The 56,782-nt window shown below is 71.8% G+C and carries 53 protein-coding genes and 3 pseudogenes (2 of these 56 only partly in view); 29 read left to right on the top strand and 27 right to left on the bottom strand.

All coding sequences use genetic code 11. The annotated features are described in order from the left end of the window. Both OHA65_RS25195 and OHA65_RS25200 read left to right on the top strand, forming a co-directional pair. A protein-coding gene (locus tag OHA65_RS25195; RefSeq protein WP_405762465.1) for a hypothetical protein crosses the window boundary here: on the top strand, positions 1–22 show its end. It extends 1,253 nt beyond the left edge of the window; the window shows 22 of its 1,275 coding nt (coding positions 1,254–1,275); the start codon falls outside the window, past its left edge; the stop codon is at positions 20–22. A gap of 12 nt (positions 23–34) precedes the next feature. Continuing rightward, positions 35–289, top strand: a pseudogene (locus OHA65_RS25200) (serine/threonine protein kinase); the annotation flags it as partial. Positions 290–309: 20 nt separating this feature from the next. Here the strand turns inward: OHA65_RS25200 and OHA65_RS25205 are convergent. Next, complete coding sequence (locus OHA65_RS25205; protein ID WP_327285389.1) at positions 310–846, bottom strand: N-acetyltransferase; 537 nt, start codon at positions 844–846, stop codon at positions 310–312. A 73-nt stretch (positions 847–919) separates the two neighbouring features. Here OHA65_RS25205 and OHA65_RS25210 point away from each other — a divergent pair, with 73 nt between their 5' ends. From OHA65_RS25210 to OHA65_RS25235, 6 genes and pseudogenes are all read left to right on the top strand, one after another. After that, positions 920–1,354: a MarR family transcriptional regulator gene (locus OHA65_RS25210; protein WP_327285390.1), complete on the top strand. Its 435-nt coding sequence runs from the start codon at positions 920–922 to the stop codon at positions 1,352–1,354. Continuing rightward, a complete protein-coding gene (locus OHA65_RS25215) occupies positions 1,351–1,764 on the top strand; it encodes a hypothetical protein (RefSeq protein ID WP_327285391.1) in 414 nt (137 codons plus the stop codon). The genes OHA65_RS25210 and OHA65_RS25215 overlap by 4 nt, the downstream gene beginning before the upstream one ends. A gap of 250 nt (positions 1,765–2,014) precedes the next feature. Then, positions 2,015–2,860: pseudogene (locus OHA65_RS25220) on the top strand (sulfurtransferase); the annotation flags it as partial. Next, positions 2,843–3,397 (top strand): DinB family protein, encoded by a 555-nt coding sequence (locus OHA65_RS25225; RefSeq protein ID WP_371646929.1) that lies wholly within the window; start codon positions 2,843–2,845, stop codon positions 3,395–3,397. The pseudogene OHA65_RS25220 and the gene OHA65_RS25225, both read left to right, overlap by 18 nt. 361 nt (positions 3,398–3,758) lie before the next feature. Beyond that, a complete protein-coding gene (gene lon, locus OHA65_RS25230) occupies positions 3,759–6,155 on the top strand; it encodes an endopeptidase La (RefSeq protein ID WP_327285392.1) in 2,397 nt (798 codons plus the stop codon). A gap of 142 nt (positions 6,156–6,297) precedes the next feature. Continuing rightward, positions 6,298–6,750, top strand: a complete 453-nt coding sequence (locus tag OHA65_RS25235; protein ID WP_054225493.1) for a MarR family winged helix-turn-helix transcriptional regulator — start codon at positions 6,298–6,300, stop codon at positions 6,748–6,750. A gap of 171 nt (positions 6,751–6,921) precedes the next feature. Here the strand turns inward: OHA65_RS25235 and OHA65_RS25240 are convergent, their stop codons facing one another. Then, positions 6,922–7,695, bottom strand: coding sequence for a hypothetical protein (locus OHA65_RS25240; protein ID WP_327285393.1), 774 nt, complete (start codon positions 7,693–7,695; stop codon positions 6,922–6,924). A 400-nt stretch (positions 7,696–8,095) separates the two neighbouring features. Here OHA65_RS25240 and OHA65_RS25245 point away from each other — a divergent pair, with 400 nt between their 5' ends. From OHA65_RS25245 to OHA65_RS25265, 5 genes are all read left to right on the top strand, one after another. Beyond that, positions 8,096–11,368 (top strand): nitrate- and nitrite sensing domain-containing protein, encoded by a 3,273-nt coding sequence (locus OHA65_RS25245; protein ID WP_405756681.1) that lies wholly within the window; start codon positions 8,096–8,098, stop codon positions 11,366–11,368. Beyond that, the gene (locus tag OHA65_RS25250; protein WP_327285395.1) at positions 11,365–11,844 is read left to right on the top strand and encodes a roadblock/LC7 domain-containing protein; all 480 of its coding nucleotides are present in this window, start codon (positions 11,365–11,367) and stop codon (positions 11,842–11,844) included. The genes OHA65_RS25245 and OHA65_RS25250 overlap by 4 nt, the downstream gene beginning before the upstream one ends. Then, positions 11,841–12,248 carry a DUF742 domain-containing protein gene (locus OHA65_RS25255; RefSeq protein ID WP_327285396.1) on the top strand — a complete coding sequence of 136 codons (408 nt, stop codon included), beginning with the start codon at positions 11,841–11,843 and terminating at the stop codon, positions 12,246–12,248. The genes OHA65_RS25250 and OHA65_RS25255 overlap by 4 nt, the downstream gene beginning before the upstream one ends. Further along, positions 12,229–12,861: an ATP/GTP-binding protein gene (locus OHA65_RS25260; protein ID WP_327285397.1), complete on the top strand. Its 633-nt coding sequence runs from the start codon at positions 12,229–12,231 to the stop codon at positions 12,859–12,861. The genes OHA65_RS25255 and OHA65_RS25260 overlap by 20 nt, the downstream gene beginning before the upstream one ends. Positions 12,862–12,946: 85 nt before the next feature. Next, on the top strand, positions 12,947–14,218 hold the full coding sequence (locus tag OHA65_RS25265) for a styrene monooxygenase/indole monooxygenase family protein (RefSeq protein WP_327285398.1): 1,272 nt from the start codon (positions 12,947–12,949) through the stop codon (positions 14,216–14,218). Here OHA65_RS25265 and OHA65_RS25270 read toward each other — a convergent pair. From OHA65_RS25270 to OHA65_RS25280, 3 genes are all read right to left on the bottom strand, one after another. Beyond that, a complete protein-coding gene (locus tag OHA65_RS25270) occupies positions 14,158–15,645 on the bottom strand; it encodes an NlpC/P60 family protein (RefSeq protein WP_371644780.1) in 1,488 nt (495 codons plus the stop codon). The two genes, OHA65_RS25265 and OHA65_RS25270, sit on opposite strands and share 61 nt — an antisense overlap. A gap of 229 nt (positions 15,646–15,874) precedes the next feature. After that, positions 15,875–16,246 (bottom strand): hypothetical protein, encoded by a 372-nt coding sequence (locus OHA65_RS25275; RefSeq protein WP_405762468.1) that lies wholly within the window; start codon positions 16,244–16,246, stop codon positions 15,875–15,877. After that, positions 16,246–16,635 (bottom strand): DUF6325 family protein, encoded by a 390-nt coding sequence (locus OHA65_RS25280; RefSeq protein WP_327285401.1) that lies wholly within the window; start codon positions 16,633–16,635, stop codon positions 16,246–16,248. Before OHA65_RS25280 ends, OHA65_RS25275 begins: the two co-directional genes overlap by 1 nt. Positions 16,636–16,730: 95 nt before the next feature. On the opposite strand from OHA65_RS25280, the gene OHA65_RS25285 reads away from it, so the two are divergent. Next, positions 16,731–18,104, top strand: coding sequence for an FtsW/RodA/SpoVE family cell cycle protein (locus OHA65_RS25285; protein WP_328763669.1), 1,374 nt, complete (start codon positions 16,731–16,733; stop codon positions 18,102–18,104). Further along, complete coding sequence (locus tag OHA65_RS25290) at positions 18,101–19,579, top strand: penicillin-binding transpeptidase domain-containing protein (RefSeq protein ID WP_371644784.1); 1,479 nt, start codon at positions 18,101–18,103, stop codon at positions 19,577–19,579. Before OHA65_RS25285 ends, OHA65_RS25290 begins: the two co-directional genes overlap by 4 nt. A gap of 39 nt (positions 19,580–19,618) precedes the next feature. Here the strand turns inward: OHA65_RS25290 and OHA65_RS25295 are convergent, their stop codons facing one another. Next, a complete protein-coding gene (locus OHA65_RS25295; protein ID WP_328763671.1) occupies positions 19,619–20,806 on the bottom strand; it encodes a ferritin-like domain-containing protein in 1,188 nt (395 codons plus the stop codon). Between the two features lie 169 nt (positions 20,807–20,975). Between OHA65_RS25295 and OHA65_RS25300 the strand changes: the two genes are divergently transcribed. Genes OHA65_RS25300 through OHA65_RS25310 form a run of 3 tightly spaced genes read left to right on the top strand, consistent with a single transcriptional unit; the run spans position 20,976 to position 22,937 of the window. Then, positions 20,976–21,905: a diiron oxygenase gene (locus tag OHA65_RS25300; RefSeq protein WP_327285405.1), complete on the top strand. Its 930-nt coding sequence runs from the start codon at positions 20,976–20,978 to the stop codon at positions 21,903–21,905. Positions 21,906–21,934: 29 nt separating this feature from the next. Further along, positions 21,935–22,651, top strand: a complete 717-nt coding sequence (locus tag OHA65_RS25305; protein ID WP_405756693.1) for a TetR/AcrR family transcriptional regulator — start codon at positions 21,935–21,937, stop codon at positions 22,649–22,651. Positions 22,652–22,661: 10 nt separating this feature from the next. Then, the gene (locus OHA65_RS25310) at positions 22,662–22,937 is read left to right on the top strand and encodes a hypothetical protein (RefSeq protein WP_327285407.1); all 276 of its coding nucleotides are present in this window, start codon (positions 22,662–22,664) and stop codon (positions 22,935–22,937) included. A 47-nt stretch (positions 22,938–22,984) separates the two neighbouring features. Here OHA65_RS25310 and OHA65_RS25315 read toward each other — a convergent pair whose 3' ends face one another. From OHA65_RS25315 to OHA65_RS25325, 3 genes are all read right to left on the bottom strand, one after another. Next, positions 22,985–24,241 carry a HAMP domain-containing sensor histidine kinase gene (locus OHA65_RS25315; RefSeq protein ID WP_327285779.1) on the bottom strand — a complete coding sequence of 419 codons (1,257 nt, stop codon included), beginning with the start codon at positions 24,239–24,241 and terminating at the stop codon, positions 22,985–22,987. A gap of 5 nt (positions 24,242–24,246) precedes the next feature. Continuing rightward, entirely contained in the window at positions 24,247–25,065 is an 819-nt protein-coding gene (locus tag OHA65_RS25320; RefSeq protein ID WP_328763674.1) for a hypothetical protein, read from the bottom strand. Between the two features lie 112 nt (positions 25,066–25,177). After that, the gene (locus OHA65_RS25325; protein ID WP_327285409.1) at positions 25,178–25,780 is read right to left on the bottom strand and encodes a hypothetical protein; all 603 of its coding nucleotides are present in this window, start codon (positions 25,778–25,780) and stop codon (positions 25,178–25,180) included. Positions 25,781–25,950: 170 nt separating this feature from the next. Here OHA65_RS25325 and OHA65_RS25330 point away from each other — a divergent pair, with 170 nt between their 5' ends. Further along, complete coding sequence (locus tag OHA65_RS25330) at positions 25,951–26,808, top strand: nuclease-related domain-containing protein (RefSeq protein WP_327285410.1); 858 nt, start codon at positions 25,951–25,953, stop codon at positions 26,806–26,808. A 70-nt stretch (positions 26,809–26,878) separates the two neighbouring features. Here the strand turns inward: OHA65_RS25330 and OHA65_RS25335 are convergent, their stop codons facing one another. Further along, entirely contained in the window at positions 26,879–28,000 is a 1,122-nt protein-coding gene (locus OHA65_RS25335; protein ID WP_328763677.1) for a Ku protein, read from the bottom strand. A 31-nt stretch (positions 28,001–28,031) separates the two neighbouring features. On the opposite strand from OHA65_RS25335, the gene ligD reads away from it, so the two are divergent. The 6 genes from ligD to OHA65_RS25365 all read left to right on the top strand — a co-directional run bounded on the left by ligD (position 28,032) and on the right by OHA65_RS25365 (position 35,974). Continuing rightward, positions 28,032–28,937: a non-homologous end-joining DNA ligase gene (gene ligD, locus OHA65_RS25340; RefSeq protein ID WP_327285412.1), complete on the top strand. Its 906-nt coding sequence runs from the start codon at positions 28,032–28,034 to the stop codon at positions 28,935–28,937. Between the two features lie 206 nt (positions 28,938–29,143). Then, the gene (locus OHA65_RS25345; protein WP_327285413.1) at positions 29,144–30,604 is read left to right on the top strand and encodes a site-specific integrase; all 1,461 of its coding nucleotides are present in this window, start codon (positions 29,144–29,146) and stop codon (positions 30,602–30,604) included. Positions 30,605–31,008: 404 nt separating this feature from the next. Beyond that, the gene (locus OHA65_RS25350) at positions 31,009–32,487 is read left to right on the top strand and encodes a hypothetical protein (protein ID WP_328763680.1); all 1,479 of its coding nucleotides are present in this window, start codon (positions 31,009–31,011) and stop codon (positions 32,485–32,487) included. Then, positions 32,484–34,565, top strand: coding sequence for a hypothetical protein (locus OHA65_RS25355; protein ID WP_328763681.1), 2,082 nt, complete (start codon positions 32,484–32,486; stop codon positions 34,563–34,565). The genes OHA65_RS25350 and OHA65_RS25355 overlap by 4 nt, the downstream gene beginning before the upstream one ends. Then, positions 34,562–34,972: a hypothetical protein gene (locus OHA65_RS25360; protein WP_328763682.1), complete on the top strand. Its 411-nt coding sequence runs from the start codon at positions 34,562–34,564 to the stop codon at positions 34,970–34,972. Before OHA65_RS25355 ends, OHA65_RS25360 begins: the two co-directional genes overlap by 4 nt. Before the next feature lie 99 nt (positions 34,973–35,071). Then, positions 35,072–35,974 (top strand): DNA ligase, encoded by a 903-nt coding sequence (locus OHA65_RS25365; RefSeq protein ID WP_327285417.1) that lies wholly within the window; start codon positions 35,072–35,074, stop codon positions 35,972–35,974. A gap of 399 nt (positions 35,975–36,373) precedes the next feature. Here the strand turns inward: OHA65_RS25365 and OHA65_RS25370 are convergent, their stop codons facing one another. The 3 genes from OHA65_RS25370 to OHA65_RS25380 all read right to left on the bottom strand — a co-directional run bounded on the left by OHA65_RS25370 (position 36,374) and on the right by OHA65_RS25380 (position 40,043). After that, on the bottom strand, positions 36,374–37,339 hold the full coding sequence (locus OHA65_RS25370; protein WP_327285418.1) for a hypothetical protein: 966 nt from the start codon (positions 37,337–37,339) through the stop codon (positions 36,374–36,376). 30 nt (positions 37,340–37,369) lie between these two features. Further along, positions 37,370–38,581: a DUF6571 family protein gene (locus OHA65_RS25375; RefSeq protein WP_328763684.1), complete on the bottom strand. Its 1,212-nt coding sequence runs from the start codon at positions 38,579–38,581 to the stop codon at positions 37,370–37,372. A gap of 1,087 nt (positions 38,582–39,668) precedes the next feature. Continuing rightward, positions 39,669–40,043 carry a hypothetical protein gene (locus OHA65_RS25380; RefSeq protein WP_327285420.1) on the bottom strand — a complete coding sequence of 125 codons (375 nt, stop codon included), beginning with the start codon at positions 40,041–40,043 and terminating at the stop codon, positions 39,669–39,671. Between the two features lie 282 nt (positions 40,044–40,325). On the opposite strand from OHA65_RS25380, the gene OHA65_RS25385 reads away from it, so the two are divergent. Continuing rightward, positions 40,326–41,207 carry an ATP-dependent DNA ligase gene (locus OHA65_RS25385; protein ID WP_328763687.1) on the top strand — a complete coding sequence of 294 codons (882 nt, stop codon included), beginning with the start codon at positions 40,326–40,328 and terminating at the stop codon, positions 41,205–41,207. 62 nt (positions 41,208–41,269) lie between these two features. Here OHA65_RS25385 and OHA65_RS25390 read toward each other — a convergent pair whose 3' ends face one another. Next, positions 41,270–41,665 (bottom strand): DUF6479 family protein, encoded by a 396-nt coding sequence (locus tag OHA65_RS25390; protein WP_327285422.1) that lies wholly within the window; start codon positions 41,663–41,665, stop codon positions 41,270–41,272. 214 nt (positions 41,666–41,879) lie between these two features. Between OHA65_RS25390 and OHA65_RS25395 the strand changes: the two are divergent. After that, positions 41,880–42,026: pseudogene (locus OHA65_RS25395) on the top strand (plasmid stabilization protein); the annotation flags it as partial. Here OHA65_RS25395 and OHA65_RS25400 read toward each other — a convergent pair. Then, positions 42,027–43,007: an XdhC family protein gene (locus OHA65_RS25400; protein WP_328763689.1), complete on the bottom strand. Its 981-nt coding sequence runs from the start codon at positions 43,005–43,007 to the stop codon at positions 42,027–42,029. A 223-nt stretch (positions 43,008–43,230) separates the two neighbouring features. Here OHA65_RS25400 and OHA65_RS25405 point away from each other — a divergent pair, with 223 nt between their 5' ends. Both OHA65_RS25405 and OHA65_RS25410 read left to right on the top strand, forming a co-directional pair. Beyond that, positions 43,231–44,511, top strand: coding sequence for a phosphoribosyltransferase (locus OHA65_RS25405; protein ID WP_328763690.1), 1,281 nt, complete (start codon positions 43,231–43,233; stop codon positions 44,509–44,511). A 160-nt stretch (positions 44,512–44,671) separates the two neighbouring features. Continuing rightward, entirely contained in the window at positions 44,672–45,181 is a 510-nt protein-coding gene (locus OHA65_RS25410; RefSeq protein ID WP_328763692.1) for a hypothetical protein, read from the top strand. A gap of 70 nt (positions 45,182–45,251) precedes the next feature. Here the strand turns inward: OHA65_RS25410 and OHA65_RS25415 are convergent, their stop codons facing one another. From OHA65_RS25415 to OHA65_RS25470, 12 genes are all read right to left on the bottom strand, one after another. Further along, positions 45,252–46,526 carry a glycosyltransferase gene (locus OHA65_RS25415; protein ID WP_327285427.1) on the bottom strand — a complete coding sequence of 425 codons (1,275 nt, stop codon included), beginning with the start codon at positions 46,524–46,526 and terminating at the stop codon, positions 45,252–45,254. A gap of 105 nt (positions 46,527–46,631) precedes the next feature. Then, entirely contained in the window at positions 46,632–47,240 is a 609-nt protein-coding gene (locus tag OHA65_RS25420; RefSeq protein WP_082410840.1) for a DNA-binding response regulator, read from the bottom strand. A gap of 95 nt (positions 47,241–47,335) precedes the next feature. Beyond that, a complete protein-coding gene (locus OHA65_RS25425; RefSeq protein ID WP_327285428.1) occupies positions 47,336–48,478 on the bottom strand; it encodes a histidine kinase in 1,143 nt (380 codons plus the stop codon). A gap of 177 nt (positions 48,479–48,655) precedes the next feature. Beyond that, positions 48,656–50,995 carry a TOMM precursor leader peptide-binding protein gene (locus tag OHA65_RS25430; protein ID WP_328763695.1) on the bottom strand — a complete coding sequence of 780 codons (2,340 nt, stop codon included), beginning with the start codon at positions 50,993–50,995 and terminating at the stop codon, positions 48,656–48,658. Next, a complete protein-coding gene (locus tag OHA65_RS25435) occupies positions 50,992–51,189 on the bottom strand; it encodes a hypothetical protein (RefSeq protein WP_327285430.1) in 198 nt (65 codons plus the stop codon). Before OHA65_RS25435 ends, OHA65_RS25430 begins: the two co-directional genes overlap by 4 nt. 149 nt (positions 51,190–51,338) lie before the next feature. Beyond that, the gene (locus OHA65_RS25440; RefSeq protein ID WP_328763697.1) at positions 51,339–52,541 is read right to left on the bottom strand and encodes a cytochrome P450; all 1,203 of its coding nucleotides are present in this window, start codon (positions 52,539–52,541) and stop codon (positions 51,339–51,341) included. A gap of 36 nt (positions 52,542–52,577) precedes the next feature. Continuing rightward, positions 52,578–53,489, bottom strand: coding sequence for a carboxymuconolactone decarboxylase family protein (locus tag OHA65_RS25445; RefSeq protein ID WP_327285432.1), 912 nt, complete (start codon positions 53,487–53,489; stop codon positions 52,578–52,580). Then, positions 53,486–54,394 carry a class I SAM-dependent methyltransferase gene (locus tag OHA65_RS25450; protein WP_405756708.1) on the bottom strand — a complete coding sequence of 303 codons (909 nt, stop codon included), beginning with the start codon at positions 54,392–54,394 and terminating at the stop codon, positions 53,486–53,488. The genes OHA65_RS25445 and OHA65_RS25450 overlap by 4 nt, the downstream gene beginning before the upstream one ends. After that, complete coding sequence (locus OHA65_RS25455; protein WP_327285434.1) at positions 54,388–55,200, bottom strand: alpha/beta hydrolase; 813 nt, start codon at positions 55,198–55,200, stop codon at positions 54,388–54,390. The genes OHA65_RS25450 and OHA65_RS25455 overlap by 7 nt, the downstream gene beginning before the upstream one ends. Beyond that, on the bottom strand, positions 55,197–55,829 hold the full coding sequence (locus OHA65_RS25460; protein ID WP_327285435.1) for a LysR substrate-binding domain-containing protein: 633 nt from the start codon (positions 55,827–55,829) through the stop codon (positions 55,197–55,199). The genes OHA65_RS25455 and OHA65_RS25460 overlap by 4 nt, the downstream gene beginning before the upstream one ends. A gap of 1 nt (position 55,830) precedes the next feature. Continuing rightward, on the bottom strand, positions 55,831–56,631 hold the full coding sequence (locus OHA65_RS25465) for a DUF6182 family protein (protein ID WP_328763702.1): 801 nt from the start codon (positions 56,629–56,631) through the stop codon (positions 55,831–55,833). Next, positions 56,628–56,782 carry the 3' portion of a hypothetical protein gene (locus OHA65_RS25470; RefSeq protein ID WP_327285437.1) on the bottom strand. It continues 1,000 nt past the right edge of the window, so 155 of the gene's 1,155 nt are visible here — the last part of the coding sequence; its start codon lies beyond the right edge, outside the window; its stop codon occupies positions 56,628–56,630. The genes OHA65_RS25465 and OHA65_RS25470 overlap by 4 nt, the downstream gene beginning before the upstream one ends.

Genomic DNA, 56,782 nt, shown 5'->3' on the forward strand with positions numbered 1-56,782 from the left:
ACAGCCGGGGCGCTGCCCGTAAAGCACCGCTCTTCTGGCCCGCTCGCGCGGTGGCCGTGCCGTGGCCGTCAAGGTGGCACATCCCGAGCTGGCGGCCGACCCGCATTTCCGCGAGCGGTTCCGCGCCGAGGTCGTGGCCGCCCGCAGGGTCGGCGGTTTCCACACGGCCCCGGTCGTGGACGCCGACCCGGACGCCGAAATGCCCTGGCTGGCCACCGCGTTCGTACCGGGACCGACCCTGTCCGCCCTGCTCGCGGAGCAGGGGCCGATGGACGGGCGGCGGCTGAGAACGACTGAGCCGGCGAGCGGCTAGAGGCCGCCGGTGCGGAAGTCGTGCATGTAGAACACCTTGTCGTAGCGGCGGTCCCCGACGGCGACGAAGTCGGGGAGGCGGCCGTACTCGGTGAAGCCGAGCGAGCGGTAGAGCCCGAGGGCGTGGGCGTTGTCACCCCGGACGTCCAGGGTGAGGACCTCGATGCCCGCCGCCCCGGCGTCCGCGACCAAGGCCGCGGTCAGCGCCCGGCCGACGCCGCGCCCGTGGGCGGCGGCGTCCACCGCGAGCTTTTCCAGATCGGCGTGCGGCCGGTGCGTCGGGCGGGCGTAGCGCTGCCAGTAGCCCAGTCCGACGAGGCGGCCGCCCAGGTGGGCGACGCGCAGGGCCGCGTCCCCGGCCTCGACCGCCGACAGGACCCGGTCGAGCAGCTGCGCGACCTCGTCCGGTGAGGGCGGCTCGACCCAGCCGAGGGCCGCACCGCCGGCGACCAGGTCGGCGAGGACGCGGTGCACCGCATCCGGATCGGGGGTCCACTCGCGACCGTCCAGGACAGTGATCGTTTCCGGCTCCATGGGCCGCACCCTAGCGACTGGGGGAGCGGCCTTCGCTTGCAGCCGATAGTACGAAATCGTATAGTCCGAAATTGTGAACTCCGAAATCGTGTCATCTGAGTGGTCGGCCCTGCTGGCGCTCCAGCGGGCCACCCACGCCACCCTTCAGGTCCTCGCCGCGGAGCTGGTCGACCTGGATCTGACCGCCTCCGAGATCAATGCGCTGGCCAACCTCGCCGATGGCCGCGGCCGCACCGTGTCCGAACTGGGAGCGGCCGTCGGCACCCGGCCCACCACGCTGACCAGCGTGCTCGACCGCCTGGAGAAGCGCGGCCACATCACCCGCGGCACCCGCCAGGGAGACCGCCGGGCGGTGCTCATCGAGCTGACCGCCTCCGGGCGAGTGGCAGCCGCCACCATCCGCGAGGCCGTCGCCGGCCTGGAGCAGCGCGCTCTCGGCCAGCTGCCCGCCGACGCGATCGCCGGCCTGCGCGCCGCCCTGCAAGCGCTGACAGAGGTGTCCCGATGACCCCGAGCCCCGCCTTCGAGGAGCTGATGGCCGAAGTGATGGTGACCGCCGCGCGGTTCGGTCACCGGGAACACGTCCACCTGACGTGGCTGGCCGTACGGCGGTGCGGCGTGCCCGCCGCGGTCGACCTGGTCAGTGAGGGCATCCGGCGCACGGCGCGCTACGCCGGCGCGCCCCAGAAGTACAACGCCACCGTCAGCCGTGCCTGGGTGGAACTGGTCGGGCACCACGCCGCCGGGCCCGACGGGGGCGATCGCGACCTCGACTGCGACTTCGACACGTTCGTCGGCCGCCACCCCGCGCTGCTCGACAAACGGCTGCTGACCCGTTTCTACCGCCCGGCGACGCTGGCCGGGGTGCGGGCGAAGTCGGGCTGGGTCGAGCCCGACCTCTCCCCGTTCCCCCGGTAGCCACTACGGGCCGAAGAGTGCCGGCACCCGACCGACCGCCCCGGCCACCGGGACGCCGAGCTCGCCGACCCGCCGGGCCAGCCCACGGATGCTCCCGAGGGCCCGGCGGATCGTGGTGACGACGGACTGCGCGCTCCTCGCGAACTCCCTTACCGGCACGGCGCTTTGCAGGGCATCTCCGGGTCGCGTAGCAAGATGTGTGGCGGGCCTCGAAGGCGAAGGGGCCCGCCTACCGACCCGGAGGTGCCGAATGACCACATCCAGCCCCGATGCCGCCCTGCCCGGACCGCTGGTCGGGGCGGACTGGCTGGCCGGCCGGCTCGGCGAGCCGGGACTCGTCGTGTTCGACGCCTCCGTCGGCGCCCACCGCGGCGCCGACCGGCGGATACCGGGCGCCCGGCCCTTCGACCTCGACGGCGCCCTGTCCGACCACGACGCCCCCGCCCCGCACACCATGCCCGCCGGCGCCGCGTTCGAGGAGGCAATGCGCGCGCTCGGCGTAGACGACACCGACACCGTCGTCGTCTACGACGGCGCCGGCATCTACTCCAGCGCCCGCGCCTGGTGGATGCTGCGCGCCATGGGCTTCGACCGGGCCGCCGTCCTGGACGGCGGGTTGCCCGCCTGGACCGCCGCCGGACTGCCGGTCGAGGAGTGCGGCCCCACCTACGAGGGCCCGCGCGGCTCCTTCACCGCCCGGCCGCGGACCGGGCTGCTGGTCGACGCCGATGCGGTCGGCGCGGCCCTGGCCGATCCGGCGGCCGTCGTACTGGACGCCCGTACCCGCGAGCGGTTCACCGGCGCGGCCCCGGAACCGCGGGCCGGGCTGCGCGGGGGGCACATGCCGGGCGCCGTGAACCTGCCGTTCGGGGACCTCCAGCGCGACAGCGGCCTGATGCGGCCCGCCGGGGAACTCCGGGAGGTCTTCGCCGCGTTGACCGGGGGCAGGGAGCGGCTGTACTTCAGCTGCGGTTCGGGCGTGACGGCGTGCGTCCTGGCCCTGGGGGCCACGCTGGCCGGATACGAGGCCCTCGCCGTGTACGACGGCTCGTGGACGGACTGGGCCGTGCGCCCCGAGCTGCCCGCGGTCACGGGCCGGCGGGCGCAGTTCTTCGATAGCGCCGAGTCCGAGGACCGGTTCGCCGCGCCCGCGACCGGCGACGAACGGGTCCTGCTCACCGATGTCCTGGCGGCGCAGCGCGCGACGCTGGAGCTGAAGTGCGCCGGGCTCGACGCGGAGCTGGCCCTGCGGTCGGTGGAGCCGTCCACGCTGTCGCTTCTCGGACTGGTCCGCCACCTCGCGGACATGGAGCGCCGCTGGTTCCGGCGGGTCCTCGCCGGGCAAGAGGCGTCGGCCCTGTTCTCCTCGGAGGCGGACCCGGACGGCGACTTCGACGGGGCGGTGTCCGGCCCGGGGGTCGTCGCGGCGGCGTGGGAGGCCTGGCGGGACGAGGTCGCGTTCGCGGAGTCGTTCACCGCCGCGGCGCCCGACCTGGACGTGGAGGCCGACGACGAGTGGCGCGGGAAGGTCTCACTGCGCTGGGTGCTCATCCACATGATCGAGGAGTACGCCCGCCACAACGGGCACGCCGACCTGCTGCGCGAGCGGATCGACGGCGCGGTCGGCATCTGAACCCGGGCTCGGGGCCCGGGGGTTGACCCCACCGCATCCCCGGGTGCGGTGATGTCTTCTCGCGCCGCGTCGTTCCGGTTCAGCCGGACGGTCGTCGCCGCCCGGCGCACGGTTCCCTACCGGGGCGACACCCCGCCTGACCGGCCCGACCAGCCCGTCGGCGCAAGTCCGGTCCTCCTCGGGCGAGGCCCGTCTGACGTTCGCGGAGCCGCCGGCGTCGGTGCCCGCGCGGACCGGCCCGGGCGACATCCGCAGCCAGGCCGTTGAGTTGTTCGCCCCCGGCGAACGTCGGATGGGGAACATTGGGGGGCGCACATGCATTGAGTCGGCATAGCTCAACTTCACTGCCGGAGGGAAGATCATGGCTTCGACGTCCGTAACGCTCACTCTGCCCGTGCTGCCGCTCGACGACGAGGTCGTGCTGCCTGGGATGGTCGTTCCGCTGGACCTGTCCGACGCCGAGGTGCGGGGGGCCGTCGAGGCCGCCCAGGCGGCGGTCCGCAGCGGGAAGCCCCGGGTGCTGCTCGTGCCGCGGGTCGACGGGAAGTACGCCGGCACCGGTGTGCTCGGGACCGTCGAGCAGGTGGGGCGGCTCTCCGACGGGGACCCCGGGGCGCTGATCCGCGCTGTCGGCCGCGTCCGGATCGGAGCCGGGACCACCGGGCCCGGCGCGGCGCTCTGGGTCGAGGGCGAGAGCGTCGACGAACGGCTCGCGGACCCGCTGCCCGGGTCGGTCGCCGAGCTCGTCAAGGAGTACAAGGCGCTCGCCACCAGCTGGCTCAAGAAGCGCGGCGCCTGGCAGGTCGTGGACCGCGTCCAGCAGATCGAGGGCGTGTCGGCCCTCGCCGACAATTCCGGGTACTCGCCGTTCCTGACCGTGGCCCAGAAGGTCGAACTGCTGGAGACCGCCGACCCGGTGGCCCGCCTCAAGCTCGCCATCAGCTGGCTCCGCGACCACCTCGCCGAGCAGGACGTCGCCGAGTCCATCGCCAAGGACGTCCAGGACGGCGTCGACAAGCAGCAGCGCGAGTTCCTGCTGCGCCGCCAGTTGGAGGCCGTGCGCAAGGAACTGCGCGAGCTGAACGGCGAGAAGGACGGCGAGGAGTCCGACGACTACCGGGCCCGCGTCGAGGGCGCCGACCTCCCCGAGAAGGTCCGGGAGGCCGCGCTCAAGGAGGTCGACAAGCTGGAGCGGTCCAGCGACCAGTCCCCGGAGGGCTCCTGGATCCGCACCTGGCTGGACACCGTGCTGGAGCTGCCCTGGAACGAGCGGACCGAGGACGAGTACGACATCCGCGGCGCCCGCGCCGTCCTCGACGCCGAGCACGCCGGGCTCAGCGACGTGAAGGACCGCATCACCGAGTACCTGGCCGTGCGCAAGCGGCGTTCCGAGCGCGGCATGGGCGTCATCGGCGGGCGGCGCGGCGGAGCCGTGCTGGCGCTCGTCGGGCCTCCCGGCGTCGGCAAGACCTCCCTAGGGGAGTCCGTCGCGCACGCCATGGGCCGCAAGTTCGTCCGCGTCGCCCTCGGCGGCGTCCGCGACGAGGCCGAGATCCGCGGCCACCGCCGTACGTACGTCGGCGCGCTGCCCGGCCGGATCGTCCGGGCCATCAAGGAAGCCGGATCCATGAACCCCGTGGTCCTGCTCGACGAGATCGACAAGGTGGGCTCCGACTTCCGGGGAGACCCGGCCGCGGCCCTGCTGGAGGTCCTCGACCCGGCCCAGAACCACACCTTCCGGGACCACTACCTGGAGGTCGAGCTGGACCTGAGCGACGTGGTCTTCCTGGCCACCGCCAACGTCCTGGAAGCCATCCCCGAGGCGCTCGCCGACCGCATGGAGCTCGTCCGCCTCGACGGCTACACCGAGGACGAGAAGGTCGTCATCGCCCGCGACCACCTGCTGCCCCGCCAGCTGGAGCGCGCCGGACTCGGCGCCGACGAGGTGGTCCTGGAGGAGGACGCACTGCGCAAGCTGGCCGGCGAGTACACCCGCGAGGCCGGCGTCCGCACCCTGGAGCGCTCCCTCGCCCGGCTCCTGCGCAAGGTGGCCTCCCAGCACGAGCTGGGGGAGCGGCAGCTGCCGCTGCGCATCGGCGCCGACGATCTGCGCGCGCTCATCGGGCGCCCGCACCACGTCCCGGAATCCGCCCAGGACCCCGCCGAGCGGCGCACCGCCGTCCCCGGCGTGGCCACCGGGCTCGCGGTGACCGGCGCGGGCGGCGACGTCCTCTTCGTCGAGGCCTCACTGGCCGACCCGGAGACGGGCGCCGCAGGGCTCACCCTGACCGGGCAGCTCGGCGACGTGATGAAGGAGTCCGCGCAGATCGCGCTGAGCTTCCTGCGCTCCCACGGCGCCGAACTGGAGCTCCCGGTCGCCGACCTGAAGGACCGGGGCGTGCACATCCACTTCCCGGCCGGCGCGGTCCCCAAGGACGGGCCGAGCGCGGGCATCACCATGACGACCGCGCTGGCCTCGCTGCTGTCGGGGCGCCAGGTCCGCACCGACGTGGCCATGACCGGCGAGGTCTCGCTGACGGGGCGCGTCCTGCCCATCGGCGGGGTCAAGCAGAAGCTGCTGGCCGCACACCGGGCCGGCCTGACCACCGTGATCATCCCGAAGCGCAACGAGGCCGACCTGGACGACGTTCCGTCCGAGGTCCTGGAAGGCCTGGAGGTGCACCCGGTGACCGACGTGCGCCAGGTCCTGGAACTGGCCCTCGCGGCAGACGCCGTCCCGGTCTCCGCGGCCGCCTGACCCGCGGCCGCCCGACCCGCGCCCGGCCGCACGCACCACCGGCCCGCGACCCTTCGCCCGGACTCCGTCCGGGGGCCTGCGGGCGGGGTCCCGGGCCGGTGGTGTTTCCGCTGCGAAATACTGGTGCCCCAGGACACCATCGATGGGAGCGGACGTGCACGGAAGCGAAGACCAGGAGTTCCTTGCCCTGGAGCGGGAGCTGTCCGTCTTCCTCCGGCGGGCCCGGGCCTCCTCCGGGGAGATGGCGCGCGCCCTGCACCCCGAGCTGGAGCCGGCCGCGTACGGGCTGCTCGTCCGGCTGGAGGCCGCGGGCCGACAGCGGGCCACCGAGCTCGCCGCGTACTTCGGGGTCGGCAAGGCCACCATGAGCCGCCAGCTGCGCGCCCTGGAGCTGCTCGGCCTGGTGGCCCGCGAGCCCGACCCGGCCGACGGGCGGGCCTTCCTGGTCGGCCTCACCGACGAGGGGCGCGAGCGGTTCCTGCGCGTGCGGGGGGCCCGGCGCGAGCAGTACATGCGCAAGCTCGCCGACTGGGACCGGGGCGAGGTCGCCGAACTGGCCCGGCTGCTCAACCAGCTGAACCAGGGCGAGGAATAGCCCCCCCGGGCCGACTGGCACACCACGACGCGACGGGTCGGGCCGGCGCGGGGCGGGTGCGGCGCCGCCGCGCGAGCGGCCCGGGCCGCGCCCGGCTTTCGGGACTCCGCCCCGCACTCCGCGCCTCGAACGCCGGCGGGGCCGGCCTTTCGCCCGGCGAGCCCGGATCGGCTACAGCTCCGCGTAGGCCGCCGACGCGTCGTCGTGGCGCTTGCCGCGGGTCAGGGGGCGCCCCGGGTCCGACTCCAGGGCGCGGACCCGGGCGATCAGGCCCTGCGCGCCCTCCTTCCGGAGCACCGCCAGGCACTGCGCCCAATCGCCCTCCCCGAACGTGTCCGTCCACCGGCTCGCCCCGTCGGTGAGCGCCGCCACCGCCCGTACCCGCGCGCGCGGGCTGCGCCCGGTCACCGCCCGGGCGGCGACCGCCGGGTCCGCGGCCGCCGTGAAGAAGCCGCCCTCCGCGTTGCGCAGCGCGTCCGCCGAGGCGTGCGTACGCAGCAGCTCGCGCGGGATCCGGTCGAGCCGGTCGTCGAGCACCGGCGTCACCTCGCCCCCGGGCGCTTCGAGGAGCAGCACGGAATCCGAGAGCACGAGGTGCTCCACGTACGCCTCGTCCCAGCGGACCATCACCACCGTCGCCTGCGGGGTCCGCACGTGAGAAAGGTCACAGGTGCCCCGGTGTGCGTCGGCGGTTTCGCGGATGGCTTCCGCCAGGATCCGGTCCAGCGGCATGTCCCGCCGCGATCCGGACAGTTCGGTCAATCGGCCCCCGAGTCGGGCCGCGAACCAGGGCACGTCGTGCGTACAGCCCACCGCGCCGTCCGGCGGGGTGACCCCGTCCAGGGCGACCAGGACTCCGCCGCCCGCAGCGGGCATCGCCGCCGATAGCCAGTCCTCGTTGGGGCGTTCCGGGTTGCCGGGGGCCGAGGCGAGGTCGATGCGCATACGGACATTCTGCCCGCCGGGTACGCCGGGGCGGGCCGTGACGGTGTGAAAAGTCCGTACCAATGCGGAGGGGGTCGGACCGGCGCCGCCCGCCCGCCCGCAGGGGCGCTCGGCGGGCTCCGGGCGGGATGTGGGCGCGCATACTGCCAAAGCCCCCATCGATCTTTCAACCACCGGTCCATGACGGCGCTCTGACAGCGCCCCGCCGAGTTGGTTGCCAACTCATCCGTGATGTTCACTCGTTCGAGTGGCCGGGTGGGCGATGTCAGGCTCTCTCCCCAACACACTGCAAAGGTCTGAGGCGGTACGAGGGGGCAGGGGGCGTTTACTTGTTGACCGGCCGTTACCTCGGCCACACGAGTAGACGAGCACGAGCACACGTACAGGATTGCGAGCACCGGTGCAGAAGAAGCGGTCTCGGAAGAACGGCACCGCCATCGACGGCCCCGCCCCCGCAGGACGCAGTGTCCGCGTGCGCAGCAGGCTCGTCCTCGGCGTCGCCGTCGCCGGCCTCACTGTCCTTGCGGCCGGCGCACCCGCCGTGGTCTCCGCGACGCGGGAGCTGAACGACTCCCAGCAGCTGGTCACGCTCGCCGAGCAGACCCAGCACACCCTCACCCTCGCGCACCTCCTCGGCGACGAGCGCGACGCCGTCGTCGAGTACGTGGCCAAGGGCCGCCCAGGCGCCCAGGCGAAGGCCCCCGTCCAGGAGCGCACCGCGCTCACCGACCGCCAGCTCGCCGAGGTCCAGAGCGAGGCCGACGAACCACTCGCCCGCGCCCTCGCCCGCGTCCAGGCCGTCCGCAACGAGGCCGTCGACGGCAAGGGCGGCGCCCTCGCCGCCCAGCAGGCGTACACGGGCGTCATCGCGGAACTCCTCGCCCCCGGCGACCGGCTCGCCGAGCTGACCCCGCCGCGCGCCGTGGCCGCCCTCGCCACCACCCGCCCCCTGGCCCCCCTCGGCCAGGCCGTCGAACAGGCCTCGGCCACCCGCGGACTGCTCCTCGCCGCGCTGGCCGTCCCCCGCGGCGAGCAGACCTCGAACACCGCTGCCGTCGACGAACTGAGCACCGCCGCCCAGCGGGCCCGGGTACGCGAGCAGGCCGCCCTCGACGACTTCTCCCGGGTCTCCCGGCCCGACGTGCGCCAGACCCTCGCCGCCACCGTCACCGGCCCCGAGGTCAAGGCCGCCGACGACTACCTCAAGCGGCTCACCGAACGGCCCACGCTGTCCACGGCCGACCGCAAGCTCGACGGCGCCACCGTCGCCCCCGCGCTCACCGCCCGCATCGACCGCATGCGGTCCGTGGAATCCACCCTCGCCGGGCAGCGGGCCACCGCACTCGCCACCCTGCGCGACGACGACGTGACCCGGCTGGAAATGCTGGTCGCCGTCCTCGGCCTGCTGTTCCTCGTCGCCATCGGCTTCTCGACCGCCGTCGCGCGCTCCCTGACCCGGCCGCTGTCCGTACTGCGCCGCGGCGCGGCCCGGCTCGCGACGCCCGAAGGATCGGTGGAGCCGGTCCGCTTCACCGGCCGCAACGACGAGTTCGCCGAAGTCGTGCGCCACCTCAACGCCGTCCGCGACCAGACCGTCGCCCTGCACACCCGGATCGCCGGCCTCGACGCCGACGGCCGCCGCCTCATCGGCCGCAACGAGGCGCTGACCGCGGGCCGGGAAGCGCTGGAGCAGGAGCTCAAGCAACTGCGGGCCGGCCTCGAAGAACACCGCCGCGTCATGTCGACGACCTCGGTCTCGCTGTCGCTGCGCACGCTCGGCCTTGTCGAGCGCCAGCTCGCGGTCATCGAGGAGCTGGAATCCAGGGAGCAGGACCCGGACCGGCTGGCGACCCTGTTCAAGATGGACCACCTGGCGACGGTCATGCGCCGCCACAACGAGAACCTGCTCGTCCTCGCCGGACAGGAGCACGGCCACGGCGCCGGGGCCGTCCCCGTCCCGCTGGTCGACGTCATGCGCGCCGCGGTCAGCGAGATCGAACGCTACGAACGCGTCGACCTCACGACGCTGCCCCCGTTCACCCAGGTGGCGGGACACGCCGCCGACGACATCTCGCACGTCCTCGCCGAGCTGCTGGAGAACGCGACGACGTTCTCCCCGCCCGAGGCCAAGGTCAAGGTGTCCGGATGGCTGCTCGACTCCGGCGACGCGGTGCTGTCCGTCGTCGACGAGGGCATCGGGGTCACCGGTGACCGGCTGGAAGCGCTCAACGCCCGCCTGGCCACCCCCGAGTCGTACGACGAGGAACCCGAAGCGGAACACGGCCTGGGCCTCGGCCTGTACGTCGCTGGACGCCTCGCGGCCCGGCACGGGGTCACCGCGGAGCTGCGCGCCGGGCGCCCCGGCGGCACGGAGGCCCTCGTGGTCGTCCCGGCCGCCCTGCTCCCGGCCACCCCGCCGACCTCGCCCGTCCACACCTTCGCCACGCCGGGCATGCCCGAGTTCCGGCTGCCCGGCGTGATCGCCGAGGCGAACGAGAACACCATCCCGCCCCGCCGGATGCCTCCGGCGGCGGACCGGGACGCGGAGCCCCTGGCCCAGGCCGAGCCCGCCCCCGAGCCCTTCCGGGACCCGGGTCCGGAAGCGGACGCGGAGCTCCTGCGCGCCATGGAGTGGGACCCCGCCGTCCCGCCCGCCGCCGTCCCGCCCGCCGCCGACGAGACCACGGCCGCGGAGTCCGCCGCCGGCGACCCCGCCACGGAGGAGCCCGCCGCCGAGCCCGTGACCCCGGATGCGCAAACGCGGTCCGGCGAGCCCGAGCCCGGCGAAGCCGAAGTCGAAGCCGCGGCCGAGACTTCGGACCTGGGTGCGGAGCTGGCCGGGGAGTTCGGCCCCGATCTGGCCGGCGGCCTGGAGCCCGACTCCGACACGGACGCGCACGCCCCCGCCGCGGACGGTGGGCTGCCGCCCGCCGACCAGGTGTTCACGGCACAGGCCTCGGAGCCGGCCCCGGAGCTGGCTGCGGGTGGCCACGCCTTCGCGGACCAGGAGGCCGCCCTGCCTCCGGCCGACCAGGTGTTCACCGCAGTGAGCGGACCGGCCGAGGAGCTGCTGGCCCGGGTCGTCCCGGACGCGCCCATATCGGAGCCCGAGCCGGAGGTGCCGGGCGCCGACCAGGTGTTCACCGCGGCCGGCCCGACCGAAGAGGTCCCGGGCGACCGGGATCCCGGCGACGAGCTGCTCGCGCGGGTCGTCCCCGACGCGGGACCGGAGGGCTTCGCGGGGGCCGACCCCGACCCGGCGTCCCCCGAACCGCTAACCGGTGCCGGCCCGCGGGCCGACGTACCGGAAGAACGCCCGTCCCTGCCGGGGCGGCCCGTCCCCGCCGCCGCCCCCGACGGCCCCGCGGAGCCCCACCGGCACGCACCCGACGAGGCCGATTGGATTCCCCGCCAGGGGAGCCACCCCGACGCCGGACCGGAACGCGTCACCGGCAAGGGGCTGCCCAAGCGGACCCCGCGCACGGTGGCCGCCGGACGGCCCGGCCGCACCGACGCCGTACGGCCCGAGCCGCCGCGCCGCGTCGACGCGGACGAGCTGCGCCGTCGGCTCGGCGGCTTCTACCAGGGGACGCGGGACGGACGGCGCGTCGTAGCCGCCGAGCTCGCACAGGACACCGACCAGGGGGACACCGCACAGGAGGCACGCACATGACCGCGCCCAGTACGTACGGACTGAGCACCCAGGCCCGCAACCTGCAGTGGCTGCTGACCGACCTGGTCGAGGAGGTGCCCGGCGTCAACTCCGTCGCGGTCGTGTCCTCGGACGGGCTCCTGCTGCTGTCCTCCGACCCCGCAGGAGCCGCCGGCGAGAGCCCCGCGCGCACCAAGGGCCCGCGCGGCGCCTCCGCCGACCTGGCCACCATCGTCTCCGGCCTCGGCAGCCTCACCACCGGCGCCGCCGAGCTCATGGACGGCGGAGCGGTCAAGCAGACCATGGTGGCGATGGAGTACGGTTCCGTCTTCGTCATGGCCATCAGCGACGGCTCGCTCCTCGGCGTCCACGCCACACCCGACTGCGACATGAGCGTGGTGGCGTACCACATGGCGCTGTTCGTCGGCCGTGCCGGCCACGTCCTGACCCCGGAAGTCCGCAGCGAGCTGCGCCAGTCGATGGAGAAGACCACGTGAGGAGCACGGCCTCGGCGACCGACCGGCTGCCGATACGCGGAGCCGACCGCCGGCCCGCACGCGTCCGCCCGTACTCCCTCACGGGCGGCCGCACCCGCTTCACGCAGGTCCTGCACGTGGAGACGTTCGTCGCCGCCCTCGACACCCGCGCATCGGAGCCGCAGGACCCCGCCGCGAGCACGGACCGCATGCCCGAGATGCCGGCGATCGTCGAGGTCTGCCGCCGCATGCGCACCATCGCCGAGATATCCGCGCTGCTGAAGCTGCCGCTGGGAGTGGTCCGCGTCCTGGTCAGCGACCTCGCCGACCAAGGACGCATACGCGTGTACGGGACGGGGCACGGCCCCGGCCGCCCCGAACGCGCGCTGCTGGAAAGGGTGCTCAGTGGTCTTCGCCGTCTCTGACCCGCCCGTCCACCCCGCCGCCCCGGACGACGAGGCCGTCCAGCCCTGGCAGTACGACCGCTCCCGCGCACCCGTCGCCGTCAAGGTGCTGGTCGCGGGTGGCTTCGGCGTCGGCAAGACCACCTTCGTGTCGTCCGTCTCCGAGATCACCCCGCTGCGCACCGAGGCGGTGATGACCCAGGCCAGCCTCCCCACGGACGACCTCTCGGCCACGCCGGACAAGAGCACCACCACCGTCGCGATGGACTTCGGCCGCATCACCCTCGACGACGACCTCGTGCTGTACGTGTACGGGACCCCGGGCCAGGAGCGGTTCTGGTTCATGTGGGACGACCTGGTCCGCGGCGCCATCGGCGGCATCGTCCTGGCCGACACGCGCCGCTTGCGCGACTGTTTCCCGGCCCTCGACTACTTCGAGAGCTGCGGCCTGCCGTACGCCGTCGCCGTCAACCACTTCGAGGGCTCGCACGCGTACGAACCCCAGGACGTGCGGGAGGCGCTGACCATCCCGGCGCACGTACCGGTGGAGATCATGGACGCGCGGCGCCGGGACACGGTCGTCGCCTCCCTGCTCACGCTGGTGGGCCACGCACTGGACGCGACCCCCGAATAGGTTCCCGACACCGCGAACCCGTCGAACCGTCGCCCTGTCGAACCGTCGAACCGTCCGAACCGCTCACCCGAATCGAGAACGTGAGATGCGCAAGATACTCGTCGTGGGGGCCGGCCAGTCCGGCCTCCAGCTCGCCCTCGGCCTCCAGTCGAAGGGGTACGAGATCACCCTCATGTCCAACCGGACGGCGGACGAGATCCGCACCGGGCGGATCATGTCCACGCAGGTCATGTTCGACACGGCGCTCCAGCACGAGCGCGATCTCGGGCTGAACTTCTGGGAGCGGCACGCCCCGCGGATCGAAGGCATCGGCGTCTCCGTCGCGGCCCCGGACGGCTCGCGCCCCGTCGACTGGCTCGGCCGCCTCAAGGGGTACGCGCAGTCCGTCGACCAGCGCCTGAAGATGGCCGGATGGATCGACACCTTCGTGCAGCGCGGCGGACAGCTGGTGATCCACGGCGCGTCCGTCGCCGACCTGGACTACTTCTCCCGTACGTACGACCTGGTGCTCGTCGCCGCCGGCAAGGGCGAGCTGGTGTCGATGTTCGGGCGGGACGCGGCGCGCTCGCCGTACGACGCGCCGCAGCGCGCGCTGGCCGTCTCGTACGTGCACGGCCTCGCACCGCGCGCCGAGCACCCGGAGACGGAAGCGGTGCGCTGCAACCTGGTCCCCGGGGTGGGCGAACTGTTCGTGATGCCGGCGCTGACGACGTCGGGGCGGGCGGACATCCTGTTCTGGGAGGGACTCCCGGGCGGCCCGCTCGACGTGTTCCGCGGGGTGCACGACCCGGCCGAACACCTCGCGCTCACGCTGGAACTGATGGAGAAGTTCACGCCCTGGGAGTACGCGCGGGCGGCGGACGTGGAACTGACGGACGCCGGCGGCACGCTGGCCGGCCGGTACGCGCCGGTCGTCCGCAACCCGATCGGGCGGCTGCCGGGCGGCGGCCTGGTGCTGGGCGTCGCCGACGTGGTCGTCGCGAACGACCCGATCACCGGCCAGGGATCGAACTCTGCCTCCAAGTGCGCGGCCTCGTACCTGTCGTCGATCCTGATGCACGGGGACAAGCCGTTCGACGAGGCCTGGATGAAGGCCACCTTCGACAAGTTCTGGTTCACGACGGGCAAGCCGGTGACCCAGTGGACGAACGCGATGCTCGGCGTCCCGCCGGAGCACGTCCTGAACCTGATCGGGGCGGCCGGGCAGCTCCAGCCGGTGGCGGACCGTTTCGCCAACGGCTTCGACAACCCGGCCGACTTCGAAACGTACTTCTACGACCCCGAAGACGCGCAGGACTACCTGGCCGAGGTCTCGTCGTCTGCAGGGGCGGCGGCCGGGGCCCCTTCGGAGGAGTAGCCGGCGTCGCCGCCCTCCGTGCTCGCGGTCGCGGGGAGCGCGGGCGCGGTGAACTCGGTGAGCGGGGTGCCGTCGGGATCGGGCCGCACGGCCCCCAGCAGCGGGTTCGCTGCGATGGGGGACACCTTGACCTTCGCCCCGGGCCGCGGTGCCTGGATCACCTTCCCGTCGCCGACGTACAGGGCCACATGGGTGGCGGTGGGGAAGTACACCACCAGATCGCCGGGCCGCAGCTCGTCCAGCGGCACCCTCGGGAGCTGCGCCCACTGTTCCTGACTGGTCCGGGGGATGGACCGGCCGGCGTGCGCCCAGGCCTGTGAAGTCAGCCCGGAGCAGTCGAAGGACCCCGGCCCCTCGGCACCCCAGACGTACGGTTTGCCGATCTGCTCCGTGGCGTAGGTCAGCGCGGCGCCGCCGGCGGCCGTCGGCGTACGGGGCGTGGTGGCGAGCCGGCCCGAACCGAGCAGCTCCCGCTGCGCGGTGGCGGTGTCCGCGGCCTCGCGTTCCCCGAGCCGGGCGAGCTGCTCGGCACTGAGCGAGGCCAGCATCCCCTCGACCTGCTTGAGCTTGAGATCGACCTGCTGCTTGTGCAGTTTGCGCTGTGCGGTCAGGGTCTGGCGGGCGTCGAGGGACTTGCGGGCGGCGGCGGCGAGCAGGTCGGCCCGGTGCACGTTCCGGGTGAGCCGGGCCAGCACCCCGGCCCGCCGGGCGCCCTCGCGGGCGGCGAGCCGCCGCTGGTCCAGGGCGGCCCGGGCGTCGCCGGTGAGCAGCATGCGGGCGTACGGGGAGAGGCCGACGGAGTGCTCGTACTGCTCCCGGGCCATCCGCCCGGCCGCCGCCTTCTCCGCACCGAGGGCGGTACGGGCCTTCCCCAGCTCGGAGCCGAGCCGCCGCTCCTCGTCCTGCCCGGCCTTGAGTGCGACCTCCGTGGCGTTGAACGCCTCGGTGGCCTCTTCGGCTTGCCGGTACAGCCCCTGCAACTGGGCGAGCAGCGCCCCCACGGACTGCCCGGGCCCCGGCCGGGCGGTGACCCCGTCCGAGGGCGCGGCGCCCGCCGGGAGGGGGCTCGGGGCGGCGGCGCCGTCCGCCGGGCCGGTGCTCCCGGCGGCGGCGGTGGCCCCCGAGCCGGGGCTCGGTGTCGTGGTGGCTCTTGTGCCGGGGTCCGGGGTGGCGGTGGTGGCTCTCGTGCCGGGGCTCGGGGTGGCGGTGGTGGCTCTCGGGCCGGGGCTCGGTGTGGGGCTGGCTCCCGTGCCGGGGTTCCGACCGGGGGCTGCGTCAGCGGGGCCCGGGCTCTTCCGGGTGGCGGGGGACGCCTGTGACGGAGTGTCGGGCAGGGGGCCGGCGTGGGTGGCGGGGAGCGGGCCGACCGTGACGAACACGGCGGCGATGCAGGCGGCGCGGAGCAGGCGGCATGACAATGTGATCACCTCCAGGCGGCCGATGCTGCCACGCGCGGTATGACAAATCCCCGACCGGGAACGGCCAGTTCCGCACACTCACCTGTCCGGCCCAACCCGCGCGGGGCGGGTGCCGAGACCCTGTGTGGGGGCCCGGCTCCGGCCGGTCGCAGCCGAACCCGGCTCCGCGGGCGTTCGTGGGGCGGGGTTCGGGGGCTCGGCCGGCCGGTCCCCGTCAGGGGCACCGCACTCGGTCGCGTCAGGGGTGGAGGAGGCGGGTTTTGGCCTCCTTGAACTCCTGCGGGGTCAGGATGCCCTCCCGGGCCAGTTCGGCCAGCTGCGCCAGCTCTGAGGCCAGCCCACCGGTCGGGCCACCGGTCGGGCCACCGGGCGGCCCAGCGGTCGGCCCGCCGGGTCGGCCGACCGGGCGGGGTCCGGGGTCGGGTCCGGGGTCGGGTCCCGAGTCGGGCTGCGGGGCGTCTGGGGCCGGAGCCGGGGCCGGAGCCGGGGCCGGAGCCGGAGCCGGAGCCGGGGCTCGGCCCGCGGCTCGGGAGAGGAGGCCTTGGAGGAGGGGGTGGCCCGACGGGCGGCGGGCCGCTTCGATCCTCGTTCCGATCGGGCGGATGAACATCAGGCCGCCCCCGTCCGCTCGGGCGGGATCCGGACCGAGCCCACGATCCGCCCGCCCGCCGCGCGTACGGCGATCGCCGCGTCCTCGGCCCACACGTGCTCGACCACCAGCAGCAGTGCGCAGCTGCCCCGTTCGAGCAGGTCCGCCGACTCCCCGACGTCCTCCGCCCCGATCAGCTGTGCGGCCTCCCGGTGCCGTAGCAGGCCCTGGAGTTCCATGAACTCGTCGAACTCCGCCGCCAGCACCTCACCGCCCGCGGTCTTCGTGACCACGAGCCCGTCGATGAGCCGTACGACCCCCGCTTTGCGCAGTCCCATCACGGCCTCGACCGCGGGTACCCGCAGTTGTTCCTCCGGGAAGGCGAGGACGATGAATTCCACTGGTCCCATGTGCCGCGGCTCCCACTCGTGACCGTTTCTGACGACTCTTCGGCACTCTATGACATAAGCGGACATACCATCCGTCCGCTTGCTACGTTTCCCGCATGACCGCTCTGACGGCAGAGGTGGCGGAGCCCGCCCCGCCCCCGCCCCCCGACGCCTCCGCGTCCACGCGCAGGGGCGTCGAGCTGACGCTCCTCGCCGGAGCCGTCCTCATCTCGGTCCTCGGCCACCTCTACGTCGGCCTCGCCACGACCGGCCGCATTCCCGAGACCGCCGGCCGCTACGCCGCCGGTCTCGCCGGGACCGCCCTGCTCGCGCACCTCGCCGTCCGCTTCCGGGCCCCGTACGCCGATCCGCTCGTCCTGCCCATCGCCGTCCTGCTCAACGGCCTCGGCCTGGTCCTGATCCAGCGGCTCGACGCGACCACTCCCGCCCACCTCACCGCCGGCGACCAACTGCGCTGGTCGGCCCTGGGGATGGCCCTGTTCGTCCTCGTCGTCGTGGCTCTGCGCGACCACCGGGTGCTCCAGAAGTACGCGTACCTCTCCGTGGTCACGGCCCTGGCGCTGATGCTCGTCCCGGTGTTCTTCCCGGCCGTCAACGGAGCCCACATCTGGATCCGGTTCGCCGGATTTTCCTTCCAGCCCGGGGAGTTCGCGAAGATCCTGCTCGCCGTCTTCTTCGCCGCTTACCTCGCGGCGAACCGCACGGCGCTCGCCCTCACCGGCCGCCGGCTCTTCTGGAAACTGCGGCTGCTGCCCGGCCGGGTCCTCGGCCCGATCCTGGCGATCTGGCTGCTCAGCGTCGGTGTGCTCGTCCTGGAGCGGGACCTGGGCACCTCGTTGCTGTTCTTCGGGCTGTTCGTCGTCATGCTGTTCACCGCGACCGGCCGGATCGGCTGGATCGCGATCGGGCTGCTGCTCGCCGCGGTGGGGGCGTACGCGGTGGGCACCCTGGAGCCGCACGTGCACAGCCGCGTAGGCGACTGGATGAATCCTTTCGCCTCCATCGACCGCGGCGAGGGTCCCGGTCAGCTCGCCCAGTCCCTGTTCGCCTTCGGGGCCGGCGGACTCCTCGGTTCCGGGCTCGGCCACGGCCAGTCCTTCCTGATCGGCTTCGCCGCCAAGTCGGACTTCGTCCTGGCCACCGCCGGGGAGGAGCTCGGCCTCGTCGGCATCACCGCGATCCTGCTGCTCTACGGGCTCCTCGTGGACCGCGGGTTCCGGGCAGGGCTCGCGCTGCGCGATCCCTTCGGGCGCCTGCTCGCCACCGGTCTCGCCTCGATCGTCGCGCTCCAGGTCTTCGTCATCACCGGGGGAGTCACCGGGCTGATCCCCCTCACCGGCATGGCCATGCCGTTCCTCGCCCAGGGCGGCTCCTCCGTCGTCACCAACTGGATCATCGTCGCGCTGCTCGTCCGGCTCGGTGACAGTGCCCGGCGGCCGGGCCCGGCCGGAGCGGAGGACGCGGCGTGATCCGGTACATCCGCTGGTGCGCGTTCTCCTGCGCGCTGTTGCTCGTCGCCCTGCTCGTCAACGTGGCCCGGGTGCAGGTCTGGGAGGCCGCGGCGTACGGGGCGAACCCGGCGAACAAGCGCCCCGCCATCGAGCGCTACGCCCGGCCCCGCGGGGACATCCTGGTCGACGGACGGCCCGTCACCGGCTCCCGTGACAGCGGCCAGCTGCTGCGCTACGAGCGGACGTACGCCAACGGCCCGCTGTACGCGCCGGTCACCGGGTTCTCCTCGCAGACGTACGGGACCAGCCTCGTCGAGCGCGCCGAGGACGCGGTCCTCGCGGGCACCGATCCGGGGCTCTCGGCCTTCCCCCTCTGGTACGACCTGACCCGCGGCCGCCCGGCCGGCGGGAACGCGGAGACCACCGTCCGGGCCGGCGTGCAGCGGGCCGCGTACACGGGGCTGGCGGGCAGGCGCGGCGCGGCGGTCGCCCTGGAGCCCGCCACCGGGAGGATCCTCGCGCTGGTCAGCAGCCCCTCGTACGATCCGTCGCTGCTCTCCGGCACCGGCGCGCGCGTCAAGGCGGCCTGGGCGCGGCTGAACGCGGATCCCGCCCGGCCGATGCTGAACCGGGCGCTGCGCGAGACGTATCCGCCGGGCTCCACCTTCAAGATCGTCACGGCGGCCGCGGCCCTGGACGCGGGGGTGGTCGCCGACGTGGACGCGCCCACCCGGACCCCGGACCCGTACCCGCTGCCGGGGACCAGCACGCTGCTGCCGAACGCGGGCACCGGCTGCGAGGACGCCTCGATGGCGGAGGCGGTGCAGTGGTCCTGCAACACGGTGATGGCGAAGATCGGGGTCCGGGTCGGGCTGCGCGGGATGGTGGACGCGGCGCGCCGGTTCGGGTTCGACGACGGGGGACTGCGGGTGCCGGCCTGGGTGTCACGGTCCAACTTCGACACCGACATGAGCCCGGACCAGCTGGCGCTGTCTTCGATCGGGCAGTTCAACACGACGGCGACGCCGCTCCAGATGGCGATGGTGGCGGCGGCGGTCGCGAACGGCGGAGAGCTCAAGTCCCCGTACCTGGTGGACGGGGCCACCCAGGACGACGGGGACCGGATCCGGCGCGGGCAGCAGCGCAGCCTGGGGCGGGCGATGAACCCGGCGACGGCGCTGCGGCTACAGGAGCTGATGGTGCAGGTGGTGGAGAACGGGACCGGGCGCAACGCCGCGATCCCCGGCGCGGTGGTGGGCGGCAAGACCGGTACCGCCCAGCACGGCGTCGGGAACGCGGGGACCCCGTACGCCTGGTTCATCGGCTGGGCCAAGGCCGAGGACGCGCCGCTGCCGGGGGTCGCGGTGGCGGTGGTCGTCGAGGACGCGGAGGCGCACCGCGGCGACATCAGCGGCAACGGCGCGGCGGCCCCGATCGCGCGGGCGGTGATGGAGGCCGCGCTGTACGGCCCGCCGCCCCCGGCCACCCGCTGAAACGCCTTGTGGGGGAGCGGCCGACGGTGCTGGGGGGGGCTACGGGGCCCCGGTCCCGCCGGCGGCGCCCGTGCCCGCGCCCGCGCCCGTGTCCGAGCCCGCGCCTGCGCCCGTGTTCGTGCCCGTGTCCGCGCCCTCTGCGATGGCCGACCGGACCTCCGCCACCCGGTCCGCCTCCTCCGCCGCGAACCGTTCGCGGTCCAGGGCCTCGGCGATCTCCTCGTCCTGGGTCATCAGCAGGTCCAGGTTGGAGTCGCCCATCTCGAAGACGCCCATGTCCAGGTACGCCTTCTGCAGCCGCTCGCCCCACAGCCCGATGTCCTTCACACACGGCACGATCCGGCTGAACAGCAGCTTGCGGAACAGGTGCAGGAACTCCGACTGCTCACTGAATTGCTCGGCCTCCTTGCGCGGGATGCCGAAGTTCTCCAGCACCTCCACACCGCGCAGCCGGTCCCGCATCAGGTAGCAGCCCTCGATCACGAACTCCTCGCGCTCGCGCAGCTCGGCGGCCGTCAACTGCTTGTAGTAGTCGCGCAGCGCCATCCGCCCGAACGCCACGTGCCGGGCCTCGTCCTGCATCACGTACGCCAGGATCTGCTTCGGCAGCGGCTTGTCGGTCGTGTCGCGGATCATCCCGAAGGCGGCAAGCGCCAGCCCCTCGATGAGCACCTGCATGCCCAGGTACGGCATGTCCCAGCGGGAGTCGCGCAGGGTGTCGCCGAGCAGCCCCTGCAGGCTGTCGTTGATCGGGTAGAGCATCCCGACCTTCTCGTGCAGGAACCGCCCGAAGACCTCGGCGTGCCGGGCCTCGTCCATCGTCTGGGTGGCGGAGTAGAACTTCGCGTCCAGGTCCGGCACCGACTCCACGATCCGGGCCGCGCACACCATCGCGCCCTGCTCGCCGTGCAGGAACTGGCTGAAGTTCCAGGCGGCGTAGTGCCGGCGCAGCTCACCCTTGTCCTTCTCGGTGAGTTTGGCCCAGTGGCGGGTGCCGTAGAGGGTCAGCGCCTCGTCCGGGGTGCCGAGCGGGTTGTACGGGTCCACCTCCAGCTCCCAGTCGATGCGCTTGGCGCCGTCCCACTGCTTGTCCTTGCCCTTCTGGTACAGGGCGAGGAGCCGCTCGCGGCCGTCTGCGTATTCCCAGCTGAAGCGGGCTGCGCCGGAGGCCGGAACCTGCCAGACGTCCGCGCCCGGGTCCTTGGTGTAGAGCTCGTGCGTCGACACTGACGCCCCCTCGGCTCGTGTACTTCCGTACAGGACTGGATGGTTGGCAGCGTCACACGTTGGTAGACGCGGGGTCAACAAGTCGTGCGCAGGGGATTGACGGTCTTGCTGACAAGCAGTCTCATAACTACTGACCGCCGGTAACGCGATGAGTGAGGTGTCCGAAGCCATGACGACCGTGACCGATCGAGGCGCGCTGCAGGACGCGCTCGGCCTCCTCAAGGACCGCGAAGAGATCGCCGCGCGACTGCTCGAATCCTCGGCCAAGCACTCCTTCGACCCCGACAAGGAACTCGACTGGGAAGCCCCGCCCATCGACGGCAAGTACTACTGGCCGCCCGAGCTGCTCTCCCTCTACGACACCCCGCTGTGGAAGAAGATGGGCGAGGAGCAGCGCATCGACCTCTCCCGCCACGAGGCGGCGGCGCTCGGCTCGCTCGGCATCTGGTTCGAGATCATCCTGATGCAGCTGATGGTCCGGCACATCTACGACAAGTCCTTGACCAGCAATCACGTCCGGTACGCGCTCACCGAGATAGCCGACGAGTGCCGCCACTCGATGATGTTCGCCCGCATGATCCAGAAGGCCGGGGCCCCCGCCTACCCGGTCTCCCGCGTCAACCACAACCTCGCCCGCATCCTCAAGACCGTCTCCACCACCCCGGGTTCCTTCGCGTGCACCCTGCTCGGCGAGGAGATCCTCGACTGGATGCAGCGCCTGACCTTCCCGGACGAGCGCATCCAGCCGCTGGTGCGCGGAGTCACCCGCATCCACGTCATCGAGGAGGCCCGGCACGTCCGCTACGCCCGCGAGGAACTGCGCCGCCAGATGCTGACCGCCCCGCGCTGGGAGCAGGAGCTGACCCGCGTCAGCTGCGGCCAGGCCGCCCGCGTCTTCTCCCTGGCCTTCGTCAACCCGAAGGTCTACGACAACATCGGCCTCGACCGGCGCGAAGCCGTCGCCCAGGTCAAGGCGAGCGGCCACCGGCGCGAGGTCATGCAGACGGGCGCCAAGCGGCTCACGGACTTCCTCGACGACATCGGCGTCCTGCGCGGAGTCGGCCGCAAGCTCTGGAAGAGCTCGGGACTCCTCGCCTGAACCGGCGGTTTCGGGGCTACCCTGCGGGCATGACGACCGTACGCGCGTACCGCAGGCTGAGCGTCGAGGAGCGGCGGGCCCAGCTCCTCGACGCCGCCCTGTCGCTGTTCGCGCACCGGCCCCCGGAAGAGGTCTCGCTCGACGACGTCGCCGAGGCGGCGGGCGTCTCGCGGCCCCTGGTCTACCGCTACTTCCCCGGTGGCAAGCAGCAGCTGTACGAGGCGGCCCTGCGCTCGGCGGCGGACCTGCTGCAGCAGTGCTTCGCCGAACCGCAGGCCGGCCCGCTCACCCAGCGGCTGTCCAGGGCCCTGGACCGCTACCTGGCCTTCGTCGACGAGCACGACGCGGGCTTCTCGGCCCTCCTGCAGGGCGGCAGCGTCGTCGAGACCTCCCGGACGACGGCGACGGTGGACGGCATCCGCCGGGCGGCGGCCCAGCAGATCCTCTACCACCTGGCCGTCCCGGCCCCCGGTCCGCGGCTGCGGATGATGGTGCGCACCTGGATCACGGCGGTCGAGGCGGCCTCCCTGATCTGGATCGACGAGGGCAAGCAGCCGGAGGTCGGCGTACTGCGCGACTGGCTGGTCGACCAGTTCATAGCCCTCCTGACGGCGACCGCCGCCACCGACCCGGAGACCGCCGCCGCGGCCCGGGCCGCGCTGGCCCTGGAATCGGCGGACGGTCCGGTCGGCGTACTGGCCCGGCGCGTGATCCCCGTGGTCTCCGAGGCCGCCCACCTGCTGTGACACTGGTGGAGTGAGAAGCGAACCCACCCCCTTCGAGGGCGGCCCGATGGACGGCCGGGTCCTTGCGATCCTCGTCGGCCCGACCGGGCACCCGCCGAAGTGGTACGAGATCCCGGTCCCGTCCGCCGACGGCGGCCCCGCCACGGTCCTGCTGTACGAACGGGTCCCGGCGGGCTACACCAAGCGGCTGCACCTCCAGAAGGGCTGGAAGTACACCTACGCCCCGTCCGGCCAGAAGCCCAGGCTCCGCTGGCCCTGGACCAAGCCGACCCCGCCCCCGGCCTGACCCGCAGACGGGCACGGGCCCCGGGGCCTACGGGGCCCCGGGCCGGCCTACGGCTGCGAGGGGGGTTGCGGCAGCGTCAGGACGGCCAGCGCACCGCCGCCCTCCGCGGCCCGGAACTCCAGCCGCGCGCCGATGACCTCCGCCTGCCCGACGGCGATCGTCAGCCCCAGCCCGTGCCCCTTGCCCGTCCCCGCGCCCCCGGTCCGGAACCGCTGCGGGCCGTGCGCCATCAGGTACTCCGGGAACCCGTCCCCGTGGTCCCGTACCGTCACCACCGGCCCGTCCACCGTCAAGGCCACCGGCGGCCGCCCGTGCTTGTGCGCATTGGCCACCAGATTGCCCAGCACCCGCTCCAACCTGCGCCGGTCCGTCTCCACGTGCGCGTCCCGCACGACCACCAGCTGCGTCTGCGTCCCGGACGCCCGCACCACCCGCAGCGCGAGCCGCCCCAGCTGGTGCAGGTCCGTCTCCACCACCTCGCGCCCCGAGTCCAGCCGCGAGATCTCCAACAGGTCCTCGGTCAGCCCGCGCATCGTGCGCACCCGCTCCTGCACCAGCTGCGTCGCCCGCCCTTCCGGCAACAGCTCCGACGCCGCCTGCAAGCCCGTCAGCGGAGTGCGCAGTTCGTGCGCGACGTCCGCCGTGAACCGCTGCTCGCTCACCAGCTTGGACTGCAAGGTCCCGGCCATGGTGTCCAGCGCGCCCGCGACGGTCGCCACCTCGTCCTGGTGCCGGGAGGGGTCCTTCGTCCGCGGATCGTCCACGCGGGCGTCGAGATCGCCCTGCGTGATCCGCCGCGCCACGGTCGCCGTCAGGTGCAGCCGCCGCGTCACCCGGGTCACCGCGAAGGCACCCACCAGCAGCGTCCCGCCGATCGCCAGCACCGACGATCCGATGATCGCGTTGTCCAGGCCGGTGATCGTCCGGGCGCTCTGGGCGTAGTCGACGGACGTGGCCAGGGCCTTGCCGTCCGCGGGCGCCGCCGCCCACATCGTCGGCCGGTCCTCGTACTCGGCCACCATCGTCCCGCGCTGCCCGGACACCGCCAGCGCCCGCAGCGCCGGGGGCAGTCCGGCCGGGTCGACCCCCGTGCCGGGAGGCAGGGGGTCGCCCGCCTCGTAGTCGCGGGTCACGTCGCGCAGTTGCTCCAGGGCCTTCTCGCGCGCCGTCGCGACGGTCTGCCGGGTCACCTCCACGTGCACCAGCGCACCGAGCACGGCCGCCAGCGAGCAGCACATCACGACGATGAAGCACCCCGACTTCCACGTCAGGGTGGCCGTCCACGAGGGCAGCCGCCTCAGGATCCCCCTCACGGCGCGCCCCCGGCGGACGGCGCCGTCGGCCCCACCGGTTGCGGCGGACGTGCCGACGGGCTCTGCGCGGACCCCGGCAGTCGGACGATCTGCTCCCGCGCAGGCAGCATCGTCCGCTGCTTCTCGTCCCAGGACCACGCGGTGATCAGCTCGTAGCCCGGATTGCCGCTCGGCATCCGCAGGATCACGTCCCGACCCGCCAGCTCGACGGCGACGACGGTCTGCGTGGTCGCCATGATCCGGTTGAGGCGCCCGTCAGGGTCCGCCGTGTACGCCCGTACGGACATCATCCGGTCCGGCATCTCGATGCCGACGACGAGCTCGTCGCGCCCGTTGCCCGTCAGGTCCCGGTAGTACGGGGCCAGCACCGGACAGTTCTGCGACGGAAGTCCCTCCTGCCCGCACGCCTCGACCGCGGCGACGGTCTCCGCCGGCATCCCGTCGGGGCCGACGTCGGCGGCCGGGTGGGCGCGCAGCTCCGCCTGGACGAGGGCCAGCGGGTCGACCTCGTGCACGTTCTGGTCCCGGACGGGCGCCAGCCCCGGCACGTACTCCGGCGGGGCGCCCCCCGGCTCGGCGGGCGGTACGGAAGCCCCCTTGCGGTCCGGCCACAGGTGTACGGGACCGCTCGCGGTCGGGGTCGGACCGGCTCCCGCCAGACCCCCGGCGTCGCCGCAGCCCGCGAGCAGGGGCAGCAGCGTCAGGCACAGCAGCACGGGCAGCACGGGCAGCACGGGCAGCACGGGCGACGCGGGCGGGGAGGGCCGCACGCCGCGGGCGCGGGAGACGGCGGCCGGGAACGACGGGGCACGCACAGCCGACCGGACCTCCTCTCCACGGCACAGCACGACGCCACGTCGCGCACGCCAACCTTATGCGGAGATATGCCCGTTTTCCCCGAGGGGGTCCTGAGGGGGCCCCGGCGGATCAGCCCTCGGTCCGCCCGCGCCGCAGCATCGCGAAGCCGAGCCCGGCGGCGCCCACCGCCGCGATGCCGCCGCCCGCGGCGAGCAGCAGCACGCCGTCACCCGGCCCGTCGGCCAGCGTGTCCAGGGTCCCGCCGGCCACCGTGCGGGCGTGCGAAACCGAGGCCCGGACGACCCGGCCGTCCCGGGTCCCGGTCTTGTAGCCGTCACCGGCGGGCGTACCGGTGTGGTCGCCGGTGCCACCCGTTCCGCCGGCCCAGGAGGAGAGCCGGCCGTCGGGCTGGAGCGCCGCGTGCAGCGGGCCCGACCCGCCGAAGCCGGCGACGCCGTCACGGCTGGTCAGGGTGGCCGCCCTGGTGCCGTCGGCCGCCAGGATGTCGGCCTGGTAGCCGCCCTCGGCGACCCGGTAGACGTTCGCCCGGGACACCCCGTCCGCGAGGGCGAGGCTCTTGACCAGGGTCCGGGCGGCGCCGGCGGAACGCGCGGCCGACGCGGCGGGCAGCCCGTCGGCGAGGGCGGCCGCGGCGGGCAGCGCGAGGAGGGTTCCGGCGCAGACGGTCACTGCGGCGGCTCGTACGAGAGTGCGGCGGCTGACGGTGCTCACGGGAAATCCTTCGGTCCGGTCCAGGTGCGACAAACCTAGGAACCCGCTGTTGCAGCACAGTGATGGGCTTGTAACAGGCACCCGGCGGAGTCCCGTAGAAGCTGTTACACATCCGAGGGATTGCCGACGGGCGTCCGGGCTGCTCCCATGTACGGCGGGGGGTGAGGTCCATGCGGGGACTCAAGGTGCTGCCGAGCGGCCGCCCGGGTCGTGGCCGGCTCTACGTCAACCTGCCCGACGGCCAGGCGGTGGCTTGGTACGACCGGCAGACCAACCGGATCAGCGTGCTCGCCGACCAGCACCGCGATGCGGTCCTGGCGGCGTTGCGCCCGTACCTGGCCGGCACGTACACGGTCGGACCACCGCTGGTGCCGACACCGGCCGACCTGCGCAGACTCGCCCTGCCGCCAGACGAGGACCTGGCCCCGAACCGCCCGGGCGAGGTCCTGCTGGGCGAACTGGAACACGGTTCGGCCGGCACCCGGGCCCGTCACCGCCTGCGCCAGGACCTGACCGCACAACAGCGCATGGGCGATCTGCTGGACTCCCTCGAACCGGACGGCTGGCGCGTCCTGCACGGCGTCCCGCTCCCGGGCCTGGGCCGCCTCGACCACCTGCTGATCGGACCGGCGGGGATCTTCGGCGTCCGTACGGTCCCGGGGCGCAGGCAGCGTGCCGCCGTCGGCGATCTGCTGCTGGCGGTGGGCCGCGCAGAACCGTGCCCGGACCCGCGCTGGATCCGCCGGGCCGCCGCCGCGGCCACCCGGGCCCTGGCGGCCCCGGTCCTGCCGGCCCTGGCCCTGGTCGACGCCTCCCGCGTCGAGGTGGCCCCGACGGTGCGCGACATCCGCATCCTCGAACCGGCCACGGCCGCGGTGCACCTCGCGTCGGCTCCGACCACCCTCAAACCACCGGACGTGGAAGCCCTGTTCATCCAGGCCCGCGACGCCCGCACCTGGCTTCCTCCGCTGAGGCCCGTCCGGCGTTCGAGGACCGGGAATCCGGGGCGGAGCCCCGGCAAACACTGAAGGGGCGGGGCGGGGCGGGGTGGGGTGGGCGCAAGCACTACGGGCCCCCCGCGCCGCCCCGACCTTCGCCTCAGGCCGAAGCCCGCTTGCGCGGAGCCGCCTTCTTCGCGGTCGCCTTCTTCGCCGAAGCCGCCTTCGAAGTCGACTTCGTGGCAGCCCTGGCCGTGGACTTGGCTGCGGTCTTGGCGGTCGACTTGGCCGTGGACTTGGCCGTGGTCGACTTGCGCGACGCGCTCTTCTTCGTACCGGCAGCAGTCTTCTTTCCAGCCGTCGACGCGGTCGACTTCTTGCCGCCCACCGCCTTCGGTGCGGACGCCGTCTTCGGTGCGGCCGCCGACTTCCGCCGGATCGGCGTGACCTCCGCCCCCGCCTTCGAACCCGCCTTCGAACCCGCCTTCGAACCCGCCTCCCCCCGGGAGGCCTTCGCCGCCCGCACGCTGTTCTCCAGAGCCGCCATCAGGTCGATGACCTTCCCGCCGGCCGGCTCGACCTCCGCCTCGGTCGCAGGCTCGAACGCCCCCTCCGACTTCGCCGTGATCATTGCCTCCACGGCCTCCCGGTACTCGTCCGTCAGCGAGGCCATCTCGACCTCTCCCAGGGTCGCCATCAGGGCGTCCGCCAGGTCCAGCTCGGCATCCCGCACTGACACCTTCCCCTCCGGAGCCACCCCCTCCGGCGCCCGGATCTCGTCCGGCCACAACAGCCCGTGCATCGCGATCACGTCGTCGACGACCCGCAGCATGCCCAGCCGCTCCCGCCCCCGCAGCGCGTACTTGGCGATCGCGACCCGCCTGCTCCGCTTCAGCGCCTCCCGCAGCAGCGTGTACGGCTTCGCCGCCGTCGGCCCGTTCGCCGCGAGGTAGTACGCCGCGTCCATCTGTAGCGGATCGATCTCGTCCGCCGGTACGAAGGACACGATCTCGATCGTCTTCGTCGTCGCGATCGGCAGCTGCGCCAGGTCCTCGTCCGTGATCGGGATGATCGACCCGTCCGCCTCCTCGTACCCCTTGCCGATCTCGGCGGTCGACACCTCCTCGCCGTCCAGCTCGCACACCTTGCGGTAGCGGATGCGGCCGCCGTCGTCCAGGTGGATCTGGCGAAAGGAGATCGAGTGGCTCTCGGTGGCGTTCACCAGCTTGATCGGGATGCTGACCAAGCCGAAGGAGATCGCCCCGTTCCAGATGGATCGCACGGTTCCTCCCGTTTCGTGGCAGTCTCATCGTATGACGCCGATCACGATGGTGGAGGGGCGTCGCATCCCGCTCAGCAATCTCGACAAGGTCCTGTACCCCGAGACCGGCTTCACCAAGGGCGAGGTGCTGCACTACTACGCCACCGTCGCGGATTCGCTGCTGGCCCAAGTCCACGACCGGCCGGTGTCGTTCCTGCGCTACCCCGACGGCCCGGACGGCCAGCTCTTCTTCACCAAGAACCCGCCGCCCGGCACCCCCGCCTGGGTGAAAACCACCCCGGTGCCTCGCTCCGAGGACCTCTCCGCCGAACAGGTGGTCGTCGCGGACCTGCCCTCCCTCATGTGGGCCGCCAACCTCGTCGTCGAGTTCCACACCCCCCAGTGGCCGGCTGGCAGCCCGGCCGTCGCCGACCGGCTGATCCTCGACCTCGACCCCGGCGCGCCCGCCTCCGTCGTCGAGTGCTGCGCCGTCGCGCTGTGGCTGCGCGAGCGCCTCGCCGCCGACGGCCTGGAGGCGTACGCCAAGACCTCCGGCTCCAAGGGCATGCACCTGGCCGTGCCCCTGGAGCCGACCCCGTCCGACCGCGTGTCGGCGTACGCGAAGGGCCTCGCCCAGCAGGCCGAGCGCGAGCTCCCCGACCTCGCCCTGCACCGGATGGCCAAGTCCCTGCGCCCCGGCAAGGTCTTCGTCGACCACAGCCAGAACGCCGCCGCCAAGACCACCGCCGCCGCCTACACGCTGCGTGCGCGGGCCCGGCCCACGGTGTCCGCCCCCGTCTCCTGGGCGGAGGTCGCCGCCTGCCGCACCCCCTCCGACCTGGTCTTCCTCGCCGACGACATTCCGCCCCGGCTCGCCCGCGACGGGGACCTCTTCGGCCCGCTGACCGACCCCGGCCGGGCCCGCCGGCTGCCCGCACCGCCGGGGACCCGGCCGTGATCCGCGTCGCCCTCGCCGCCGCCGTGCGCACCCTCCCCCGCGGGGCGGGCCTCGCCTACGAGCCGAAGTTCGACGGTTCTCCAGACACTTTGGAATGTCTCATCCGGGTGACTCTCCGGGGCTTCCCGTAGCTGTTCACGTGATCGTCCGTTGGGGTGACTATCGAGTTCTTCGGAACGATGGCAGCGTCCCTCGGAGGGGGTTCTGTGCAGCTGTTCTTCACCAACAAGCGGAAGGTCTGGAAGGTCGGTGAGGTCGCCGGCCTGGGGCACGTCCAGCTCACGGACCTATTCGAGCGACGTCGCATACCCGCAGGGACACCGATCCTGCTCGACGAGGCGATGCGCCCGGTGGAACCGGTCTCGACGTGGTTCCGGAAGATCTCCTTGAGTGGCCTGGACGCGAAGACGATGCGGTCGTACGCGTACACCGTCCTGATGCTGCTGAATTTCCTGGCGGCGCGGGGGCTGGATCTGCGCTCGGCCACCGAGTCGGATATCCAGGAATTCCGGCAGTGGCGGCGTGAGGACGCGGAGGAGCCAGTTGGCGAGGCGACCTGGGACCGTGATTCGGCAGCCATCAGCGGGCTCTACGACTTCCTGCTCCAGGACGGCTTTGTCGAGGTCCGCCCCTGGCGGGCAACGGGGCGGAGAGCATCACTTCGCATGGGAACCAGCCGTGATCTGCGGGTTCGCCATATGGAGCTGGAGCAGTACCTCTACTGCCGGGACGTAGGTTTCGGCGGGCTGGCGCCAGATGCGCGTCTGGACGCGACGTTTCGGGGATGGCGACCGCACCGCAACCGGGCGGCATGCGAGCTCGCGCTCATGACCGGCATGCGCATCCAGGAGTGGGCGACTCTCCTGCTGCCGGAACTCGGGCTGGAAACCGGCCTGCGGCCGCGGACCACGGACGTTGCCCTGGGCGCGTGCGCGAAGTACGGACGACCGCGCTCCGTCTATGTCCCCATGGACGCCATGGAGTTGCTGGACCCGTACCTGCACATCGAGCGCCCGGAGATCGTCGCGAAAGCCCAGTCCACTCTGCGTCGGCAGCGCCGGGATCTCTTTGTGGTCCAGCGATTCGAGGCAGACGCTTCGAAGGTCCGCGGGGTTCTCGACGGCCGAACGGTGACGCGGGTGATCAAGGACATGAAGCCCGATCTCCGCCGCATCACCGTGCTGGAGACCGGAGACGGCCTGGATCCGTTGGCCCTGTTCATTGGGCAGGGAGGGCGGATGCTCACCTTCTCGGGCTGGGACCGGATCCGCTGGCGGGCCTGGGAACGGATGAAGCAGTGGGCAGCTCAGGTCGCGGTTCCGCAGTTGCCTCGCAGCTGCTGGGTCTACCACGACCTGCGGCACACGTTCGCTCTGCGCCTGCTGATCTTCCTTACGCGCGAGGGGTTGAACGACGCCCAGGACCAGGGCCTGCCGATGTCGACGCTTCTGGAGCACATGACCGGCAATCCTCTGCTGGTCGTTCAGCGCCGACTCGGACATGCCCAGCCATCCACGACCTATCGCTACATCCGCTACCTAAAGGACCCCATGCGGGAGGTCGACGATGCCTTCCGTGAGTGGACCGCATCCGGCGGCGCTTCGTACATCACCGTTGCCCGTCATCTGCTGAATCTTGAGGAGCACGTTCATGCCGCGCAGAGGTGAGCACAAGGGCGACTTCCCCACCTCCAGCTCCCGGCTTCCCGCACAGCGTCGGGTCGGCGTCCGAGAGGTCGTCTCCACCGACGGCAACGGGGCGATGGCCGCCGTCGCACTCGATCCGACCGCCTTCGAATGTGAGACGCTGGCCGCGGAGCTCGCCGACGAGTGGGTGGAGCTGGCCGCAGCGGCTGGTCTGCACGCTGGCACCAACCGGCAGTACCGGCGGGCCATCAGGGCGTTCTGCGAGCACGTCGACGCCACAGTTCCCCGTCCTCGTCAGGCATCGCTGGCCCACGCCGAGCCGGATCTGCACCACGCGGTCACCCAGTGGATCCGCGTGCTGCCCCTCCGAGCACAAGGCCGGATCACGGACGCCGGCCTGGCTCGCGGGCAAGTTGCGCATTCTCGTGGGCCGCCGGATCGAGCATCGCGAACGTCCCGTGGCGGGGCACCTGCACGGTTGGGTGGACGGCTCTGTCGGCCTGCGTCGCGGGCAGTCACAGGAACTCGACGAGTTCACCCGCAGCGACAAGAAGAGACTCGTACAGACGGCATGGGCCGACCGCCTTGCCATCGAGGCAAGGATCCGACGCGGCTGGGAGCTCGCCGCCAGTGGTACAGATCCAGCCGAGGGAGGGTGGAGTGAACCGGCCAACCTGCTCTGGGCTCTGGCCAACGATGCTTGGACCTGCGGTGAGATCAGTCAGCACCTGCCGGTCTGGTCCGACATGCCGGATTCGCTGCGTGGCTTGCTGCCGCAGGGGATCGCCCCACTCGTCGCCAAGAGGGCCTTGCTGAGATTCCTCGTCCGCCAGCTGTTCCTGAGCAACCTTGACCTTCAGCCGTACCGAGTCCTGCTGATGGTGATCACTGGTCGGGCCCCGGAGGAGGTCACGCTGCTGACTGAAGACGACATCGAGTTCGGCCCACACAGCGTGCTCATCGCCTTCAGTAAGTGGCGGGCCCACTCACACACACGACAGGCATTCAGCACGCCGCCCATGGACACCACGTCCATCCTGCATCCGAGCAAGCCGAGGCTGGACGCCACGGAGATCATTCGACGGCTGCTGGACATGAACCGGCCGCTGGCCCAGCGGGCCGGCATCGCACCGGTTCCGCTGTTCCTCCGAGCGTCGTTGCCCGCCTCCTCGCTGTCGATCTCGCGGATGGACAGAGTGGTCGGCGGTACGTTCCGAGACTGGATGAAGGTCCACGACCTGTCCGTCGATGGTGTCGCGGACATTCGGCGGCTCCGCAAGTCCGGCAAGGTGGAGAAGGCGATCGCCTTCAAGGGCCGGGTCAGCGACATCGCCGACGACCATTCGGTGGAAACCTTCCACGGCCACTACGCCCACGGCACCACGCTGCGGGTCATCGCCGGCAACGTCATCACAGCTGCTCAGCAGCGCTGGTTGACCCAGGCGCTGGACGGTCCGCTCGTGCTCACCGAGGAAGCGGAAGAGTCGCTGCACGAGCCGGGATCGGCCGCCGCCCTGGGCCTCAGCGCCGAGGAAGTGGAACAGCTGCGGGCCGGCCAGATGGATATGGGCGTCTCCAGCTGCCGAGACCCTCTCGACTCGCCATACGGACGGCCGGGCCAGCTTTGCCCCGTCGCCCCCACGCGCTGCCTGGAGTGCCGCAACGCGTTCGTGCTCCCGTCCAACCTGCCCCAGCTGCTGCTGTTCTCCGCTCACTTGGATCAACTTCAGCTGCGGTTGTCTCCGCAGCATTTCCACGCGCTCTGGGGACAGAACCGTGTCAACGTCACCGAGGCGATCAAGGCACGCACTGACGCGGAGATCAGGCAGGCTCGCCAACACATCGCTGACCAGGGGCTGACTCTGCCGCTTCCTCTCGCCGCACACGTGGAGTTCGACGCATGACCAAGCACCTGCTCCTTCCTCATGGCCGATCGATCTTCCGCGAAGACGAACCTGTCATCCAGTCCCACCCCATGCTGGAGGGGGCGAAACCTCCACGGTTCGACTCCAGGGAGTGCTGGGACCTCAACGGGGTGGTCCGGCGGGCACCGAACATGCAGGCCGCAGGCATGCGCGTCTGGTTTCGCGACCTCAGCCCGGACTGGAATCTCATGGCCCGTGAACTGGCTATGGTCTGGCTCAACCCACGGCATCCGGCCGTCCTCGCTCGCGGACTTCACCTCGGGGCCGACCCTTTGTCCGTCGTGACCGTCGCCCAACGGATGGGACATCTGAGGGCCATGGCCGCGTTCGGCTCTGCCCAAGGGCTGCCCACGAGCATCGACGACTGGAGCGACGCTGACTTTCAGAACTACGTCACGCAGCGATGCGAGACCGGCGAGGCAACCAGCGCCCTCGGACACGTCCATCTGATCAAGGCCCTCTACCGGTTCCGTCACGCTCTCGCATCCGGAGGCCTGCAGCGAGACCCCTGGGCCGGCATTTCCACCAACGCGGTCCTGAATCAGCCCGTCGTCCCGGATCTCAAGACCCCGGTGATCGCACCCCAGACTTGGTTCCCACTGATCCGCGCCGCGTGGACGTACATCAGCGTGTTCGCCCCGGATATCCTGCGTGCCCAATCCCACTGGCAGAACATCCAGGCGCGGGCCCGCAAAATCAGCACAGCCGAGGCAGACCGCCTGTTCAGAGCCTGGGTGTCTGACTCCGCTCACGCGGTTCCCCTGCATGGGGCCGGGACTGCTGAGGGACTCGTCAACTGGTCACTGCTCAGCTGGATGATCGGAGCCCCGCCGAGGCACGTCCAGCTCTTCGGCACCGCGTCAAGGCCAGGACGCGAACGCCGGGGAGTCGTCGAACAGCTCGTCGCCGCCGGCCGTACGCAGGTGGGCCTGGTGGCCGATCTCATCGAGGTATCGCGGCCAGATGGGAGCCGCGGACCGTGGCACCACTCGCTACAACCTCACAGCCTGTGGCTGGAGTGCGTCACCCTACGCAATGCCTGCTACGTGTTCGTTGCCGCGCTGTCGATGATGCGGGACTGCGAGATCCGCGAGATCGTCAAGGGGGCCGTCGTCGAGCATTACGGCACTCCGGCAGTGAAATCCACGAAACGAAAACTGGACCCGGACCTGCCCACGAAGCACTGGTGGATCACCACCCCCGTCGCAGAGGCGATCGACATCGCCTCGCAGTTGTCGCAGCACGACGAATTGGCCTTCGCATCAGCGAGTCCGAGATCCAGCGGCGAGGGATTTGTCAGCGGGCATGCTGTCACCGACTTCCTCACGCATGTCAATCGCTCGCGGCACGTCACTGGCCTCGCGGAGATTCCGCAACAGAACGTCACTCCGCACATGTTCCGTCGGACGCTGGCCATGCTCACCAAGGATTTCCCTGGCTCCGAGATCGCGGTCGGCATGCAGCTCAAGCACGCCGCCACCCGAGCCCTGGCCAACCGCACCACGCAGGGCTACATGGATCACGACCCGTCCTGGGCCCGCCACCTGGACACCGCCATCGCAGAGCGTCGGTTCCAGCGGCTCAAGGACCTCTACATCTCCGACAGCCACGGGGAGAGCATCGGTTACGGCCCCGGAGCCGAGCGCATGCGCGAAGCTTTCGCAGCGGTCCGGCAGCAGGCCGAAATCCTCCGCAGCACAGGAAGGGCCCAGCGCGGAGACATCCGCGTCGAATTCGACCTCCTGCGACGCACCCGGATCTCCATCCGCTTCGGCAAACTGAACCACTGCACGATGAACGATGCCGACCCCGTCGGCGCGAAGTGCCTGGAAGACGCCGTTGTCCCCCAGGGCCACCGGGGACCTCTCCTCGACCGCTGCCAGCCATCCCGGTGCGCCAACAGCGTCCTCGGTCCTGAGCACCTGCCCATCTGGCGGGCCGAACGCTCCTCCTTGCTCAGGTTGCTGGACACACCCAAGATCCCCAAGAACCGGCGGGCCCTGCTCGGCGCGCAACTGCAGGATGTCGAGCTCATGATCAAGAGGGCGGACCAGTGACCGTGTCGTCCAAGGCCGAGCAGGCACTCCGGGATGCCATGGAACGGCTCCTATCGGGCAAGCCGAACCGAACCGACGGCGCGCTCACCAAGAACAACCTCTGGCGCGAGGCCGGCGTCAGCCGAGCGACCATGAACCGCGCAACCTCAGCCCTCGCGGAATGGGACAGCCGAGTTGACGAGAGTCCGACTACCGCCCTGGACCGACAGCGCCGCGAGGAGCTCAGTGAAGTGCGCGGCAAGCTCCGCAACAGCCGACAGGAATGCCGGAAGCTCCAGGACCAGGTCGACGCCGCGGCCACCGTCATCGCGGCCCTGCTGGCCGAGAACGCGGCATTCCGCGATCAGCTCGCCAAGAGATCGGCCGTCGTCATTCCACTGGACCGCGCTCACGCCATCCGTGAATGACCTTCGAGCCCGCGCGGGGTGGGGCTGTTCCGGTGACAGACCTGCCGGACCAGCGAGCCCCACTCCGCCCCGAAGACCGGGCAGACAGACCCTGGCGGAATGGAAGAGAGCTCGCCGACGGTAGTCCTTCAACCGCCCCTCGATGTCATGCGTCCGCGGCCGGCCGATGAGATTCCTGAGCAGAACAGCATGCCTGGAGGTCTTCAGTACTCCCTCAAGCTGGATGGGTTCCGCGCACTCGCCTTCATCCTGGAAGGCGGAAGAGCGTTCTTGCAGTCGCGATCCGGAAGGGAACTCACCAGAGAGTTCCCGCAGGTTTCCGCATACCTGCAAGAGAATCTCCCGCCCGGAACCGTCCTGGACGGCGAGCTCTGCGCCTACCGTGACGGGCGACTGAACTTCACCGATCTGCTTCGATCCCACGCCGAACGCGAGCGGTCAGGAATTCCGGTCTACTACATCGCCTTCGACATCCTCGCCATCCCCGGGATGGACGTCAGGGGCTTGCCTCTGTGGGAGCGGTGGGAGCTCCTCGGTGGGGCTTTGGGTGACGCCGAGCCACCCCTTCAGCGTGTGCTGGCCACGCTGGACGAGGAGACCGCACGCCTCTGGTTTCGCGAGATGAGGGTCGTGGGCGTCGAAGGGATCGTGGCGAAGTCGCTCAATTCGACCTATCAGCCGGGGGAAACATGGGCTTGGAGGAAAATCAGGCACTCCGATACTCGAGACGGCAGACTCCTCGGCGTGTTCGGTCCGGAACAGCGACCGCATGCTCTTCTCGTGGAGCTTCCCGACGGCCGAACCGTGAAGACTTCGCCGCGTCTGACTGGAATGCAGGCTCGGCAGGTCGGCGAATCGGTACGCGGCCGCCTGGGAGAGCGGACCGAACATCCCGACCACGGGATCGTCACCCTTCTGATCGAGCCTGTCCTGGTTGAGGTGCGCGAGACGGCCGGCCGCCACGAGACAGCGAGGTTCGTGCGCGTCCGGTTCGAGGGGTGAGCCGGCGGGTCCTGCATCCGAACGCCGTGCCTGCAGTGAGCCCGATAGGTTGTGGGGGAAGAGAGAAGAGTTCCTATGGACTCGCGCATAACCCGCTTGCGACGCAAACTGGCCTGAATCCCCTTCCAGCCCCGTCGCAGCTACTCCTTCGGCAAAGAGCGCCATGCGTGGGTAACTTCATCCGCCCAGGACACCCTCGGTGTTGTCAGTGCCGTCCTGCGTTGCCATCCGGCCGTACCGCCTTGTTGACGCATGGCGCAGCACGGCTTGATCTCGCGGTAGGCGCTGAGCCCGATTCGCTCCACGTCGGCGAGTGAACCTACCCCCCTCAGTCCTTGACCACCGTGTCGAGGAATGCCGTGAACAGCAGGCCCGGGCCTGCTGCGCCGGGCAGTCGGGCTATGACTTGGCCTCGCGGTAGCCACTCAGCGCGCTCAGATCCACTTCGGCGACCAGAGCCTGCCGAGTGGACTCGTCAGTGTTCCGCGCCTGGGTCCATGTGCGGGCGATGTCGACTCCTTGGGCGCGGAGGCGGTTGGCCAGTTCCGCTTCCGGCATGTTCCTGAGGCCTTGGAGCCATGTCGCCGTGAGGTAGGCGGCAGGGTCCTCCTGGTAGCCGCCCTGGGCGGCCGGCTCGCGCAGCAAACGGTCGCGGACGGCGGTCCGCCACGCCCGGTCACGGGCGTACCTGTCGGTCAGGCCGTCCAGGATGCCGAGTGCGCGGGCGTTTTCCGTCGGCGGGAGCGAGAGGGGGGTCCCCGTCGCATCGCCCGGGACGGCGGCGAGCTGCTTGGCCTCGTACCGGGTCTCCGCCAGGCGCAGGATCGCGTACGCCTGCGGATCCTGGGAGACGGCGCGCACGACGTTGCGGAAGACGAGGTGGCCGACTGCCAGGTGATAGGTGCCGGAGGACTCCCACGGGTCGTCGGCCGGGCCCATCTTGAAGACGTACTGGGAGTCGAGTCCGGCGAGCATCTCATGAGTGTCGCCCGCGAAGTCCGCGAGCACGGTGGCCAGCGGCACGCGGAGGGCGGGATCGATCCGGAGATTCTCCGTGTAGCCGAGTCCGGGGGAGTAGAGCACGTCCTTCACGGCCCGGGCCTGCGCCTGCGAGTGCTTGCCCGGCTCGCTCGCGGCCGTGGCCTTCACAATGGCCCGGCCCAGTGCCGCGCAGTTCATCCCGGCCTGGACACCAGCTCCAACGGACGTTCGTACGTGCTCATCCCCCGCCAGGCCGTTGCAGGGAGCCGCCGTGTCGCGTCCGAAGCCAAGCCACGCCACGAGCCCGCCCAGCAACGCCAGGCATACCGCAAGCAACGACCACATCTTGACCGGCACGGTACGGCGGGCTGTCTTTCCCGTCATGGATGGCTCCACTCCTCTTTGCAACCCGGCTCAGTTGGCCGTGTCCGTCAGGTACTTCTGCGCCGTCGCGTTCCCACGGAGATGTCCTTCGAGCACGTCGCGAGTGAGCTTCCGGACGTCGGCTTCGGGAATGTCGGGCCGTTCCTTCGCCCACTCGCGAATCAGGATGGGCATCTGGTTGTTGACGTCGAGGTACTCGTCGGTAATCGCGGGATTGGCCTTGGCATCGACCGCAGCCTTCATCCTGTTGTCCCATTCCCAGGCCCACGTGTCGACGCCGCGCTGGAGCGAGTCACCGAAGGCGACGGACATGGTGGCGCCGGCAGCACCGACGGGTGTGGTGAAGTACAGCGGGGTCACCGCGCCGCCGATGACGTGGTAGGCGACCTTAGCCTTCCAGTCCGCTGCGCTGTAGCCCGCCATCCGGCCGTCGTTGATCACGTCCTCCCTGATGGAACTGAACGTGCCGAGGGCCGTACCCGCCTCGTTGACGGCGTTCGTCACCTCCGATCCCTGCGCTCCCTTGGGGAGATGTTCCAGCGAGATGTCGATGTACCGGGACTCCGCCTTGTGGAGCGTGCCGCAGGCCTCCGGATCGTCCGAGAGCCCGCGCATGAACTGGACCAGGTCCTTCTGGGACGCCGACATATGGGTGGTGCCGCCCTCCTGGAAGTGGCCGGTGCCCATCGCGGAGATGTAGCGGCTGTCCAGGCCGCCCAGGATCTCGTGGGTGTCTGCCGCGTACGAGCCCAGCGCCCGGGCCAGCGGTTCGCGCAGGTTCGCGTCCACACTCTGGGCGGGGCCGAGCTGCTCGATGACGCTGTGCATGAGCCGGGCCTGCGGGTCGGTGTGCTTGAGGGCGGGCCAGGGGTCCTGGCCGGCGCCCAGCGGCGGGTAGCCGGTGGCGCCCGCTTCGATGGCCGCGCCCAGGCCGGTCCGGTTGCTGGCGTCGACCGTGTCGTGGCCGTGTATTTCGATGTTGCCGCGCCAGCTCGCGGTGTTGGTGATCTCCCAGTCCCGCTCCTTGAGCAGGTAGTGGAGGTTGTCGTTCTTCCCGTCGGGACCCGGATCGAGGTACGAGGTGGAGGCGGCAGGGTAGCGGCTCATGATGCCGAGGAGGCCGTCGAGGGGGTCGTGGGCGAACCAAGCCTTGTCCGTGCCACCGTAGTTTCCGTACCGGTCCCAGATATCCGGATTGCCGCCCTGTTTCTTGTCCTCGGCCTTGCGGATGTCGTCCGCCATGTCGTGCAGGAACGGGGCCGAGTAGCCGTCGCCCCTGCTGCATCAGGGTGACCAGGCTCTGGTAGCCGCGGACTTTCTGGCTGTGTCCCGGGGCCACCGTGTTGACGTCCTTGCCGGCCCCCTTGAGGTCGTACGAGGCGAGCCCGGCCTTGTCGAGCTGCGTGCGGAAGTTCTTGTAGAAGTCGGACTTGGGGTCCTGCATCGCGTTCGACAGGGAGTTGGCGAGCCCCTTCTCCACGTCCAGGTAGCGCTGCCTGTTGCCCTTGTCGTCGCCGTACGCGTGGTCGTTGAGCTTGTTCGTGAGCTTCAGCGTGTTCTCCGCGCCCATTCCGTTGAGGAAGGTCTGGGTGAACTCCGGGCGTGAGGCGTTGTCGCGGAAGGAACGGTCCAGCTCGGCGTAGTCGGCGGTGGAGACCTTCTCGCCGCTGTTGATGCGGGTGGCGATGTCCTGGGCGTTACGGGCCTCGTAGACCTCGATGTCGCCCTGCGCGTCGGCGTTGAAGCCGTTGAGCTGGTCGTCGGCACCCTTGCCGAAGGCGTCCTTGTTGCTGTCGACACCGACGGCTTCGAGGGCCAACTTGACGCCCTGATCGGCGTCGTCGAAGGCCTGAACGAGATCCCTGATCCGCTGGGACCAGGCCTCGATCGTCTTGTTCAGGGCGGCTACGGCCTCCGGGTGATCCCGCAGGTACATGCGATTCTGACCAGTGAGCTTGCTCTGGTCCTGACTCACGTTCCCCTGGGAATCGACGACCAGTCCCTCCTTGACGGCATCCGCGCAGACGGAATCGAGCCTCTTCTTGAGGTCGACGAACTGGCTGTGAGCGTCACGCAGCAGAGAGGCGACGGCTTTCGCCTGGGTCTGGGCGGCGGCGTATTCGTAGCGCGTGCCGGCGAAGTTGGTGTGGGCAACGCCAGCGCTGATGCCGGTCCAGTCCGGGCCCATCGTGACCTTCTGGACCGTGTCCCTGTACCGCTCCTCGACCTTCTTGATCTCGCCGGCCATGGACTCCCACTTGTCGGCCGCCGTTGTCAGCAGGCCCAGATCCGTGGTCATCACTTCGTTGTACGTAAGCACCGGCTACCCCTATACCCCGTGAAGCTTCGACTGGCCGATCGGCCGGAACTGGTCACCCAGCCCGATGTCGTTGCGCACGAACAGACCCGTTGCACCCCGCAGGGCGATCTTCTCCGAACCGAGTCGGCCCATCAGAACCGCGACCTGCTTGTCCCAGGTCTCCCCGACCTTCTTCAGGCCCGTTGCGGTGTCCCACCCGTCGAAGCCCTTGACGGCAGTATTGGTCGCCTCGTCCGCGTGCTCCGTGGACGTCTTCGTCTTGTCCTCGAGCTCGTTCTCGATCGTGTTCGCAGCCGCCGTCTTCCCCGCCGGCGTGGACCCGAAGGTCCCCGATCCTCCGGGTGCCAGTGGCCCTGCCGGGGCACCCGTGCCGTTCAGTCGCATGCCGACCTGCTGACCCGATACGTTCAGCGCGCGACTGGCCCCACTCCCGGTCGAAATCCCCCATGCTGGGCCCTCCCCCGTTGACCTTTCATGATCATAGACATGGCAACTGCACACAGGCCAAGCCCGCAACGCCGGTGGCCGTCGATCAAGCCATCGGCCGCTCGCGAAGGCCGCCGCGGCTGATCTGATCGCATAAAGCTACTGGTCACAACTCTGCGTCGATGACGGAACTGGTGGGCGTCCAGCGACGCCTCAGCGAGGGCCGCACGGGACTTCGGTGTGTCTCATGAGACACACCGAAGTCTGGAGAACGACGGCCACCGCCTCGTCGTCGTGCGCACCGCCGAGGACGTGGTGCTCCAGGCACGCTCCGGCCGCATCGTCACCTCCGCCTTTCCCGATCTGGCGGCCGCGGCCCGGCAGTTGCCCGCCGAAACCGTCCTCGACGGCGAAGTGGTGGTCTGGCACGGGGGCCGCACCGACTTCGCCCTCGTCCAGCGGCGGGCCGCGGCCACCGCCGCGCGGGCCGCCGTGCTCGCCCAGAGCCTGCCGGCCTCGTACGCGGCGTTCGACGTGCTGGAACTGGCCGGACTGGACGTGCGCGGGCGCCCGTACGAGCGGCGCCGGACGCTCCTGGTCGACCTGCTGCTCCCGCTGGGCCCGCCGCTGCAGCCCGTCCCGATGACGACCGACCCGGAACTGGCCGCCACCTGGTACGAGACCCTGCCCGCCAGCGGGATCGAGGGCCTGGTCGTCAAACGGCTGGACCAGACGTACCCGGCGGGCCGGCGCGGCTGGCAGAAGCTGCGGCACACGGAGGTGCGGGACGCGGCGGTCGTCGGTTACACCGGCACCCCGCGGCGCCCCCTCGCGCTGGTCCTGGTGCTGCCGGTGGGGGACGAGACCCCGCTGGTGTCGAGCCCGCTGACGGCCGCGCTGCGGGCGGAGGTCGCGGTGGCGGTGGCGGCGGCCGCGGGCGCAGCCGCCCCTTCCTCCCGCACCGCGCAGGGCGGGGCCGCGGCCGTCGGGGCCACGGCCACCGCGATCGGGCTCGGGGAGGTCCCGTACCGGCCGCTCGACCCGCCGCTGACGGCGGAGGTCCGGCACACGTCGACCCGGCACCCGCCGCCGGAGGTGCTCAGGCTGCGGACGGACCTCTGACCTGCACCGTGGGGTGGTGCAGGTCAGAGGAGATCGGGCGAGCGGGACGGGTCAGTGGCGGCTCATGCGTTCCCGCTCGGCTTGTACACCGGAGGCTCGCCCCTCGGGGGCTGCTGCGGCCCCGGGTACGACGGCGGGTTCCGGTAGCCCGAGTCCCGCTCGGATCTGGCGTCCTCTTGGTGGCTGTGGGTGGTGGAACCGAAGTTCCCGTAGCCCTGCATCTCGTGCGGGCGCAGCCCGCCCTCCGGGATCTCCACGGGTTCACGTTCCTCCCGCAGCTCGTAGACCGCGCCGCCGTCGGGCAGGTGCGGCTGGCTCTCCGCGGTCGGCGGCGGGGGCTCCTTGGCCCGGACCCGCTGGCCGAGCTTGAAGCCGGCGAGCAGGAAGCCGACCACGGCGATCCCGACGACCAGGAACCACGCGCTGTGGGTCAGGGTCTGGTCCAGACTCAGGGTCATTTCCATACATACTATTTTCCCCGATAGGTACTGTTTCACCGAAAGGCCGGGAAAGTCACCTCGTCCGCCCGGCGCGTGACTACCGGGCCGAATCCGGGGCAGGCGCCGGGACGACCTCCCCGAAGGGAGCCCGAAAATGCCCCGCGGATCTTCGCCCGAACGAGAACGCCCCTACGAGGACGGGCCGTCACCGGACGGTTTGCCCTCCGGCCCGTCCTCCGGCCTGCGCGGCGGCCCGCGCGCCCGCACGGGCGCGCAGGAGCCGACGTACGAACAGCTCTACGCGGAGGCCAGGCGCCGCAACATCCGCGGCCGCTCCGACATGAACAAGACCCAGCTCAAGCGGGCACTCGGCAGCTGACTAGCGCAGCGGTCCGTCGGAGTCCCGCAGCGCCCGGACCTCGTGGCCCCCGAGGACGGCCAGGATCTCCGCGCAGATGGCCAGCGCCGTCTCCGGGGGCGTCCTGGCCCCGAGGTCCAACCCGATCGGCCCGTGCACCCGTGCCAGGTCCGCCCCGGACACCCCGGAGGCGAGCAGGCCCTCGCGCCGCCGCGCCGTGGTCTTGCGGGAGCCGAGGGCGCCCACGTACGGGATCCCGAGCGCGAGCGCGGTGCGCACGGTCGGCACGTCGAACTCCGGATCGTGGCTCAGCATCACCAGGCAGGCGGTGTCCCGGCGCGCGGTCAACTGCTTCTCCGCCTCGGCGACGGAGCCGACGAGTCCGGCCCCCCAGCCCAGCAGCAGGGCCTGTGCCTCGATGATCTCGGCGAGTTCGCCGCCGCCTCCGATGACGACGTACGGCGCGGACGGGTACGCCTCGACGAACACCAGCCCGCGCTCCCCGTACAGGGCGTCGCGCCCGGGGCGACGCGTGGCCAGCAGCTCGCCGGCACGCCGCCCGGCGTCGTCGGCGGGTACGTCCACGGCCCGCACCACCTCGCTCACCGCGTGCTCGGCCTGCGCGTCCAGCCGGGTCACGAGCGCGACTCCCGCGCCCTCACCGAGCAGGTCCCACCACTGCGCGGGCACCGCCGACAGCGGCTGGAGCAGGATCTCGGCCCGACCGCCGCAGGTCAGCTTCGCCTCCACGGCCTCGTCGGCGCCCACCGAGACGTCACACACCCGCGCGGTGGCACCGGCCGCCATGGCCCCGGCCTCCGCCGCCAGCTCGGCGTCGAAGACCCCCCGGTACAGGGCCCCGACGCACTCCCCGCGGACGTCCACGAGCAGGGCCCCGGCGGGGTCCCGCGGTCCGAATCCCTGCTCGGCCACCGGCCGGGCCAGGAATCCGGCCCGCCCCTCGGCCGTCCACCGCTGCGCCGTCTCCACCAGCTCACGCATCGCGCCGCCCCATCCTCATCGTCAGAGCCCACCGCAAAGCACCAGGTCAGCGGCGCAACGCGGCCTCACGACCAACCTACGCACGCAGCCCACCCCTACCCACCCCCCAAAACCCACAGACCCGGACCCACCTCCCTCGTACGGACCACCGGACCCGAGTTGCACGCGAGCGCCGGGAGGGGTTGGTTCGAAGTACGGCACGCAACGTTGGGGATGACCCGAAATGCTCTTCACGGACCGCGACGACGCAGGACGCAGACTCGGCACGGCGCTGGGCCCGTACGCGGCGGAGCATCCCGTCGTCCTCGGGCTGCCGCGGGGCGGGGTCCCGGTCGCCTTCCACGTGGCGCGCGCCCTCGGCGCGCCCCTCGACGTGATCGTCGTGCGCAAGCTCGGCGTCCCGTACCAGCCCGAGCTGGCATTCGGCGCGATCGGAGAAGGTGGCGTACGCGTGATCAGCGACGACATCGTCCGCCGCGGCCGGCTCGACCCGCAGGCCATCGCGTCCGTCGAACGGGCGGAACAGTCGGAGCTCACCCGCCGGTCCGCCCGCTACCGCGCGGACCGGCCGCAGGAGGACCTCCGCGGCCGCACGGTGATCGTGGTCGACGACGGCATCGCGACCGGTGCCACGGCGGCCGCCGCCTGCCAGGTCGTACGGGCACAGGGCGCGGCCCGGGTCGTGATGGCCGCCCCGGTGGCGCCGCCGGACGCGCTGACCCGGGTGGCCGCGGTCGCCGACGAGGTGGTCTGCCTCTCCACACCGCCGGGCTTCTCCTCGGTCGGACAGTGGTACCGGGACTTCTCCCAGACCTCGGACGAGGAGGTCGTCTCCCTGCTCGCCCAGTCGCCGCGCCGGCCGGCCCCGACGGAACATGCCGAGGTGGAAGTGGAAGTGGAGGTGGAGGCGGCGGGCCTGCGGCTGCCCGGCGACCTCACCCTCCCGCCGGGCGCGAGCGCGGTGGTGGTGTTCGCGCACGGCTCGGGCAGCAGCCGCCACAGCCCGCGCAACCGCCGGGTGGCCGCGGACTTGAACCGGGCCGGCCTGGGCACCCTGCTGTTCGACCTGCTCACCCCGGCCGAGGAGGCGGACCGCTCGAACGTCTTCGACATCGACACCCTGGCCGCCCGCCTCGCCGCCGCCACGGCCTGGCTCGGCACCAGGTCCCCGATCCCGCAGGCCTACTTCGGCGCCAGCACGGGCGCGGCGGCCGCCCTGGCCGCGGCGGCTTCCCCGGACTCACCGGTCTTCGCGGTGGTCTCCCGCGGCGGCCGCCCGGACCTGGCGGGCCCCCTGCTCGCCGGGGTCCGGGCCCCCACGCTCCTGATCGTCGGTTCCGAGGACCACCAGGTCCTCGCCCTCAACCGCGAGGCGCAGACCCGCCTGCGCTGCGAGAGCCGGCTGGAGGTCGTCGAGGGCGCCACCCACCTCTTCGAGGAACCCGGAACCCTCGAAGAGGTGTCCTCCCTCGCCGAGAACTGGCTCAGCACCCACCGCCCGTAGCCCGCGACGGGTCGAGGAGGGGGGCCGCGCGGGTGATCGGCGCCGCGACATGAGTCACAAAGTGATCATTTGGGCACAAAACGTCAACAATGGCTTCGTTCGTAGCCCGAGGCGCGCGCTTGCGGGCGTGACACCTCCAAGTCCCGTGAGGACGGTTCTCTTGAGTCATCGAACGATCCGAACCAGACGCCTGAAGTCCGCCACCATGGTCTCGGCCGGTGTGCTCGCCGTGGCGCTCAACGTCGTCCCGGCCACGACGGCCATCGCCGACGCGATCCACCGGTCCGGCACCGACACCGCTGTCGCACTGCCCGGCCCGTCCGGCGTCATGGGTGATGACGACCACGGCGGCCAGCGCGGCCCCCAGGGCCGGCCGGGGAGGCCGGGCCACGACGGCAGGCCGGGCCGCGACGGTGCTCAGGGCCCCCAGGGCTACCAGGGTGCGTCCGTCGGGCTGGTCACCTACGTCAACACCGCGTCGGACGACGATGGCAGCGTGATCGCCACGTGCGAGACGGGTGACCGCGCCACCGGCGGCGGCCTCCTGACGGCCACCGGTAACGTCCGCACCAGCCGCCCCGTGGGCACCCCTCCCAACGGATGGCAGGCCGAAGCCACGACGGCCCAGGACATCACCGCCTACGTGGTGTGCGCCGACGTGACGCCGTGACGTCCCTTTCTGCTTGAACGACGGTGCCCCGGGGCGTCGGCCCCAGGGCACCGTCGTGTGTGGTCCGCGCCTAGACCAGCAGCGGTCCGCCGCACCGTGCGGCGCCCTCCTTCATCGCGATGAGGTTGGCGACGACGTACGAGATGTCGTTCTTGGAGTGCCACTCGGTCGGGAAGTAGGTGACCAGCCGCGACGACTGGAACTTGGCTTCGATCGTCGGCACGAAGGCGCGGTACTGCTCGTCCGTGTAGTACCAGAACGAGTTCTCGTTGTAGTACGCGACGTGCGTCGGGTCCTGGTACGCACCGCGCCCGTCGGAGCTGGGCGTCATGGTGATCAGCATTGCGCCCGGTGCCAACAGTCGGTACAGCTCGTTGATCAGCGGCACCTTCGAGGGCACGTGCTCCAGGAAGTCCACCGCCCGCATCACGCCCACGGAGCCGTCGGGCAGGTCCAGCTTCCCGGGCAGCGTCGCGACGATATCGACGCCCTCGCCCGGGTACTGGTCGACGCCCAGGTAGCCGGGCGGCTTGCGGTGGGCCGCGCCGAGGTCCAGCGCGAGCAGTCCGCGCCGCTGGGTCCACGCGAGGGCGTTGGCCTCGACGTACTTGTCGTACAGGACGACCGTCTCGCGCTGGATGTGCGCGTTGATCTCCGGGTCGCTCTGGGTGTTCGCGGGGTGCACGCGCTGGAGGTACAGGCAGCGGTTGATGTGGTGGAAGTCCCCGATGTGGAAGAGGCGGCACATCAGGTCCTGGTCGTCCAGGACCGTCCGCGCGGCGTCGTACCCGCCGGCCTGCTCGTAGCTCTCCTTGCGGAAGGCCCGTACGTGGTTGGGCGCGTACCAGATGTAGGAGACGTTGTGCGGGGTCGGCGCCATCGAGATGATCTGCTGCAGCTTGCGGCCGTCGACCTCCACCTCCTCGTACTGCCAGCCGCACGATGCGTCCCAACGGCTGTCGTCGCGGCTGCCGTCCTCGGTGATCTGCGCGGTGTTGCTGTAGACGAAGACGGCCCCGGGGTGCTCGTCGAACGCCGTGCCGAGCTCCGCCAGGCACGCCTTCGCCAGCAGGTCGTCGTGGTCGAGTTCCACGAGGATCTCGCCGCGCGCGAGTTCGCAGGCCCTGCGCTTGGCCGCTCCGACGCCCTGGACCTCGTCCGCGATCACCACGCGGACCCGGTCGTCGGGCCGCTCCGGCCGCCATCGGGCGCCGTTGTTGAGCAAGACGATCCACTCCCAGTCCTGACAGGTCTGCGCCTGTAGGGTCGCCAGGCACTCGTCGAGGAAACGAGGCCGGTGGCTGGGCGTGAAAACGGAGAACCTCGGTGTCGCGGTCGACGTCATCTGGTGCTCCCAGGTGGGGTGTCTTTCCGCGCGACGTTACGAGGGCGCCCTGCTGATGCCGCCGTATGGCAGGCAGCCGGGGCCCAAGTCCACTCGAATGTACGTTTAGACCAGCCAGCCCGCGTCGCGGGCGATGCGGATGGCGTCGACGCGGTTGCGAGCCTTCAGTTTCATCACGACGGTCGTCAGGTAGTTGCGCACGGTCCCGGTGGACAGGTGGAGCTCCCCGGCGATCTCGGTGGCCTCCGACCCCTGGGCGGCCATGCGCAGCACCTCGGTCTCGCGGTCGGTCAGCGGGCTCTCCAGGCCGTTCCACGCGGCCACGGCCAGCTTGGAGTCGATGACCCGCTGGCCGGCCACCACCCGGCGGATGGCGCTGGCCAGTTCCTTCGGGGAGTCGTCCTTGAGGAGGTAGCCGGAGACCTGGGCCGCCAGGGCCCTGCGCAGGGTGCCGGGGCGGCCGAGGCTGGTGAGCATCAGCGTCCGGCATTCCGGGAGGTGTTCGTGGATCTGCATCGCGGCGCTCAGCCCGTCGAGCCCGGGGAGGTCGATGTCGATGATCGCGATGTCCGGCCGGACGTCCAGGGCGGCGGCCAGGATTTCGTCGCCGCGCGAGAGTTCGCTGACGACCTCCAGGTCGTCCTCCAGGTCGAGCAGGGCGACGAGCGCTCCGCGCACCATGTTCATGTCTTCGGCCAACAGGATCCTGATCACCGTGACGAGCCCCCCGTCCGCGCGGTCGATCTTGTTCAACAGATCATAGCAACTCGCCCGGTTCCGGCTTCCGGACGGCTTGGTGCACCGTCAGTTCAGGCGACGAGCCACGTGCGTTCGCCCTCCGTGGACTCGTCCAGGTCTGGATCGACGTCCCCGTGCGCCGGCACCCGCGCGACCAGCCGGAACACGTTGCCGGGGCCCCTGTTGACCGTCAGTTCGCCGCCCACCGCCCGAACGCGCAGTCCCAGGTTGCCCAGGCCGCTACCGCTGTGCGGCGAGCTGTCGCGGTACCCCTCGGTGACGCCGTCGTTGGTGACCGACAGCGTCATCAGCCCGTCCTGCTCGACGGCGGTGATCTCGCAGTGCGCGGCCCGGCTGTGGCGCAGCACGTTCGTGACGGCCTCCCTGAGCACGGTGGCCAGCACCGTGTCCACCGGGGAACTGACGTCGCCCATGCGGATGTCGGTCACCGCTTCGACCTCGGCGGCGCCCAGTACGGACCGGGCCGAGGCGATCTCTTCCTCCAGCGACATGTCCCGGTACCCGCTCGCCACCCGGCGCACGTCGGCCAATGATTGGCGGGAGATGGCCAGTACGTCCTCGATCTCGCCCATGGCCCGGGCCGGATGGGCCGGGATCAGGCGGTGGATGAGTTCGCCCTTGAGTTGGATCGCGGACAGGCTGTACCCGAGCAGGTCGTGCAAGTCGCGGGCGAAGCGCAGGCGTTCGCGGGTGACCGCGGCGCGGGTGAGTTCACCGCGGCTCGCGTGCAGGACGCGGACCAGCTCGGACAGCCGGGTGAGGCCGAACGTCACCAGCCCGGTCAGTAGGGTCGTCTGCACCAGGTAGATGCTGTCGAGCACGGGCCGGCCCTCCTGTAGCGGGGGCACGAGCATGCTGATGCCCACGAGCCCGTACAGGATCCAGCCCAGGCGCGGCGGCAGGAGCAGCAGCAGGGAGCCCGCGAGGAAGCCCGCCATCGCGCCCCACTGCGATTTCAGGGCGAACAGCGGCAGGTAGGTGAAGGCGGCCTGGGCTCCCAAGGTCATCGCCCTGCGGGTGACGGGCACGTGCTGGGTGCTCGTCCGGGAGTGCAGCAGCTGGAGGGCGAAGACCGCGCCCAGGCAGCCCAGGGCGGCGGCCAGGGCGGGTCCTTCGACTCCGGCGCTGAGGATGTTCAGGGCGGTGATGCCGACGTAGCAGAGGAGCGCGGCGATCAGGATGACCTGGGCCATCCGGGGCGCGGGTAAGTCCCGGCTACGTCGCAGAATGCCCTCGACCAGGACCGCCTCCGACGGTCCATCCGAGGACTTGAGGCGGCCAGGCATGTCAATCCCCCTTTGGTGTTTCTGTGTTACATGCCAGGTGTGAGCATAGGCGAGGGGTGTGACCGAGAGGCGTGATTCGATCGCTCACACGAACAGTGGAACGGGGTTGAGCTGGTCGTACGGAGTGGCTTCGGCCAGCCGCCCGAGGTGCACCGGAACGTCGAAGAGCCGGCCGGGCCCGAACCTCGCCCAGAAATGCCGCAGTCCTGGTACGACCACTTTCGTCACGGGAATATTGAGGTCAGGTCGGCTCTGGTCGAGCACCAGCAGATCCATCCCGTTGGTCCGGACCATCTCTGTGATCATGTGCACGTCATCCAGTAGATCCGCGTTGCGGACCGAAGGCCAGTGGGCCCGTGTCCGGGACTCGGTCATCGGATCGGCCCCGAGATATGGCTGGTTGGCGACGGTGGCCCCGCGCCACCACGACAGGGGCTCCGGATCGGTGATCCGGTAACCGGTGCCGTCCGTCCGTACATCGCCGACCACCGGCAGCAGTTGCCCCAGCTCCGACATGGCCCGGCCCAGCGCCACCCGCGGGTCGAAGTGCGCGCCGAAGCCGAAGACCACATCCTCCGCGGGCTTGTCGGTACGCCGCGACAGCGCCGCGAACACCGGAACGCCCAGGTCGGAGGTGAGGTCGAGCGCCCACACCTCCCGGTTCATCCGGCGCAGCCCATGGCGGAACCGCTCGATCCACTCGTCCTCGAAGGAAGACAGGTCCACCCCGGGCTGCCGGGTGCGGTTGTACCACCACAGGGCCACCGCGTCCCGCTCCACCAGCTCCAAGAAGCCCTGCACCAGCGCGTCCTCGGGGCTGCTGCCCGCCGCGTTGCCGTTGGAGTCGGCCCACGGTTCGTCGTGGGAAGCCGCGCCCCGCCCGAAGTACAGCATCGAGGTCGGCAGCAGCCGCTGGACGCCTTCGGTCAACGACCACACCGGGGTCCAGTCGGTGGGGCGGTCCTCGTCGAACGGCGCGGACACGTAGTGGAACCGGGAGTGCCGCGCGTTCCACCGCTCCCGCTCCGCGTACTGGCGGGCGCTGTAGAGCTGGCAGTCGTTGGGGTGCACGGCGTCCTTGCCCAGGCCCCGCAGGGAGTCGCGTACGACCGGCTCGTCGCCCTGCCGCGTACCGCTGTAGCGCTCGACCGCCTCGCACAGCGCACTGGTGCGCGCCTCCTCCTCGGTGCGGCCCTTTCCGCCGCTGAGCGCCCGAAGACCGGAGCTGAGGCCGGCGAACGACGCCGACTCCATGGCCAGGTTGTGCCCGGAGGTGTACGCGTGGACGAAGCCGGGCGTACCGGAGGCCCTGCGGATCTCCTTGACCACCCCGGTCACCGGGTCCACGAGGTGCCCGTGCGTCCGCAGCATCTGCGCCGCCGTCAGGGCGCGGTCCCCGCCCCCGGTCGCCGCCGCCTTGGGCCGCGACACGGGGACGAACGGCTCCCCGGTCCGGCGGGCCACCAGGCCGGGGTCCCCGCAGGCCGCGCACTGCGGACGTCGGCCCACCGGGTGGCTGGCGGTGCGCAGGCGCAGCGTGTCGAAGGTGCGGACGTGCCCCTGCTCCGGATCGCGCAGCCCGGCCAGCCACTTCGCGCTCTCCAGCACGGCGAGGTTGACGGCGAGCGCCGTCCCGGCCGCCAGCCCGGCGGCCGGCCGCGGTACGGGGCCGTCCAGGCCCAGCGCGCGCCGGACCGGCACCTCGGAGTGGCGGTGGCCGCGCAGCCGCACGGCCAGGCAGTGCCAGCAGGGGCCGGAGCCGGGCACGAAGAACGGGCCGACCCAGGGGTCCGTCCCGCACAGCTTGGCGAGCACCCACGGCCGGCCGGCGGCGCGGTGGGCGGCGTCCACGGCGGCCAGTTGCGGGGAGAGGTAGTCGTCGCACAGGACGAGCACCAGGTCGGCGGCGCGGGGGTCGTCGGTGACCGGGACGCCGGACGCCCGGCAGGCCTCGGCCACCGGCACCGGGTCCAGGCCGGGGAGCGCCTCGATCGCGACGCGGGCCCGGGCCAGGCCGGCGGCGGCCAGCCCGCCGTCCAGCCCGGCCAGGTCCCAGTACGCCTCGGCCTCGGCGCTGCGCGGAGCCACCGCCCCGGCGTCCGCGGACACGGCGGCCGGGGCGGTGGAGCGGATCAACCCGGCGTCGGCCAGGGAGCGGAGGGCCGCCTCGGTGTCCTGGTCGCCCAGGATCCGTGAAGCCTCCTGGCGGACCGCCCCGACGGTCCGGGTCCCGTCGAGCAGCGGTACGAGGACCTCCGCCCCGCTCCCGCTCAGGGCGGTCACCCCGCGCCGCGACACCAGGTAGGCGGCGTCGCCGGGGACGACCGTCGGCCGCAGGTGGGACTTGAACCCCACCAGCGTGTCGCCGGCCGCCGGCCGTGCCGTCGGCGGCGTGCCGGGCCGCTGGGGCTCGGCAGCGCTCATGCTCCCAGCCGTCCGGCGATCGGCGTCGCCGGGCCCGTGACCTGCGTCCGGCTGCAGACGGTGAACAGGGCGTACGCGGTGTCGGGCAGGGCGTCGAGGTTCTCGATCACCAGGCCCGGCTCCGAGGAGCGGGCGGGCAGCGGTGCCGAGCCGGTGCCGGGGTTGATACGGGCGTTGGCCGAAATGCTGGTCATGGCGGTTGGTTCCCTCTGCGTCGTCGTGGCGCGGGTTCGATCCGTTCACGACGATTCTGCGAGGATCCGGTGATCGCAGGACAGTGCCCCGGTCACCACCGGAAGGTGAAGATTTCACATGCTGCGGTGCCTCCCACACCTTCCCGGACTCAGGGCAGCCAGCGTACGGGCAGGTGGCGGGGGCCGCGGATGAGGAGGCCCGTGCGCCAGGCGAGGTTCGCGGGGTCGGCGTTCAAGGACAGGGCGGGACAGCGCTCCAGGAGCGCCGCGATCGCCGTTCGGGCCTGGAGCCGGGCCAGCGGGGCACCCAGGCAGTAGTGGATGCCGTGGCCGAAGGCGATGTGGCCGCCCGCAGCGCGACGGATGTCGAAGCGGTCCGGATCGGGGAACCGCGCCGGGTCCCGGTCCGCGTCGGCGAGTGCGACCAGCACCAGTTCGCCGCCTCCCGGGATCACCTCGCCGGCGATCTCCGTCGGCCCGGTGGTGAAGCGGTACGTGGTGGTCTCGACCGGCCCCTCGTACCGCAGCATCTCCTCGACCGCGTTGTCGATGAGCGAGGGATCGGCGCGCAGAGCGGCGAGCTGGTCGGGGTGCCGGAGCAGGGCGAGGACCCCCGTCGCGATCAGATGGGCGGTGGTCTCGAAACCGGTGACGAGCAGCAGCCAGGCCATGCCGATGAGTTCGTCTGCGGAGAGCCGGTCGCCGTCCTCGTCGGTGGTGCGGACCAGGGCGCTCATCAGGTCCTCGCGGGGCCGCGTGCGCAGGTCGTCCACCATGGCGACGAGGTACCGCGTCATCGCCGCCGTCGCGGCCGTCCTGGTGTCCCGGTCCGGGCTGCTCAGGGCCTGTTCGGCCCAGTCGCGGAACGCGGCACGGTCGAGGGAGGGCACCCCGAGCAGCTCGCAGATGATGCCCATGGCCAGGGGGAACGCGAGGGCCTCGACGAGGTCGGCCTCCCCGGTGGGCCGGGCGAGCATGGCGTCGAGGAGCTCGCCCGTCAGTGCCCGTACCCTCGGAGCGAGCGCCTCGACGCGGCGGGGCGTGAACTCCCTGGCCACGAGCCCCCGCAGCCGGGTGTGGTCCGGCGGGTTCGAGCTCAGCAGGTTCTCGCCCGCGGAGAGCCGGGCCAGCGGCAGCGCGGGCGAGGCGTCCTTCCACGACTTCGACAGGGTGGGCTCGGTGAGCGCGGCCCGGCACGCCGCGTGGCCGACGACGAGCCAGGCCTGCGCACCCTCGGGCACCCGGATCCGGTGCACCGGACCCCGGGCGCGGAGCGCGGCGTACACCGGATGGGGATTCCTGGTGAATTCCTCGCCCAGCGTCGCGAAGTCCGCCGCGATTTCCGTTCCCACAGTGATTGCATTCCCTTCGGTAAAGGGGGCGGCTTCCTAGAGCGCCGACGTCTTGCGCTTCTCGAACACCTCACGGGCCACCGCGATGGCATTCAGCGCCCGCGGGAATCCGACGTACGGCACCACGTGGATCAGCGTCTCCACGACCTGTGCCGCACTGAGGCCGACGTTCAGCGCGGCCCCGATGTGAACGCGCAGCTGGGGGGCGGTGTCACCGAACGCCGTCAGCGCGGCGACGGTGACGAGCTGGCGGCGCCTCGGCGTCAGCCACGGACGCTGATAGACGTCACCGAAGGTGAATTCGACGATGAACCGGCCGAGGTCCGGGGCGATGTCCTTGAGCGACTCGATCACCTCAAGGCCGTGGTGACCGTCGATCTCCACCAGCTTCTCGGTTCCGCGCAGATAGCGGTCGCGCGAATCGTTCATGACCGGCGGCTCGAAGGTGACGCCCCGGTCGGCGAAGACCGTACGGGCGACGCCGACCGCGTTGAGTACCCGGGGGAAGCCGATGAAGGGCACGAGGTGGATCAGGGCCTCGATGACCTCCTCGGGGCGCACCCCGACGTGCAGCGCCGCGTCGATGTGGAAGTTCAGCTGCGGCGCGGTGTCGCCCTGGGCGGTCAGCGCCGCGACCGTCGACAGCTCCCGCTCGCGCAGATCGAGGCCCGGCCGGGCGTAGACGTCGCCGTACGCGAACTCGACGACGTAGCGCCCGAGGTCCGGGGCGATGTCTTTGAGTGACTCGACCACCGCCGCGCCGCGCTCGCCCGAGGTCTCGTGCAGGACGGCCAGTCCGCGCTCGTAGCGGGCGTTGTCGCCGGTGGCTGCGGCGGCCGCCGCCGGGGTCGGGGCCAGCAGGCCCTCGGCAAGGCCGATGCCGACGAGGGCGCCGCCGGTGAGCGTGGCGCGGCGGGTCATTTCGGTGGTGCTCCGTGAGGCGTTCATGGTGTCCGTCCCTGTTCCTGTCCGTTGGTTTCCGTCGATTCGAAAGGTGTGGGGCACGGGCCCGCGGGCACCGTGCCGATCGCGATGACGTTGCCCTCGCTGATGTATCCGTCCGGGTCGCGCAAGGGGTGGGCCGGACCGTCGGGGTCGAGGAAGGCCGCCCAGTCGCCCGCGATGCCCTCGACGGCCGCCTGCCGGGCGAACCGCGCGCAGGCGTTCCCGTAGAACCGCAGGGCGGACGGGTTCAGCGGAGCGTGGTGTTCCATGAGGATCGTGCGTTGGTGGACCGCCGTCAGTCCGGCCGCGCGCAGCCGGCGGTACAGGTCACGGCCCCTGAGGAGCTGGCGGGCGTACCCGGGAGTCCTGGCGGACGCCCGGAAGAAGTCGGTGATCAGGAAGGGGTCCGCCGGGCGCACGGTGCTCAGCGAACCGTCCACGTCCTTGACCGCGACGAGCCCGCCGGGCCTGGTGACCCGGCGCAGCTCCGTCAGCGCCCGCGCCAGTTCCCCGTCGTCGAGGTACTGCGTCGTGTTCGCGCACCAGACGGCGTCGAACGTGCCGTCCGCGTACGGCAGGTCGAGGACGCTGCCCTGGCGCACCTCCACCGGTACGGCCGCGGGGTGGTCCCGCATCCGCGCGGCGGCGCGTTCCGCGCTCTCCGGAGCCAGGTCGACGGCCGAGACCCGGCCCCGCGCGCCGACGCGGTCAGCGATCAGGGGCAGGAAGGCGCCGCTGCCGCAGCCCGCGTCCAACACGTGCCAGCCGCGCTCGATGCCGACGCCGTCCAGGGCGTCCCGGTAGTACGCGGCGCAGGCGTCGAAGTGCGGGTCCACGATCTCCTCGTGGGTGAACGCCAGTCCGGTGGACGTCGTGTACCCCCACCCCGCGTGATCCGCGGTCAGCATGCCGCGACCCCAGCCCCGGCCGTGATCTGCGCCTGGGCGAGCAGGCCCGTGAGGATCTCCGCGGTCGCCTCCGGCGCTTCCAGTGGAGCGAGGTGGCCGACCCCCGGAAGGGCGACGAGACGGCCGTTCGGCAGCTCCTCGGCCGTCGCACAGGCCTCGTCGAGGGAGACGAGTTCGTCCTCGGCGCCGATGACGACCACGGCGGGCACCTCGGCCGCGCGCAGGGCGGCCGTGGAGTCCGTACGGGCCGCGATCGCCCGCTGGGCCCAGGCGACGGACCGCGGCGGGGCCGCCAGCGCCAGCCCGGTCACCCGCTCCAGCAGCAGGGGCCGGCGGGCGCGGGTGGTCGCGCCCAGCAGCGACGGCGTCGTCGCGGTGACGATCCGGGCGCGCGCGGCATCGTCGAGGACCGCTTCGGCGAAGCGCAGGCGCTGCCCGGCCGCCTCCGCGGTGTCGGCGGTGCTCCTGGCCGCCAGCAGGGCCAGCGCGCCGACGCGGCGGGGGTGGCGGCGCAGGAAGGCCATGGCCACGTAGCCGCCCATGGAGCAGCCGGCGAGGGCGACGGCGCCGATGCCCTGCCGGTCGAGCTCACGGGCCAGTTCGTCGGCCACGTGATCGAGCGACGGGGCGCGGTCCGTGGCCGGCGCGGAGCCGAAACCGCACTGGTCGGGGGTGAGGACGCGGTGGCCGCGGGCGCGCAGCTCGCGGGCCGTCGCCTCCCACATGGACGAGTCCAGGGGCAGGGCGTGCAGCAGGACGACCGGGAGGCGGCCGGCGCCCTGGTCCGCGCCGGGGTCCGCGCTCATCGCCGCGCCGCCCGTTCCGCGTCGGCGACGAACCGCCGTACGTGCTCCGGTGGTTCGCACTCCCGGAGCCAGCCGAAGGCCACCGGCGAGGGCGGCAGGTCGTGCACCGGGACGACCTTGATGTCCGGCGGGACGACCGCGTCCAGGGACCGGAACGACACGTGGACCGCGCAGGTGCTCCTGAGCAGGTCCGCCATCGCGGTGAGCGTCGTCATCGGATGGACCCGGCGGATCGTACGGCCCCCGGGGGTCCGCGGCGGCACCACCAGGTCCCAGACGTGGGGCGGGAAGTCGCCGGGGCACCGGAAGCCCTCGTACTGCGCGACTTCCTCGACCGAAACCGAGGTGCGGCCGGCCAGGGGATGGTGGTCCGCGACGAGGACGGCCCGCCCGTCGAAGCCGACGGGACCGCTCACGGCGATGTCCGGCTCCAGCGGGTCGTACTTGACGATCATGATGTCAGCCCGTCCGGCGCGCAGCGGGCCGAACGGTTCGGTGACCTCGTACGGGACGTACTCCACCGCCGTCGGCGGGTGGCCGGCGGCCGCGACGAGACGGGACGCCAGGTGCGTGGAGCCGTGCACGCCGAGGCGGACGGGGCGCAGCGCGGTGGTGCGGGGGAACGGCATGTCAGACCTCCGTGGTCAGGCCGGCATAGGCCTGGAGTTCGTCCGGGCGGTGGACGTCGGTGTCGACGCGCAGCACGGCCAACTGCGCGCCCAGGCCGGTCAGACGCGGCACGAACCGCAGCGTCAGCCGGTCTCCGGGACCGATCAGCCCGTCCAGGACGGCTTCGGCCAGCAGGTGGTTGACGTGTACGAGCGCGTCGGTGACGGTCACCCGGGCGGTGGCGACGTACAGGTCACGGCGGACCGGGGGCCGCGCCCCCGGACGGCCGGGCACGGTCACGGTGGCCGACGCCCGACCGGCCGGCTCGTGCGAGGCCTCGAAGGCCTTCAGCAGCCGGCGCAGCGTGGCCGTCGCCGCGGCGGGCGCAGGTCCGGCCCAGGCCACCGAGTCGTCGCCGGCGACGTGGTCGAAGGCGAAGCGGTCCCGCAGGTTGGCCGGGCTGCCGGCCAGGTAGACGGTACGGGTGAAGGAGCGCCGCCACGCGTCCCGCGCCCCGGGTTCCAGGCCGAGGGCGAAGGCGCACGTCTCGCGCACCCACCGGGGCAGGTCGAGCCGGCCGATGACGACCACGGCGAGCACCTCGTCGTCCTCGCCGGCGCTCCCGCCGCGGAACTCGGCCCGGGCGGCGCGCAGGGCCTGCGCGCTGGACAGGTCGAGCCGGTCCGCGAGCTCCGGGCGGGCCGAGCGCACGCGGTCCGCGGCCGACTTGAGCAGGGCCGCCGAGGACAGCGGGAAGGACGGCGGGAAGGGCGGGTGCGGTGCGAGGGCCGCGGCCGCAGCCGGGTCGGAGGAGCCGGTCACAGGAACACCGCCGACAGCAGACCGGGATCGGGGGCGGGCCGCCCCTTGCCCAGGAGCGAGCAGGCCAACCGGTAGGGGTCGACGTACGCGTGGCCCCGCCGGTGCCGGTCCAGCGCGTCGACCAGCCCGCCCGCACCGGACGCGGCGGCGG

It is taken from the genome of Streptomyces sp. NBC_00045 (assembly GCF_045041095.1).
GTDB lineage: Bacteria > Actinomycetota > Actinomycetes > Streptomycetales > Streptomycetaceae > Streptomyces.

Coding starts and splice junctions, on each gene's coding strand:
- OHA65_RS25370 (WP_327285418.1), bottom strand. CDS start 37,339: ATGACGGGAAAGACAGCCCGCCGTACCGTGCCGGTCAAGATGTGGTCG.
- OHA65_RS25460 (WP_327285435.1), bottom strand. CDS start 55,829: ATGCCGTTCCCCCGCACCACCGCGCTGCGCCCCGTCCGCCTCGGCGTG.
- OHA65_RS25415 (WP_327285427.1), bottom strand. CDS start 46,526: ATGACGTCGACCGCGACACCGAGGTTCTCCGTTTTCACGCCCAGCCAC.
- OHA65_RS25425 (WP_327285428.1), bottom strand. CDS start 48,478: ATGGCCCAGGTCATCCTGATCGCCGCGCTCCTCTGCTACGTCGGCATC.
- OHA65_RS25445 (WP_327285432.1), bottom strand. CDS start 53,489: ATGAACGCCTCACGGAGCACCACCGAAATGACCCGCCGCGCCACGCTC.
- OHA65_RS25455 (WP_327285434.1), bottom strand. CDS start 55,200: ATGAGCGCGGACCCCGGCGCGGACCAGGGCGCCGGCCGCCTCCCGGTC.
- OHA65_RS25380 (WP_327285420.1), bottom strand. CDS start 40,043: ATGCGACTGAACGGCACGGGTGCCCCGGCAGGGCCACTGGCACCCGGA.
- OHA65_RS25265 (WP_327285398.1), top strand. CDS start 12,947: ATGCGCAAGATACTCGTCGTGGGGGCCGGCCAGTCCGGCCTCCAGCTC.
- OHA65_RS25365 (WP_327285417.1), top strand. CDS start 35,072: ATGGAAGAGAGCTCGCCGACGGTAGTCCTTCAACCGCCCCTCGATGTC.
- OHA65_RS25355 (WP_328763681.1), top strand. CDS start 32,484: ATGACCAAGCACCTGCTCCTTCCTCATGGCCGATCGATCTTCCGCGAA.
- OHA65_RS25435 (WP_327285430.1), bottom strand. CDS start 51,189: ATGACCAGCATTTCGGCCAACGCCCGTATCAACCCCGGCACCGGCTCG.
- OHA65_RS25285 (WP_328763669.1), top strand. CDS start 16,731: ATGACCGCTCTGACGGCAGAGGTGGCGGAGCCCGCCCCGCCCCCGCCC.
- OHA65_RS25215 (WP_327285391.1), top strand. CDS start 1,351: ATGACCCCGAGCCCCGCCTTCGAGGAGCTGATGGCCGAAGTGATGGTG.
- OHA65_RS25275 (WP_405762468.1), bottom strand. CDS start 16,246: ATGTTCATCCGCCCGATCGGAACGAGGATCGAAGCGGCCCGCCGCCCG.
- OHA65_RS25280 (WP_327285401.1), bottom strand. CDS start 16,635: ATGGGACCAGTGGAATTCATCGTCCTCGCCTTCCCGGAGGAACAACTG.
- OHA65_RS25235 (WP_054225493.1), top strand. CDS start 6,298: ATGGGAGCGGACGTGCACGGAAGCGAAGACCAGGAGTTCCTTGCCCTG.
- OHA65_RS25205 (WP_327285389.1), bottom strand. CDS start 846: ATGGAGCCGGAAACGATCACTGTCCTGGACGGTCGCGAGTGGACCCCC.
- OHA65_RS25300 (WP_327285405.1), top strand. CDS start 20,976: ATGACGACCGTGACCGATCGAGGCGCGCTGCAGGACGCGCTCGGCCTC.
- OHA65_RS25430 (WP_328763695.1), bottom strand. CDS start 50,995: ATGAGCGCTGCCGAGCCCCAGCGGCCCGGCACGCCGCCGACGGCACGG.
- OHA65_RS25390 (WP_327285422.1), bottom strand. CDS start 41,665: ATGACCCTGAGTCTGGACCAGACCCTGACCCACAGCGCGTGGTTCCTG.
- OHA65_RS25240 (WP_327285393.1), bottom strand. CDS start 7,695: ATGCGCATCGACCTCGCCTCGGCCCCCGGCAACCCGGAACGCCCCAAC.
- ligD (WP_327285412.1), top strand. CDS start 28,032: ATGACGCCGATCACGATGGTGGAGGGGCGTCGCATCCCGCTCAGCAAT.
- OHA65_RS25450 (WP_405756708.1), bottom strand. CDS start 54,394: ATGCTGACCGCGGATCACGCGGGGTGGGGGTACACGACGTCCACCGGA.
- OHA65_RS25375 (WP_328763684.1), bottom strand. CDS start 38,581: ATGGCGGACGACATCCGCAAGGCCGAGGACAAGAAACAGGGCGGCAAT.
- OHA65_RS25400 (WP_328763689.1), bottom strand. CDS start 43,007: ATGCGTGAGCTGGTGGAGACGGCGCAGCGGTGGACGGCCGAGGGGCGG.
- OHA65_RS25250 (WP_327285395.1), top strand. CDS start 11,365: ATGACCGCGCCCAGTACGTACGGACTGAGCACCCAGGCCCGCAACCTG.
- OHA65_RS25305 (WP_405756693.1), top strand. CDS start 21,935: ATGACGACCGTACGCGCGTACCGCAGGCTGAGCGTCGAGGAGCGGCGG.
- OHA65_RS25405 (WP_328763690.1), top strand. CDS start 43,231: ATGCTCTTCACGGACCGCGACGACGCAGGACGCAGACTCGGCACGGCG.
- lon (WP_327285392.1), top strand. CDS start 3,759: ATGGCTTCGACGTCCGTAACGCTCACTCTGCCCGTGCTGCCGCTCGAC.
- OHA65_RS25330 (WP_327285410.1), top strand. CDS start 25,951: ATGCGGGGACTCAAGGTGCTGCCGAGCGGCCGCCCGGGTCGTGGCCGG.